The 57,671-nt window shown below is 34.4% G+C and carries 49 protein-coding genes, 1 tRNA gene and 1 pseudogene (1 of these 51 running past the window's edge); 37 read left to right on the forward strand and 14 right to left on the reverse strand.

Annotated elements, in window-relative coordinates; genetic code table 11:
* Nucleotides 1–185: 185 nt before the first annotated feature.
* The 4 genes and pseudogenes from DXC23_RS05000 to DXC23_RS05015 form a co-directional block, all read right to left on the reverse strand.
* Nucleotides 186–1,430: an IS256 family transposase gene (locus DXC23_RS05000; RefSeq protein ID WP_242997420.1), complete on the reverse strand. Its 1,245-nt coding sequence runs from the start codon at nt 1,428–1,430 to the stop codon at nt 186–188.
* A 369-nt stretch (nt 1,431–1,799) separates the two neighbouring features.
* Nucleotides 1,800–3,208 (reverse strand): annotated as a pseudogene (locus DXC23_RS05005) (IS3 family transposase).
* Between the two features lie 1,183 nt (nt 3,209–4,391).
* A complete protein-coding gene (locus DXC23_RS12410) occupies nt 4,392–5,048 on the reverse strand; it encodes a GHKL domain-containing protein (RefSeq protein ID WP_158552440.1) in 657 nt (218 codons plus the stop codon).
* 653 nt (nt 5,049–5,701) lie between these two features.
* A complete protein-coding gene (locus DXC23_RS05015) occupies nt 5,702–6,409 on the reverse strand; it encodes a LytTR family DNA-binding domain-containing protein (protein WP_117705082.1) in 708 nt (235 codons plus the stop codon).
* Between the two features lie 590 nt (nt 6,410–6,999).
* Here DXC23_RS05015 and DXC23_RS05025 point away from each other — a divergent pair.
* From DXC23_RS05025 to DXC23_RS05045, 4 genes are all read left to right on the forward strand, one after another.
* Nucleotides 7,000–7,155: a cyclic lactone autoinducer peptide gene (locus DXC23_RS05025; RefSeq protein WP_117705084.1), complete on the forward strand. Its 156-nt coding sequence runs from the start codon at nt 7,000–7,002 to the stop codon at nt 7,153–7,155.
* A 480-nt stretch (nt 7,156–7,635) separates the two neighbouring features.
* Nucleotides 7,636–9,399, forward strand: a complete 1,764-nt coding sequence (locus DXC23_RS05035; RefSeq protein WP_147329125.1) for a hypothetical protein — start codon at nt 7,636–7,638, stop codon at nt 9,397–9,399.
* Nucleotides 9,389–10,237, forward strand: a complete 849-nt coding sequence (locus tag DXC23_RS05040) for an ATP-binding cassette domain-containing protein (RefSeq protein ID WP_242997422.1) — start codon at nt 9,389–9,391, stop codon at nt 10,235–10,237. Before DXC23_RS05035 ends, DXC23_RS05040 begins: the two co-directional genes overlap by 11 nt.
* Nucleotides 10,216–10,869 carry a hypothetical protein gene (locus DXC23_RS05045; RefSeq protein WP_117705087.1) on the forward strand — a complete coding sequence of 218 codons (654 nt, stop codon included), beginning with the start codon at nt 10,216–10,218 and terminating at the stop codon, nt 10,867–10,869. The genes DXC23_RS05040 and DXC23_RS05045 overlap by 22 nt, the downstream gene beginning before the upstream one ends.
* 68 nt (nt 10,870–10,937) lie before the next feature.
* On the opposite strand, the gene DXC23_RS12760 is transcribed toward DXC23_RS05045, so the two are convergent.
* Entirely contained in the window at nt 10,938–11,069 is a 132-nt protein-coding gene (locus DXC23_RS12760) for a hypothetical protein (RefSeq protein ID WP_278286544.1), read from the reverse strand.
* 143 nt (nt 11,070–11,212) lie between these two features.
* Here DXC23_RS12760 and DXC23_RS05050 point away from each other — a divergent pair, with 143 nt between their 5' ends.
* The 4 genes from DXC23_RS05050 (at nt 11,213) to DXC23_RS05065 (ending at nt 14,266) form a co-directional block, all read left to right on the forward strand.
* Nucleotides 11,213–11,614, forward strand: coding sequence for a hypothetical protein (locus tag DXC23_RS05050; protein WP_117705088.1), 402 nt, complete (start codon nt 11,213–11,215; stop codon nt 11,612–11,614).
* A gap of 3 nt (nt 11,615–11,617) precedes the next feature.
* The gene (mobP3, locus tag DXC23_RS05055) at nt 11,618–12,604 is read left to right on the forward strand and encodes a MobP3 family relaxase (RefSeq protein WP_117705089.1); all 987 of its coding nucleotides are present in this window, start codon (nt 11,618–11,620) and stop codon (nt 12,602–12,604) included.
* Nucleotides 12,601–12,876 carry a hypothetical protein gene (locus DXC23_RS05060; RefSeq protein WP_117705090.1) on the forward strand — a complete coding sequence of 92 codons (276 nt, stop codon included), beginning with the start codon at nt 12,601–12,603 and terminating at the stop codon, nt 12,874–12,876. The genes mobP3 (DXC23_RS05055) and DXC23_RS05060 overlap by 4 nt, the downstream gene beginning before the upstream one ends.
* Nucleotides 12,877–13,048: 172 nt before the next feature.
* Nucleotides 13,049–14,266 (forward strand): site-specific integrase, encoded by a 1,218-nt coding sequence (locus DXC23_RS05065; protein ID WP_117705091.1) that lies wholly within the window; start codon nt 13,049–13,051, stop codon nt 14,264–14,266.
* 409 nt (nt 14,267–14,675) lie between these two features.
* On the opposite strand, the gene DXC23_RS05070 is transcribed toward DXC23_RS05065, so the two are convergent.
* Nucleotides 14,676–15,290 carry a hypothetical protein gene (locus tag DXC23_RS05070; protein ID WP_117705092.1) on the reverse strand — a complete coding sequence of 205 codons (615 nt, stop codon included), beginning with the start codon at nt 15,288–15,290 and terminating at the stop codon, nt 14,676–14,678.
* A gap of 664 nt (nt 15,291–15,954) precedes the next feature.
* On the opposite strand from DXC23_RS05070, the gene DXC23_RS05080 reads away from it, so the two are divergent.
* From DXC23_RS05080 to DXC23_RS05100, 5 genes are all read left to right on the forward strand, one after another.
* Complete coding sequence (locus DXC23_RS05080; protein ID WP_117705094.1) at nt 15,955–17,157, forward strand: WYL domain-containing protein; 1,203 nt, start codon at nt 15,955–15,957, stop codon at nt 17,155–17,157.
* 20 nt (nt 17,158–17,177) lie between these two features.
* Nucleotides 17,178–17,714 (forward strand): DUF4760 domain-containing protein, encoded by a 537-nt coding sequence (locus tag DXC23_RS05085; RefSeq protein ID WP_117705095.1) that lies wholly within the window; start codon nt 17,178–17,180, stop codon nt 17,712–17,714.
* A gap of 4 nt (nt 17,715–17,718) precedes the next feature.
* Nucleotides 17,719–18,120, forward strand: coding sequence for a DUF3232 domain-containing protein (locus tag DXC23_RS05090; RefSeq protein WP_021882771.1), 402 nt, complete (start codon nt 17,719–17,721; stop codon nt 18,118–18,120).
* A 128-nt stretch (nt 18,121–18,248) separates the two neighbouring features.
* Nucleotides 18,249–19,436: a hypothetical protein gene (locus DXC23_RS05095; RefSeq protein ID WP_117705096.1), complete on the forward strand. Its 1,188-nt coding sequence runs from the start codon at nt 18,249–18,251 to the stop codon at nt 19,434–19,436.
* A gap of 121 nt (nt 19,437–19,557) precedes the next feature.
* Nucleotides 19,558–20,370 carry a hypothetical protein gene (locus DXC23_RS05100; protein WP_117705097.1) on the forward strand — a complete coding sequence of 271 codons (813 nt, stop codon included), beginning with the start codon at nt 19,558–19,560 and terminating at the stop codon, nt 20,368–20,370.
* A 1,193-nt stretch (nt 20,371–21,563) separates the two neighbouring features.
* Here DXC23_RS05100 and DXC23_RS05110 read toward each other — a convergent pair.
* The 3 genes from DXC23_RS05110 to DXC23_RS05120 are packed head-to-tail and all read right to left on the reverse strand — an operon-like array spanning nt 21,564 to nt 28,176.
* A complete protein-coding gene (locus DXC23_RS05110) occupies nt 21,564–23,630 on the reverse strand; it encodes a hypothetical protein (protein ID WP_117705099.1) in 2,067 nt (688 codons plus the stop codon).
* Nucleotides 23,627–27,169, reverse strand: coding sequence for a hypothetical protein (locus tag DXC23_RS05115; protein ID WP_117705100.1), 3,543 nt, complete (start codon nt 27,167–27,169; stop codon nt 23,627–23,629). The genes DXC23_RS05110 and DXC23_RS05115 overlap by 4 nt, the downstream gene beginning before the upstream one ends.
* A 14-nt stretch (nt 27,170–27,183) precedes the next feature.
* Complete coding sequence (locus DXC23_RS05120) at nt 27,184–28,176, reverse strand: WYL domain-containing protein (RefSeq protein ID WP_158552442.1); 993 nt, start codon at nt 28,174–28,176, stop codon at nt 27,184–27,186.
* Nucleotides 28,177–28,404: 228 nt separating this feature from the next.
* On the opposite strand from DXC23_RS05120, the gene DXC23_RS05125 reads away from it, so the two are divergent.
* The 10 genes from DXC23_RS05125 to DXC23_RS05170 all read left to right on the forward strand — a co-directional run bounded on the left by DXC23_RS05125 (nt 28,405) and on the right by DXC23_RS05170 (nt 42,295).
* A complete protein-coding gene (locus tag DXC23_RS05125; RefSeq protein ID WP_199523049.1) occupies nt 28,405–29,457 on the forward strand; it encodes a Dam family site-specific DNA-(adenine-N6)-methyltransferase in 1,053 nt (350 codons plus the stop codon).
* Between the two features lie 15 nt (nt 29,458–29,472).
* Nucleotides 29,473–29,625: a hemagglutinin gene (locus DXC23_RS05130; protein ID WP_117705103.1), complete on the forward strand. Its 153-nt coding sequence runs from the start codon at nt 29,473–29,475 to the stop codon at nt 29,623–29,625.
* A 133-nt stretch (nt 29,626–29,758) separates the two neighbouring features.
* Nucleotides 29,759–30,415 carry a DNA mismatch repair protein MutH gene (locus DXC23_RS05135; protein ID WP_117705104.1) on the forward strand — a complete coding sequence of 219 codons (657 nt, stop codon included), beginning with the start codon at nt 29,759–29,761 and terminating at the stop codon, nt 30,413–30,415.
* 1 nt (nt 30,416) lies between these two features.
* Complete coding sequence (locus DXC23_RS05140; RefSeq protein ID WP_117705105.1) at nt 30,417–30,956, forward strand: hypothetical protein; 540 nt, start codon at nt 30,417–30,419, stop codon at nt 30,954–30,956.
* A complete protein-coding gene (locus DXC23_RS05145) occupies nt 30,956–31,705 on the forward strand; it encodes a DNA methyltransferase (protein ID WP_199523050.1) in 750 nt (249 codons plus the stop codon). Before DXC23_RS05140 ends, DXC23_RS05145 begins: the two co-directional genes overlap by 1 nt.
* 256 nt (nt 31,706–31,961) lie before the next feature.
* Complete coding sequence (locus DXC23_RS05150; protein ID WP_158552443.1) at nt 31,962–33,476, forward strand: hypothetical protein; 1,515 nt, start codon at nt 31,962–31,964, stop codon at nt 33,474–33,476.
* Between the two features lie 40 nt (nt 33,477–33,516).
* Nucleotides 33,517–35,592 carry a hypothetical protein gene (locus tag DXC23_RS05155; RefSeq protein WP_147329126.1) on the forward strand — a complete coding sequence of 692 codons (2,076 nt, stop codon included), beginning with the start codon at nt 33,517–33,519 and terminating at the stop codon, nt 35,590–35,592.
* The gene (locus DXC23_RS05160) at nt 35,589–36,605 is read left to right on the forward strand and encodes a hypothetical protein (RefSeq protein ID WP_117705108.1); all 1,017 of its coding nucleotides are present in this window, start codon (nt 35,589–35,591) and stop codon (nt 36,603–36,605) included. Before DXC23_RS05155 ends, DXC23_RS05160 begins: the two co-directional genes overlap by 4 nt.
* A 653-nt stretch (nt 36,606–37,258) precedes the next feature.
* Entirely contained in the window at nt 37,259–41,851 is a 4,593-nt protein-coding gene (locus DXC23_RS05165; RefSeq protein ID WP_242997423.1) for a Zn-binding domain-containing protein, read from the forward strand.
* Between the two features lie 183 nt (nt 41,852–42,034).
* Nucleotides 42,035–42,295, forward strand: a complete 261-nt coding sequence (locus tag DXC23_RS05170; protein ID WP_117705110.1) for a DUF6809 family protein — start codon at nt 42,035–42,037, stop codon at nt 42,293–42,295.
* Between the two features lie 431 nt (nt 42,296–42,726).
* Here the strand turns inward: DXC23_RS05170 and DXC23_RS05175 are convergent, their stop codons facing one another.
* Nucleotides 42,727–43,002 carry a leucine-rich repeat domain-containing protein gene (locus tag DXC23_RS05175; protein WP_117705111.1) on the reverse strand — a complete coding sequence of 92 codons (276 nt, stop codon included), beginning with the start codon at nt 43,000–43,002 and terminating at the stop codon, nt 42,727–42,729.
* 134 nt (nt 43,003–43,136) lie between these two features.
* On the opposite strand from DXC23_RS05175, the gene DXC23_RS05180 reads away from it, so the two are divergent.
* The 9 genes from DXC23_RS05180 to DXC23_RS05215 all read left to right on the forward strand — a co-directional run bounded on the left by DXC23_RS05180 (nt 43,137) and on the right by DXC23_RS05215 (nt 50,184).
* On the forward strand, nt 43,137–43,463 hold the full coding sequence (locus DXC23_RS05180) for a hypothetical protein (RefSeq protein ID WP_117705112.1): 327 nt from the start codon (nt 43,137–43,139) through the stop codon (nt 43,461–43,463).
* A gap of 65 nt (nt 43,464–43,528) precedes the next feature.
* Nucleotides 43,529–44,050: a hypothetical protein gene (locus DXC23_RS12630; protein WP_242997424.1), complete on the forward strand. Its 522-nt coding sequence runs from the start codon at nt 43,529–43,531 to the stop codon at nt 44,048–44,050.
* Entirely contained in the window at nt 44,040–44,579 is a 540-nt protein-coding gene (locus DXC23_RS12635) for a WYL domain-containing protein (protein WP_242997425.1), read from the forward strand. Before DXC23_RS12630 ends, DXC23_RS12635 begins: the two co-directional genes overlap by 11 nt.
* A gap of 14 nt (nt 44,580–44,593) precedes the next feature.
* Nucleotides 44,594–45,340, forward strand: a complete 747-nt coding sequence (locus DXC23_RS05190) for a hypothetical protein (protein WP_117705113.1) — start codon at nt 44,594–44,596, stop codon at nt 45,338–45,340.
* Nucleotides 45,341–45,446: 106 nt separating this feature from the next.
* Complete coding sequence (locus DXC23_RS05195; protein WP_117705114.1) at nt 45,447–46,103, forward strand: leucine-rich repeat domain-containing protein; 657 nt, start codon at nt 45,447–45,449, stop codon at nt 46,101–46,103.
* A 23-nt stretch (nt 46,104–46,126) separates the two neighbouring features.
* A complete protein-coding gene (locus tag DXC23_RS05200; RefSeq protein ID WP_242997426.1) occupies nt 46,127–46,645 on the forward strand; it encodes a leucine-rich repeat domain-containing protein in 519 nt (172 codons plus the stop codon).
* Between the two features lie 9 nt (nt 46,646–46,654).
* Nucleotides 46,655–47,704: a WYL domain-containing protein gene (locus DXC23_RS05205; RefSeq protein WP_117705116.1), complete on the forward strand. Its 1,050-nt coding sequence runs from the start codon at nt 46,655–46,657 to the stop codon at nt 47,702–47,704.
* Nucleotides 47,705–47,719: 15 nt separating this feature from the next.
* A complete protein-coding gene (locus tag DXC23_RS05210; protein ID WP_117705117.1) occupies nt 47,720–48,967 on the forward strand; it encodes a hypothetical protein in 1,248 nt (415 codons plus the stop codon).
* A 56-nt stretch (nt 48,968–49,023) separates the two neighbouring features.
* Nucleotides 49,024–50,184, forward strand: coding sequence for an ADP-ribosylglycohydrolase family protein (locus DXC23_RS05215; RefSeq protein WP_158552444.1), 1,161 nt, complete (start codon nt 49,024–49,026; stop codon nt 50,182–50,184).
* A 51-nt stretch (nt 50,185–50,235) separates the two neighbouring features.
* Here the strand turns inward: DXC23_RS05215 and DXC23_RS05220 are convergent, their stop codons facing one another.
* Nucleotides 50,236–51,747 (reverse strand): DUF6076 domain-containing protein, encoded by a 1,512-nt coding sequence (locus DXC23_RS05220; RefSeq protein ID WP_117705119.1) that lies wholly within the window; start codon nt 51,745–51,747, stop codon nt 50,236–50,238.
* A gap of 130 nt (nt 51,748–51,877) precedes the next feature.
* On the opposite strand from DXC23_RS05220, the gene DXC23_RS05225 reads away from it, so the two are divergent.
* The 5 genes from DXC23_RS05225 (at nt 51,878) to DXC23_RS05245 (ending at nt 55,738) form a co-directional block, all read left to right on the forward strand.
* On the forward strand, nt 51,878–52,087 hold the full coding sequence (locus DXC23_RS05225) for a helix-turn-helix domain-containing protein (RefSeq protein ID WP_117705120.1): 210 nt from the start codon (nt 51,878–51,880) through the stop codon (nt 52,085–52,087).
* Nucleotides 52,084–52,443: a helix-turn-helix domain-containing protein gene (locus DXC23_RS05230; RefSeq protein ID WP_242997428.1), complete on the forward strand. Its 360-nt coding sequence runs from the start codon at nt 52,084–52,086 to the stop codon at nt 52,441–52,443. Before DXC23_RS05225 ends, DXC23_RS05230 begins: the two co-directional genes overlap by 4 nt.
* Nucleotides 52,444–52,582: 139 nt before the next feature.
* Entirely contained in the window at nt 52,583–52,984 is a 402-nt protein-coding gene (locus DXC23_RS05235) for a hypothetical protein (protein ID WP_117705122.1), read from the forward strand.
* Between the two features lie 3 nt (nt 52,985–52,987).
* Complete coding sequence (mobP3, locus tag DXC23_RS05240; RefSeq protein ID WP_117705123.1) at nt 52,988–54,346, forward strand: MobP3 family relaxase; 1,359 nt, start codon at nt 52,988–52,990, stop codon at nt 54,344–54,346.
* Nucleotides 54,347–54,520: 174 nt separating this feature from the next.
* Nucleotides 54,521–55,738 (forward strand): site-specific integrase, encoded by a 1,218-nt coding sequence (locus DXC23_RS05245; RefSeq protein ID WP_158552446.1) that lies wholly within the window; start codon nt 54,521–54,523, stop codon nt 55,736–55,738.
* A 76-nt stretch (nt 55,739–55,814) separates the two neighbouring features.
* Here the strand turns inward: DXC23_RS05245 and DXC23_RS05250 are convergent, their stop codons facing one another.
* The 3 genes from DXC23_RS05250 to DXC23_RS05260 all read right to left on the reverse strand — a co-directional run.
* Nucleotides 55,815–56,759, reverse strand: a complete 945-nt coding sequence (locus DXC23_RS05250; RefSeq protein ID WP_117705125.1) for a radical SAM protein — start codon at nt 56,757–56,759, stop codon at nt 55,815–55,817.
* Between the two features lie 392 nt (nt 56,760–57,151).
* Nucleotides 57,152–57,227 (reverse strand) — tRNA-Trp (locus tag DXC23_RS05255).
* 249 nt (nt 57,228–57,476) lie between these two features.
* On the reverse strand, nt 57,477–57,671 hold the 3' portion of the coding sequence (locus DXC23_RS05260) for a hypothetical protein (protein ID WP_117705126.1). It continues 177 nt past the right edge of the window; 195 of the gene's 372 nt are visible here — the last part of the coding sequence; its start codon lies beyond the right edge, outside the window — the gene reads right to left on this strand; the stop codon is at nt 57,477–57,479.

A 57,671-nucleotide genomic window follows, 5' to 3' on the forward strand; every position in this document is an offset into this window, starting at 1 on the left:
AAAAGCGTAGCAGCTAAAAGCCACTACGCTTTCAAGTCTAACTTTTGGGGGTCACCACAGCAATACGGTTGCTGTTTTTTATGTTGAAAAGCTTTGTCAATAAAAGTGTGCAAGTTTTTTTAGAAAATAGATAATTGATGTTTTTGTACGCCTTTGGAGTGGAGCGGAGCGCAACGAAAAAGGCGTCAGATTAAGTGCTCGTATTTTTCAATACGGGCTTTAACTTTGTCGTTTGTCGCGAGTTGATTTCTGACCATAGCCCAGTTTTGGACCTTGCTTCCGTTCCATTTTTTGTAAAGCTCGGTAATTCTGAGATAGAGCAATTTGAGCAATGCATTTTCGTTTGGAAAAGCACCTTTTTTGGTGACCTTGCGAAAGCTCGAATTGATGCTTTCAACCGCATTTGTTGTGTACATAATTTTTCTAACAGCACTTCCGTAATCGAAAAGCTGCTCTATATGGTTGAAATTTCGCTTCCAAACATTAACTGCTCCCGGATATTGCGACCACTCCTGACAAAACTGTTCAAAGGCCTTTCGAGAGGCTGTAAGGCTAGGTGCTCCGTACACTTTCTTTATGCTTTGTGTGAATTTTTTGTAGTCCTTGCTTGGCACATATTTGATTGAACTTCGGATTAAATGCACAATACAACGCTGGACGACAACATCTTTAAATATCGCTTTTGCACCGTCTTCAAGACCGAAAACGCCGTCCATACAGATAAACAATACGTCCTCCACACCTCGTCCTTTTAGCTCGTCAAATATTTGCATCCAAGTGTGTTTGCTTTCGCTTTCATTAAGCCACAAGCCTAAAATGTCCTTTTGTCCGTCAATATCATAGCCTAAAATTGTATATAATGCATAATTCTTGCTCTCATACTCTTTTCTGATGGTGACATACATACAATCGACAAACAGAAATGTATACATCCTTTTTAGAGGTCTGTTTTGCCAATCGTTAAGTTCATCCAATACGCAGTCGGTAATTTGAGATACCATTTCGTGTGAGATTTCAAAGCCATAGATATACTCAATAGTATCAGCAATATCTCTCTGACTCATTCCTCTTGCATACATAGCTAATACCTTTTCTTCAATTTCAGATACATCCTTTTGACGCTTTGGTACAAGCTTCGGTTCAAAGCTTGAATCTCTGTCACGAGGCACTTTAATTTCAACCTCTCCTGCACTTGTCCTGACTTTCTTATTGGTGTAGCCGTTGCGACGGTTATCGGTTGATTTTGCACCGTGATCGTTACTTTCATATCCGAGGTGGCTATTCATTTCGCCCTGTAACATCGCCTCAAACATCGGTCCGAAAATGTCTTTCAATGCGTCTTGCATATCGGCTACACTTTTCGGACGATACTGTTCGATGATCTGCTTTGCGAGGTTCCCGCCCGGTGTGCTTTCCTTTTTCTTTGCCATTTCGTTCATTCCTTTTCTGTCATTTCTTTCATTGTAGCACACTTTCCCACAAATGCAAAAAGTGTGCAAGCTATTTTTTAACTTACACACTTTATTTTACAAGCTCGGATGCTCGTTAAAAAATCGTTCCAACAAGACTGTCATTATTTTATCATCTGAATATATTTCAAAGAGATAGCATGCAATATAATCACCCACAAATTCTAAATCCGACTTTTTAATATCCACAAGCACAACCGTCAGTTTGCTTGCAAAATTACAAATTTGCAGGCATTTACGATGGTCAAAGTAAAACAGCTTTGCTCCCCATGTGGTGACCCCCAAAAGTTAGACTTGAAAGCGTAGTGGCTTTTAGCTGCTACGCTTTTGTTATGCAACTAAGGCATTAATCCTGTACTCAACCGGACTTAACCAGCCGAGTTTCTGTTTGATTCTCTTGTTGTTGTAGTAATCAATGTATTTGATAATTGCTTGTTTAAGCTCTTCATAGCTGTAATAAACTTTTCCATAATATATTTCTTGCTTTAATATTCCAAAGAAATTTTCCATAACAGAGTTATCGTGACAATTTCCTTTTCTTGACATACTCTGAAATATTCTGTTTTCTTTCAGCTTTTGTGAATATGCTTTCATCTGATAAGCCCATCCTCTGTCAGAGTGAAAAGTCCTGCGATATAAACAGTCATTAGTGATAGTAATAGCTTCATCTAATGCACTCATAATGTTCTCGGCAGATGGCTTTTGAGATATGCCAAAACTCAGAATCTCTCCGTTAAACATATCCATAAATGGAGCAAGATAGAGCTTTTTGATTATCATTCTGCCCTTGCTGTCAACCTCATAATACTTAAATTCACTTGTATCTGTTGTGATTTTCTGATGCGGTACACTTGTGTTAAATCTACGGTTAATCCTGTTTGGAGCAATCTTTCCTACTTTACCTTTGTATGAACTGTATTTTCTGCTTTTATGAGTAAACGAGGTTACTTGCAGGTTCAATTTCTGAACAATTCTTTGAACTTTTTTCTTGTTTACAAAAATATTTCTGTTTCGCAATTCTCCACAAATTCTGCGATAACCATAGTCTTTATGCACTTTTCGTATATCAAGAATTTCTTTTTCTAATTTTTCATCCGGGTTCTCTCGCTCAAATCTATTTTGCCAATACATATATGTTGATTTTGGAAAACCTGTTACGGCAAGAATATCTTTTAGCCTGAATTCTCCTCGGAGACTGTGTATTATTCTTGCCTGTTTTTCGGAGGTTTTTCTTCCTCCAAACGCAATCTCCTCAGCTCTTTTAAATACGCATTTTCAATCCTTAATCTTAAATTCTCATCTTCAAGCTGTTTCAGATATTCTGATTCAGCTTTTTCTTTTCCTGTGTTAGGTATTATCTTTTTTGGTTTAGACACTTTGGGTTTCCGTCCTTTTCTCTTTGGTCGTAACGCATCAGCTCCAACTGCACGGTAATCGGTTACCCATTTTGCTATCATTGGTGGATTATTGATACCTAAACTCAATGCAAGTTCTCGATACGATACTTCCGTTGTTAAGTATAATTCTACCACATGCATCTTAAATTCAAAAGAGTAATTTTTCTTTTCTCTTGATCGCATTAATCCTTTGTTTCCAAATTCTTTGTATGCTGAGATCCAATCTCGTAATATTGTTTGACTCGGTATCCCATTTTCTTTACATAAACTTTTATATCCTCCTTTTCCATTTATGTAGTCCATTACTACCTTCTTCTTGAATTCATAACTGTATTTTGACATAAAAATACCGACCTCCAAAGTTAGATTTTTTAGGTCTAACTTTTGGGGGTCGGGTCATATTCATAGTGTGTATTTTTGTTTTAACACCATTAATACAAGATTGCAAGTGTATTTTTTAAATTTTAAAGAAAATACGGTACTGTTTGATTATAGTGATTACATTTATTTAAAAATATCTGCCTCGCCTATTGCGGCTTGTTCACAGTCAAAGTATCATCAACGCTCTCTTAAATGTTTTCCCGTCTGAAATATAGTCGCATTGCGTTGTATATAAATGCACTTCCTTATGCTCCTTATTTCAGACAGCACTTTGCTCCCTTTATCCGCCACCGGCGGCGGTCGCAAGACTACCACCGGACTGTTTTCTTAACGGTCGTACCCCAAGGTCACTTCCTCACTTTGCTCAGGCGCAGTCCTTCTGCGTTAATTCCCTAACTCTCATTACAAAAAATAAAAACCAATCTTTTTAGACTGGTTTCCTTGGCAGGGGCAGAAGGACTTGAACCCTCGGCACGCGGTTTTGGAGCGACTGTTGAAAACTCAAAATCGCATAGATAAGCCACTTTTTAAGCCAAAGTCGGAGCATCAAATTGTATTTTCGCAGTTTTGATGCTTTATTGATGCTATTGGAAAATTCCTGCCAAATTAACTTCCTCGTTGCTACATATAATAACATAATTAAAATTCATTGTAAAGCAATCTATAGCTCAAAATTTGCACCGCAATAAACAAAGAATAGAGATTTTTATTTTCCTCAATATACTCATGTGGTGAAGGATTGTAATCTCTGTGATGATATTTGTAGCAGCAGACTCTTAAATCGGCTTAGAATAAATAGCGGCAAGAAGTATTTTAAGTTGTGTTCATATTCAGAATGCTCGCAAAAATAACAGATAACAAAAGCATTGCAGATATTACCGCACAGTATTCAAATCTTTATCAATACAATCCCAATTAGAATACCATACACTCTTTCCTAAAAGCAACGGTTAACGCTTCTTAATATTAATACTTCTGTGTTTTCCTGCCAATTCATATACATCACCAAATATAATTCTGTGAATCTTGAATACACCATTAGGAGAGAAATCGGAAAATCCGCTATTGTAGAGCGAAGTCATTTCTAAAGTGTTTTCTTTGTCTTTAACAGGCGTTGAAACTCGTCTTATTAATGTTTTTGTAATCAATATTCATAGTTTAGTTGAGGAATTTCAAACACAACATTTGATGTGAAGGTCATATCATCCTCATTGAATTTCATATTTATTTCACCGTCATATTTTTTAACTACTCTTTTAATGCTTTTCAGTCCCGTTCCATGTATTGCGTCAGTTTTTTTTGATGATGCTATGCGGTTGTTCTTGACGGCTACAATATTCTTGACCGAGTTTGTAAGCTGTATTGACAGATATTTATTTTTGCGTACAAACACCGAAAAATCTATAAATCCGTTTTCTGTATTTTCTGCCGCTTCGACTGCGTTTTCAAGCAGATTGTCAAGCAGAGCAGTTATGTCGGGTTGGTTCATGAAACCAAAATCGGCCCTTCTGATGTCAATATTCATCTTCACCCCAAGCCTGTCGCACACAGATTTATACCTGTTGACTATAGAATTAACCATAGGATTGTTACAATAATCAACGGATTTGTTTACGCTGAAATCTTCGATAAAATCATCTATGTACTCGGTAACAGCATCGTCCCCTGATATACTTTTAATTGCATTTAAATGTCTTTTAATGTCGTGCATAACAATTTTTGAGTTTTCATTTTGCTCATTAAGTAAATCATAATACTCAGCCGTAGATTTTTCCTTTTGCCTTTCATATTCCAATTCCATATTGTGTCTTTGAGTTTTCAAAGTAAATTCATATACCCAAAAAACCGCTATATTTGAGAAAAGTAATAGCACTATACTTATTATTAATAAATACATGTATTTTTGTTCTAAATCAAAATTGTGTAGTGCATATGATACTGCATACAGTAGCAGAATGCTTGAGGCAGGTAAAACCAAAAGAGGTATAGAAAGAGAATAACTTTCTGATTTATGTTCTTTTATTGAGAATTTTGATACAAAGTAAATTATCAAAAAATATAACAGTTTACTGATAGGCGATTGAATAATGAGACTTAGAGAATTATCCAGGCAAGTGAATAAATCCGTACCGAATAATACTGTTGAAACAAACATAACAATACTTTCTGTGATTGCCATAAATATAAGTAATATGCTACAGTGGAAAATACAGGATTTAACACTTATGAAATAACAAAAATAAAGTAAAAAGAAGTTACACGCAAAAAATGCAATTAAATTAACCAATGTTAAATTCAATAATCGAGATAAATACAATAATACATACACAATAACAACTGAAAATAACAAAAATTTTTTGCTTGATTTTCTTTCAAATTTGTTTTCAAAATAAAACAGTGATATCAGAATTTCTGCAAGAAAAATAAACGCATAGCAAATTGTGTATACCATTTTCATACCCCTATGTACGCAAAATATGATTTTTTAAATTTTGAATAGTTCCTTTGAGATATAGGTAGAGTTTCACTTCTTAAATCTACATTAATATTAAGCTCAGTCTTATTAAAATCCGAGACATACCTCAGATTAACAAGATAACTATAGTGTGATTGTGCAAAATAACCATATGGTTTTAAGTGGCTTTTCCAATAATCAAACTTTTTATTTGAAATGAACTCTTGCGTTTTTGTAACTAGTTTAGTTTTGCGATTTTCTATAGTTAAATACAAGATGTCAATTGTAAATATATTGTGACATTCATCAAAATAGTCTAAGACAATTTTTTCTGTGCTTTGTTTATACAGATTTAAAGCAATCTCCATGCTCCTAAAAAATCTATTTTCGTCAATGGGTTTAGATAAAAATCTAAAAACCTTTAAATCCATTGCATCATCAAGATATCCTTGAAAAGATGTAACTATAAAGACAATAATATTCGGATTTAGTGTCTGAAGATGTTTTGTAACAGAAAGTCCATTAACACCGGGCATTTCTATATCAATAAACGCAAAATCAGTTTTAATTTGTTTATCCAATATAGAATCCCCATTTGAAAAGCAGGTAATATCAAAATTATAGGTTGACTGTTTTGATAATTTAAGGAGAAAATTTTTGATTTGCTGAACGATTTTCAAATCATCATCACATATCAGTACATTCATAGAGCTATACCTCCTTAATTAGGATTATAACTCAAAAAAAAGAATTTGTCATCTGTTTTATTCCTGTTCAGTTAAAACTCTATATATTATTTTTGATATTAGATTCAATGATTTAATTTGTTAACAATATTTTGAGGAATGTTATTAATTTTTAAAGTACCTAATAAGAGGTAGTCAGGTGTGATATTTAATGCATTGCAGATTTTAGCAAATGTTTCAATACCTAGTACAGAGTAACCGTTTTCAATATTTGATATGTGATAATTTGAAAAACATGTTTTTTTGGCTAAAGCATTTTTCTCCATTTTTATTTCTTTTCTATGTTGTGCTATACAAATTCCTATTTTTGTAGTCTACATACATTAATATCAACCAATAAAATGTTATCAATCATCGGCAATATTGTTAATAAATTTAAAAAAGATAATATTCTTATATGATTATAATATTTAAAAGTTTTTATATAGTTGTAAGATGAAGGGCTATAATAGATTAAAAGTGCATTTTTTGTCGAATTTATTACCATTTTTGTAAAATTCAACATTTACAAATATTTTTTTGATAAATTTATAATAAGGAGGTTGATTACAATGAAAAACGAAAAACTATTATCAACTAAAATTAAAGACGGAGTCAAAAAAGGATTGTTTGCTACATTGAAAGTTAACGCAAATTCTTCAGGGTGTTATATAATCTATCAGCCTAAAACGCCAAAGGGTTTTGAAAAGTTTAAAAACATCAAATGATCAAATTGATTTCAAGCAAAGTCGCCCGCATCTTATGCAAAGATGAAAAGCATACAGATAATTATGAGTTATATGAATATGCCATATACATAATTTTGTCCTCTACATTTCATATGGCGACAGTCATAGTTTTAGGATTGGTTTTCAATCTATTGACTGAAAGTTTAGTGTTTTACTTGTCTTTTATAGTTATTCGTAAGTTTGCAGGCGGCTACCATGCTAAAACGCCAACAAGATGTTATATTATTTCTATTATAACATGGGTACAGGCGCAACATGTTTTTGCTGAACCGGGATATAATGCATCATCAGGTGTATACACCGTCATAAATAATTCCAAAGCATCATGGAGAGGTAAAATGAATTCATGGTGGTGGGGTGGTAAGAATTGTTCAGCCACAGGTAAAATTACAGCAATCTAATTTAGTATTTATTATTTCCTTGTAAGACCCGTACTTACAAGGAATAGGGTGAGTAAAAATGATAAAACAAAATTTAAAATTGTTTTTTAAAACTAAAATAATATTTATTCCGGTTATCATACTGTTAGTATGTTTTTTGGGGAATCTTGTATATAGTTGTTATAGCTTTTCACTCAATAATGATGTATTAATATATTTAAAGAATTCTATAAAATTATGCTTACTATCATTTGTAATATTATGTTTTACATCATATGAATTCTTTTACCTATATAAGCGTTGTTATATAGATGAAGCATTGTATTCACACAAAAATGGTAAGACCAGGATTTTAACAAGTACTGTAACAGTTTTGTTGTTTATTCCGGCTTTAGAGTTCTTTAGCGCATTTGTATTTAATTTTGTTATATTTTTGTCATCCGGAATGAATGACTACAGTTATTTGTATCATATATTTTCAGTTTTATTTTTATATGTTTTTCTGGGTGGAATAATCCCGATTTTACTTGGCGTTTTTTTTGCTCAAAAGACGAAAAGGATTGTTTCATATGCTCTTATGGCGCTTATAATTTTCCTTGTGTCAAGTACATCTGACTTTATTCCGGGGGGTTTAAGCCAGGTTACCAAAATTAATTTTTGGGAAGCAAAATATTTTCTTGCATATATTCTGCCAAATGATTTAGAGTGGTACATAAACCATGATTACGGTATGTATGCTGAAATTTATAGATGGAATTTAATTATTTTCTGGATTTCTCTACTGTCATTTTTGTTTTTCAAACTTTGTCAAATAAAGAAAACCGCATTAAAAGCTGTTTTACTGTCATTAACACTATTAATTTCAACATTTAATCTGGTTGGCTACTTTTATGGTGGAAGCCATATTGAAAAGGGAGCTCAGCTTGACAGTATTTCAATGTCAGATTATTTGTTTTATACTGAAAATGAGCAAAAGAACCAAGATCCGGATTTTGAAGTTACATCATACGATATGGATTTAAGCATTTACAGACAATTAGATGCCGAAGTATCAATGACTTTATCTGATACAGGTTTAGAGTATTACAATTTTACATTGTACCATGGATACAATGTTTTAAAGATAACTGATATTGAAGGAAATGCTTTAAAATATAATCGTGAAGGAGATTATGTTACTGTAATAGGGAACGGAAACCTGCAACTTATAAACATAAAGTACAGCGGTTATTCACCTATATTATACAGTAATTATCAGGCGTGTTCTCTGCCCGGCTTTTTTGCATATTACCCTATTCCCGGATTTTACAAAATTACGGGTGATTATACCACATATAATCCGATTGAGATAAAATCCGAAACAGAATTTAATATTCGAGTTGATTCAGCAAGGCAGTTTTATTCAAATCTTGATGAGGTAAAGAATGAGAAAAATTGTTTTGTCGGGGTTACAAGCTATCCTACGCTTTTTAGTGGATTTTATAAATCAAATTCGTCTGATATTTATAAGATTTATGCAATTACTGTAAAGGGGTGGGGATTGAGCGAAATAGATGAAGAATATACAGACGAAATTCAGAAATACATTAATGAGTTGGATAACAATAGCAGCAATAAATTAAATCTCAAAGAATATACTATTATTCAGACAAATGAAATGCTTTCTTCTAATTGTATTTATGATGGAATATTTTTAGGAGATGATACAGTTTTTATTAATAAAGCAACTGATGAGGAAACAAAGAAGCAAGTTGCTGAAATACTTCTTGCTCAAAGAGATATGGGCTATTCTAAATATGTAGAAAAAGCCGTGGTTGACTCCGAAAGTATAAATGATAATTAACAAGGAAGAAGGTGTAATTGTGCTGATTTTGAAGAACTGCACTAAGTCTTTTAAGAAAACAAAAGCTTTAAATGATTTTTCCTGCGAATTTAAGCACGGTATTTATGGCTTGCTTGGGCCAAACGGTTCCGGCAAAACTACTATGATGAGATGTATATGCGGTTTGCTTTCTCCCGAAAAGGGAAGCATTGAGTGCGATTGTGAAAATATAGGATATTTGCCTCAGCAGTTTGGTGCTATGAAGTCATTGACTGTATATGAAACTATGAGATATTTTGCCACATTAAAGAAAATACCTAAGTCAAATCAAGACAATGAAATCAGATATTGCATTGATTTGGTCAACCTAAGTGATAAAATTAAAAACAAAGTGGGTTCGCTGTCAGGAGGTATGGTTCGACGATTGGGAATAGCCCAAGCTATAATGGGAAATCCTGAAATTGTTTTGTTTGATGAACCGACTGCAGGTCTTGATCCTGAGGAGAGAGTAAGATTTAAATCTCTTTTAAGGAAAATAAAAAATGATAAAACTATTATTATTTCTACTCACATTGTTTCGGACGTAAAATCAATATGTGATGAGATTGTTATAATTAATGAGGGAAGAAATGTTGTTCAGGGAACTTGCAGCGATATTACTTCTATCGGAAATGAAAAAGTTTTTCTTTTAGACGAAGAATATGAAAATAATTTAGAGGGAAATTATTATGTTAAAGACAGAATCAGTAAGGATAATAAAAATTATATAATCGTTCTCTCAAGTAATTTTATTGAGCAGGGAGTGAGTATTAACGCTGATATAGAGGATGGATATTTATGTGCCTTAAAAGATATATAAACCGCCTTTCATTAATACAATTAACACTTAAAGGAATGGGAATTCTCTATATTGTACCTGTTGTTTTTTTATTTCTTGTACTTCCTTTTTTAACATATTTGGATTTTGCTAAAGGATATTCACCCGAACAATGTTATTTTTCAACATACATAATGTTACAAATTTTTTGCCCATTTTTTGCTGTATGGTGGACTTTATTTGGTTTCAGAGAGTATGTAGAGGGCAGGATCAGAGAACTATTGCTTGTTTATAAAAAAAGTCTTATAGTTGAACTTTTTCTTGTGTTTGCTTTTTATTTCCTGCATATATGTGTATTGCTTGGTTTATATTGTATAATACTAAATTTTAATTATTTCAATTATATTTTTATATTTTTTGTTCAGGCATTTGCTTTTTTTAGTATTAGTTTTTCAATATCTATAATTTTAAAAAATATAGCAATTCCTTTTATTATCAGTGTGTGTTACGAAATATTTTGCATGACTGCCAATATTGACTTTCTTAAGTTTATTAATATGCTTTCATCTGATATTCCAAGCAGCACCATGGACATAATATGTCCATATATTTTTATATTGATAAGTAGTATATTTGTTTTTGTGTTATCAAATTCTTGTTTCAAACGTTTGTAATATTTTTATAATTATATAATACCTGATTATACATATCCAAAATTTGCATAGCAGAAAACAAAGATAAGCTACTTGCGTATATCAGCATAATACTGTTCAAACTTAATCTCTCCTGCAACCGCCTTATCCCTCAAACTTGACGCAAACCGTGACCATTTCTCAAATTCGGAAATGGTCATTTTCTTATGCTTACCCAACAATCAAACAACCTCCTTTTAGAAAAAAACTATGAAAAGCAGGTTAAAGTGGGGCGTCTCCCCACGGAGTCACATCAGACGGCAGAGCCGACTGTTATGCGGTTTTGCAGTATGTCAAAAATCAGAATTTGAGGGGTCTATCAGAAATGAGCGAAAATAAAAAGAAATATGCCTATTGGATGAAGCCTTCAATGGTTGAAGAAATAACAGAAATGCTTGATGATGCAAATGCAACTTCAAAGAGCGATTTTGTCTGTCAGGCTGTTCAGTTTTACATTGGTTATCTACATCAGCAAAAATGTATTGATTATCTCTCACCAATACTCGCACAAACCATTAAAAGTGAAATTGAAAGCGTGGAAAAGAATGTTTCTGAAATGCTGTTCAAGATGGCTGTTGAACAGGCAAAGCTAAGTAATGTTATATCAGCAACAAATCAGATTGATAAAGTTTCATTATCATCGCTGAATAATCTCTGTGCAGAAGAAGTCGCAAGGAACAACGGTATCATAACATTTGAAAATGCGTACAAATTTCAACGAGGTTAATCTATGCCGAAGATTATTTTTACAAGCCGATATATAAAAAATCCTGCATCATCAAATGCAGGTAAGCTGATAAAATATATGGGCACTCGTGAGGGTGTTGAAAAACTGCCAAACGGTATCGATAACTCTCCTGCTACCAAGAAACAAAATGACTTAATCTGCACTGCACTAAAAACTGTTCCGGAAGCTTGGGATTATCCCGAGATGAAGTCTTATCTTGAAAATAAGACAAAGTCTAACGCAACAGAATTCCTCAACGAATTTCTTGAACGCAACGCAGACAGGATAGGCGGTGTTAAAAAGTTAGTTTCATATTATGCCGAAAGACCGGGTGTTGAGAAGTTAGGGAAACATGGATTGTTTTCTCAAACTGATGACAAGATAAATCTTGATGAGGTAGCTGAAGAAGTTTCAAATCACAATGGAATTGTGTGGACTCATGTCATTAGTCTTAAAAGAGAAGATGCTGAAAGACTTGGCTACAACAATGCAAATGCGTGGAAAAGTCTTGTGAGAAGAAATGTTTTAGAAATTGCCAAGGCTCATAAAATAGAGCCAAGCGATTTGCAATGGTACGGAGCATTTCATAACACAACACAGCATCCTCACATACATCTGCTTGTTTATTCTAAATCAGGACAAGGCTATCTTACTAACAATGGCATTGAGAGTATGCGTAGTTCATTCGGCAATGATATTTTCAGAAATGAGCAATACAAACTGTTTGAAATGCTGACAGAAATCCGTGACGAACTTAAAAATGAGGCAAAGAATGTAATTGATGATTTAATTTCAAATATTGATTCAGATGTTTATGTTTCCGATAAAATGGTTGAACTGTTCAGAAAACTTGATGAACAGCTCAGAAATTACAACGGCAGATTGATGTATGGCTATCTTCCTAAATCAATCAAAGGAACCGTCAACAATATTGTGGCGGAACTTGCAAAGGATAAAAATTTGTCAAAAGTATCAAGAACTATATTTTGAAGTCGGTCAATTTATTATCTAAAGCAACCCCGTCATACGAAATTGATAAATCAAGTGTTGAGCAATCTGTTTCAGGAATAGTCCTCACACTCGCAAAATTGATTGCAAACAGTTGCAAGCGTAAACAAGCTAAATTATTCGGTCAGGTTGACAGCAAACTGAAATCCAAGCTTAAAGAGAAAAAGGTTGCTCACGGACTTAAAACCGACAGAACGGTTAATCAGAATGAAATCGAAAATGATGAAGAGCAGGTATTTACAGTGTCAATGTAAACCTCCTGTTGAGCCACGTGTCGCCCGTGTTGCGATTTTATTGCAATCAGCAGGAAAGTAATCGAAATTCTAAATTAAAACCGACACAGGCGATATTTAAAAAATTCAGATTTGGTCTGGATATTCAGATGAATTTATGGTATGTTGTTGTACTTGAAAAGGAGCTGATATTATGTCAACAAAGAAATTACTTACTAACGGCAACGCTTTCAAAAGGACGGATAGTCGTTGGGGCGGTGTTGTTTGGTATATGGATGAGCAAGGCGAACGAAAAAGGAAGAGCTTTTCCGGTACAACAAAAGCCGAAGTCAACAAGAAAATGACTGAATATATTGTGGTGTTCAACGACTCAATAATTGAGTCGCAAGAAACAAAGAAAAGACTTCGGGACAGTATGCAGAACTGGCTTGAGGTATTTAAGTTCCCATCTGTTGAACGGACTACTTATGACAGATACGAATGTACAGCGAAAAATCAAATCTATCCGTATATCGGCGATAAAGTGGTCGGAGATGTCAAGTCGGCAGATATTAAAAAGTTACTCAACGATAAGATGAACGAAGGCTATGCTTACACTACGGTTAAGAAAGTGCATAATGTGCTGAATGAATATTTCCGCTATCTCACCCAGCAAGAGTACATTGACAGAAATCCTATGATAAGTGCGCCCATGATTAAGAAGAGCAACTTTCTGGCGGCTCAGGACAAAGAAAATCTTCCGACGAGCGAAACCATAACGGTATTCACGCCGGAAGAGATTAAAATATTCAAAGATGAAGCGTTCAGCACATTCTCAAACGGCAAGAGAAAATATCAGCAAGCCGCCGCATATATACTTATGCTGAATACGGGCTTGCGGACAGGTGAGGTGCTCGGTCTTCTCAACAGCGACATTGACTTTGAAAATCGTGTTATGCACCTTAACAGAGGTGTAAAGGAAATATCAAAGCGTGACAGAGTAACGGCAGAAAAAGGACGAGAAATCAAGGTTGGCAAGCTGAAAAGTGCCACCAGCAAACGAGATGTTCCGCTGAACGATACGGCGATTGAAATGATACTTGACCTGAGAAAAGAATTCTACTTTGGAGAGGACTCACCGCTGATACCCGATGAAAACGGCAACTTCACCCGACCGGTAAATTTCCGCAAACGCTATTACAGAATCCTCAAAGCCGCAGGTATAGAAACCAAAGGTTTGCACTCGCTCCGCCACACCTTCGCCACCAACCTTGTAAACGGAATAAAGCAACCTGTCGGCTCAATCAAATCCTTAACCCCAAGACAGGTGGCAGATTTGCTTGGGCACACAACTTCTGAAATTACGGAACTGTATTATGTAAAAAGAGATTTGACCAAGCTGAATGGGATTACGGATGGATTTAATCTGTAAAAAGGAACTTTTTTACAGATCGTATGAACCTCTTAAATGCAAAAACATGGTATTTTAAGGATTGTACTGTTGCCTTTATGCCCGAGATACATTCCAGAATTGAAAACTAACAGAAAGTTGAATGAACTTCAAAGGAAAAATCTCTGTGAAGTTACTAAGTCTTTCAGATAATTAGAATTTGTATTTGCCCTTTCTTGCAAACTTTGAGTATATAAAAGTGCTACACAAAACTAAAAATAATTACATCTCGGTTTGTGTTTTTCCTGGTAAAAATGCAGGCTCAATTTTCATATGCACTGAGATGTAGTGAAAGTTTTGTGTAGCAGCAAATGAGCCGTGCTTTTTTCGTGCGTAGCTCTTTATGGCTGCGCATTTTTTATGTAATTATTATAGTTTTATGTACGGCGTTTTAAGGTTTTGATTCTCTTTCATTTTCCCTGATTATGTTTATAAAAATCACTCTGACCGCATAAGCAAGTTCTTCAACAAAAAAATCTTCCTCTTCAAAACGGAGATTCAATTCATCATTTCTTAGAGTGTTTTTTGCGTGGTAAATTTCTGACGTTGAATACTCGTTTTCAGTCGGGGCATTGTCCTGACGAATTTTTAAATAATTTTTACAGCGTTTTCCGTCCTCGCTGAATGCAAATGTGTAGTAATGCAGATTTTCGTTTGCTTCAAAGAAAAAGTCCTGCAAGCCGTCAGCACCTGAAAACTTTCTTGTGTATGAGTGAATTCCCTGTACTGTTTTGTAAATTTCTCTGTATTGATATTCTGAAAGAAATAAGTTGCAGTTAATGGCTCTGTAAATATTATTAAATTCGCTTGTGTAATAGTCCCAGCCTGTTTTTTTGCCGACATCAGTACCGGGGATGTTGTTGAAATTATCGCTTTCTCTGAGCGCATAAATTATCTGAAGCAGTGGGTTCAGTATATCATTGATAATCATTTCGTTGCATTTGTTCTGCTCAATTTTTTGGAATTCTTTTGATTTATCAAATACTGTAATTGTTCTTCTTTCCATAACAATTCTCCTTTTCAAAAAATATTCTCAGATGAATCTGTTACCCGAACATAGTCTCCTATCCTGATTAAAGCTCCTTTAAAGCTGCTTATAATAATATCCCCAAATTCTGAATAATCGGGATTGTCAAAGTTGCACACATATGCAAGAACATATTGACCGCAGCAGAGTGTTTCGAATTCCCACTCTTCCTTGTTATCGCTGACAAACAATAACGCTATAGTGTTGCCGGTTTCAATGACGTGATAAACAAGACGATCATATTCTTCTTCAAATCTGTCAACGACTTCAGCATACCTTTTATCGTAGTTAATGGTGTCAATAGTCCCCAGCAGACCTTTACAGGTTATGTATGAGTAATAAGGCTTATCCTCCTTAAAATATTTTAATATATATTCGGTCGCAGATTAAATGTTTTTGTTAATTCCTCCAATCTTTTAACAGTTTCTTCTTTCTTCGCTTCTTTTGAAATTTTGCTCATTTAAATTCCGCCTTCCTTAATTATTCATTTGTTCAGCTGACATTGACTATTATATCAATCAGTCAGGCGGAGTTTTCCGCTTAAACTTAAATTTAAAATATTTTTTATTTAAAATTTTTGCAGAAAGTTGGAAAAAACCGAGCAAATGTGTGATATAATGAATTTGAAACGGAGGCAAGTAAAATGAAAGAACAAAAAGAGAGATTTTCAAAGCTTGAAAGAGCGTTCAAGATACTTGAATATTTAAAGCTGAATTCTGACAGCGAACACACTGTAACACAGGCGGCTTTAAGAAGAGAATCTGAAATCGAGCCGTATCTGGGTGACAAGGAAACCTATAACGACACGATTGTAAAAATGGCGATGGCTTTGAATTTTGATGAATACGGAGTAAAGTCTGAAAATGAATGGAAACTTATTTTTAAAGATTTCGTCAAAAAATTCGGGGCTGAATCGCTTGATGAAAGCGATTCAGCAGATGAATATGACGATAATCAGACAATGAGAATCCGAGGGTTGTATTATAATCATACTTTCACATATGAGGAAATTAACAGTATGATTGAAAGTATTTTGTTTTCAAAAACAATAGATACGGAATCTGCAAACAAGATTATTAAAAAAATAGAAAATAACCTGACAACCAAATTCTATAAAAAAGGTGCAAAGAATATTTGCAGAATAAAAGAGCCTGTGCTTGTCGACAGAGAAATCCTGCGTGAAAATCTGCTGAAGATTCAGCATGCAATAGATGACGGTGTGCAAATAAGCTTTACTTTTAACGGCTATGACAAGTACAAAAAGCTTGTGCCGAATCACAATAAGAAAGATACGGTCAGTCCTTATTATATTGTTGCAAGCGGCGGAAGATACTATCTACTAGCTTGTAAAGAGCTTGTGTTTAGCGAGAAAACAATCACAAATATGTCGATATGGCGTATTGATTTAATGTCGGAAATTGAAATCCCCGGGAGAGATGAAAAACATAATATCAATGGTATTCCGTCAGTCAGCAAGTGGAAGGTTGATAATCTTCCTCAGTCGTGGAGCGAAGATTTTCAGTTATCTCATTTGAATATGTCTTTTGATAATCCTGTAAAGATTAAATTGAGAATAAAAAGTCCAAAAGAAAAAGATAATCCGTCAAAGCCTTTGCGTGCTGATTACACTTTTATGTACGATTGGTTTGGTGATACATTTAAATACATAAGAACAGAAGAATCAGAACCATATGACGATATAGTTGAAGTTAAGTGCAGTCCGTACGCTATGGCAAATTGGGCGTTGCAGTACAGCGACAGAGTAGAGATAATTGAACCTGAATCGGTCAGAAATATGGTAATAGAAAAGGTTATGAGTCTTAATAAAAAATATATAGAAAAGTAAATTTACAAAGGAGTGTAGAAATGGAACTTATAATATCAATTATAGCAGTTATAATTTCCTTTGTAACCTTTCTTTATACTGTGTTAGTTGAATACAGGGGCGAACAAAGGGAAAAGAAACAGTCAACATTAGAGGCGTTGAATTTGTTACAGGAACAGGTTTTTGACAAATTAAATGAATATACCTTTGCAGAAATAAAGGATATTTCGGACAAATGGAATGAGTCGGCAGAAGAGAAAAGAAAATTTGTCACTGCGAAAAAAGGAACAGCAACTGAATTCTGGAACACTCATCATGAGTATGATAATACTATTAATGAATACAGGGTTCTGTCGGGGTACTTGGCAAGAATAGAGCATTTTTCATTGGGGGTAAATACCGGAATATATGATGTTAAAGTTACGGAAAGAGCGGCGACATCGTATTTAACAATGTTGTATAAAAAGCTTGAACCACTGATACTGACGAAAAACAATAGCAATAATTCTTCATATGAAAATAAATATCATAAAGAGTTTTGCAAATTGGTAACTGCCTTAACAAAATTGGAGGCATAAAAATATGTCAATAAAGGAGCTTATGATGATTAACGAGGAAACAATATTAAGCCTTTTGAAAATTTACAAGGATGATGAAAAAATACTGAACACTATTCAAAGGTGTCTTATCTCCTTTGAGGAATATCACAGTCAGATTTATAAACTTGAAATATGTATGAAAATCTTTTCAAACGGCAATGTTGATAAAGATAATTATAAAATTAAAATTGAAGAGCTTGATAAATCAAGAACTACATACCATAACGCTTTATTGGGTAATGTTAATGTGCTTAACAGACTGGCAGAGAAAAACACTTTACCACCTTTTTATGACGGAAAAGTGTCGCAGGATAGACCGTATCGCAGAGAGGTTGCAAACGGTGTTTTGCAATATGTTGAGAAAATAGTTAAAAACAGATGTTAATAAATTCAAGAATATATTATTTAAGCGGAAAAAGCCGAGCAAATATTTGATAGAATGAAGTTATTGATTGATTAAGCAGTCAGATTTAATGTATTTAGACTTTAAAAATAAATTGAGGAGAAATTAAAATGGGATATGACAGAATTGAAACATTCGTTAAAAACGAAGAAAAACCATATGAATACTGCTTGGATTTTGAATACGGTAATTCAGCCTATGAAGCACTTAATCCGATAGAAAGGTATCTTGCCTATAAATCAACAGGCGTAAAGATTGATAAAGATAAACAAAACCTTAGTAATGCCGAAAAGTTTTGTCTGAATAGCCTGAACACATACGGTGATATTCCCGATTGTGATGGCTCTGACGGAAGAAATGCGCTTACCCTTGATGTTTATAAAAAACTCTGGAATTGGGAAAAGGGATATTATTCCTCAGGTGTAATTTCAACTCCGAATTTTCAGGGCGAGTTTGGCGGAGATACGATGAATTCAATGCAGACAACTTTTAATGCATTAATGGGTTATGCTCTGAGCAAATCTGAAAACAGTAATTTAAGGCAGTATCAAAAGAATAATTACAGCTTTATGGACTGCTTACAGATATATTGTAATTATCCAAAAGAACTTCTTTTTGAACTTCAAAAAGAGCCTTACTTTATTCGATTTGCTGATTTATATCATACGATAGGAAATATGGTGCTTGTTCCTCGTCGCTTTAACAGTGGTAGATACGGAAAAACTTTTGATTTTTGGGATTCTTCTTTAGTATGGCTCAAAAATGACGGCTTTGCATACGGTAATCAGCTTTTGTTTGATAAGCGTAATTTCACTAAATATATAAATTACTTCTATTTATGGGATTATGTGGAAAGTGTAAATGGAGAATATAAGGTCAAGCCTTTGTTTGATTCTCACAGTAATATTGAGAACGGTAATGTCAATAATTCCTTGCCTTGGACAAATATCAGTAATGAACAGGATTTAAAGCAGTTTTTAAAAAATGCCTGTGAAAACATAAGTAAGCGTGGTTCCTTTATGTCAATTCTTATGAGGCTTAGAAGCGCTGATAATCCAAAGCTAAAAGAAATATCCGATGAATATTTCAATATTATTCAAGGTGACTTCCTTCATAATGTGCATATGGATGGCTATAATGATGCAGTGACAATACTTTTGAGATTGTTGGAAAACTTTGATGATAAAAACGACAAAGATTATAAGCTTTTGTATGATGGGATTATGTCATTATATAAATTAAACGTGAATTCTGACAGAGAAAGTATAAGCAAATCAGCTGTACATAATTTCAATTAAAAAGAAAAAACAAGAAGAGAGCGAAAATTAATCGTATAACGACACTTCGTCAGTTATGGGATGAAATAGGAATAGAACATTGGACATATGCTGTAGAAGGAATTAACGAGGAGAAATAAAAATGCGTGCTGTTTACAAAATATTTTTATCTGTATTAATTATTGCTGTTGCACTTTTTAGTTGTTCTTGCGGCGGTGAAAGTTCTGAATTGCAGGAAACAACTGCAACGCAGGTAATACTGTCAACAAAAGCAACAGAAGCTCAAACGACAGAGCCAATGACAGTTCAGGAAACGACTAAGAAAACTGAGCATGCAACTGAGAGTGCGACAGAGAAGGATGTTAGTAATGCTGAAAAGGGAGAAAAAACTGTAGCTCTTAACAATGAATATACCACTCGTTATCAGGAAGTGAATCAGGTTACATATCCTACATTTGTATTTAATTATCCCGATAATTGGAGCGTTACAAAAGAAGAATGCGATCAGCAGGAGGAGCTTGTTACTCTCGAAAACGATGGAGGTGCAAGCGTGACATTTTTACATTACTCAGGTGAATTACAGGGTGGCGGCAGCGGAGTTTATATGAATAAAGAAGAAATCAGTAAAGTTGCTTCTTCACAATTTGTTCCGGGTTTTGTACAGGCAACAGACCATAGTTCACTTGGTGAATTTATGGTAGCAAGGATAAAAACAATAGGAAAACTAAATATGCAAACCGACAGAGAGTACAAAGAGGTTGATGGAAATGTTGCATATGCTGTACTTCCCGTTAGTGAAGAGGGCATAAGAGAGGGCGTAAGAAGAGCAATAAGCGGTGAATATACCTTCTGGTATTCAAGTACAATTTCATTTACTGCTTCTACCCCAGAAGAATTTACACCGCAGGAAGAAAAGGAGGTTATCGCAATACTCAGCAGTTTCAGAATAGCATAATTTTATAATAACATGATACGAGGGTTACATGTTATTTGCAGTTACTATTCGTATGAAGATGCCCCTTGCCCAATACACTCTCTGGCATTATCGGTGACAGAAGTTTAAGTCTGCGATTAGCCTCCAATAATAACCATTCTGATGATTTTAAAAAGCAGCCCAGAAGTGATATAGCCAAAATAGTGCGTAGCTATGAAAAAAGCAAAAACAATGTGAACATTGCAGTGCTAAAGGAGAACTTAGAAAGGATTTACCGTGGGCAAAAACCTTATGTGATGACTGCTATGAAAAGTCTGATAAAAAGTACTCACCTAACAGATAACCTTTACAAAAGACAAGATGATTGAGAACAGGTGGAAGTTATGTTAATTCACGAAGAAAACCGCTGTAATATTAATTAGATACAAATTGGCAAAACTACCTTTTGTTCTATTTATGAGTGTAAAAAGGCCATTCTAAAAGTTGAATTGCAGGATTATTCATGAATGTGAAATATATAGTATATTCAGTGGGACACATTTATAAATCAAAATATGCTACGCTGTAAACAAAGAAAAGGCTTTGGAAAATTAATTTTTTCTCAAAGCCTAAATTTATTGGTCATTCGATATTCTTGACGATATAATGAAGCTGACATGATAATACAGCGGTAGATGTGATAATTTTTGATGCTATTTTGATGATGTAGCAGACGGAAATGTTGGAATTATTAGCACCGGTTGAACATTTTGACGCCTGAAATAAGTGTCAAAAGTGGAAAATCAAACCGTGCTCCGTACATAAAAATATATCAAAAAACGGCTTAAACGCAGTGCTTAAGCCGTTTCTCAATGGCAGGGGCAGAAGGACTTGAACCCTCGGCACGCGGTTTTGGAGCGACTGTTGAAAGCTCAAAACTGCATAGACAAGCCACTATTTAAGCCAAATTCATAGCATCAAAATTACATTTTCGTGGTTTTGATGCTTTTTTGATGCTATTGGTATTTTTAAGCTTACAATATAATAGCTGATGACTTTTTTATTCTATAGAAATTTCAAATGCTGACGGTATGCTAAAATAACATCCTTTATTGCAGTGTATGGTAACATGCTAAAATCAATCTGTCAATCAATTCATAACTCAAATTTTGCGCCGCTGTAAACAAAGAATACAAAGCGGAAACAGATTCGTTTTATTTTTTCAGTATATTAAACTATATGTTTTTGCTGATTTTTACATATTCTCGCAGATATTTGAATGGGAAAGGTACAACGGTATATTGACCGTTGCGTACAAATTCAACGGAGAGAAGTGGTAACAGGTCCTTGAATTCTATTTTCTTTTCTGATATTATTTTACGAATAATACAAGCTCTGCTGACACCGGATCTTCTAAGCGATTTTTCTCCTGCATAATAGTACACTTCTTCACCCTCTTCAAGAACAAAATCCTTTTTAAAACAGCATATATTTACGATATTACTCATAAGGTATTCGTCATTTTTTAGACTTTGGATTCTCGGATGCATCCACACACCATATTTATCGCGCATATACTTATTTAGATCAATAGCATACTTTTTTTGCATATTCATAAATCTGCGAATTTCATACTTTGTAAGAACAGGTTGCTGCTCTCTTATAATTGCTATAAGATTGTTTGTTTCATCAGCGTACTGTGGATATTCTGATGAAAATGCATTAATCATATTAATTAGATTTTCTTTTCGTACTGCTGTGTTTGGGTTGGTTTCTTTAAGTGCCATGTTAAGTTTGTAAATGTCAGGAATGGTAAATTCGCAGGTCCTCACAATTGCGTGTATATTATTAATATCAGAAAACATAAGACCTTCAACACTGTTACATACCCTGCTGTTTTCTTTGTTGTATTCTGAATACATAAGCATTATTCGTTCTTTATCAGTACTTTCTGTGGGTTCAATATCATTAAAGGTTTCAAAATTCAAATCACCTGTTGGTGTTACTGTCATCATATTGTATTCAAAGTGAGAATCAGGGTATGTATATCCTTCTATCTTTTCTCTTGTTACAAACGACCAGGTTTTGTCTGTCTTTAGTTGTGTCCAATCATAAATAGAGAGTTTACGACTATAAATATCCCCTTTAATTATTAATTCCTGGACTACCTTTTTTACCATGTTTCTTAATTTTTCCTCGCTATGGTTTTCAACTATAATATGTTGAACAATCAGACCGTTGTTATCATCTTTGTGTGGGTCCGGTAACTTATTATTTTCATAGTATTTCTCACCATAGATAATACGGATATTGTAACCGCTTTCTGAGGTTGTATCTATCAGAGGGTGTATATTGTAATCACTTTCAAGAATGCGAACAATGCTGTCAAGCATTGATTCGGACTGTTTGTCCTTGCAGTAGTCGGATATGGTAACGTCTTTTTCACTAAGCATTTTTCCGAATTCTTCTACGCTGATTTCAGTCTTTTTGCTTTTTTTAATTTCCGTTTTATCAACAGCATCGTATGAGTCATATTCAAGTGTTAAGTAATCAGACAGTTTTAGCTTTACATCTTCAAGAAACTTATTCATTATACCCAGTTTGCTTCTGGAAAATTTTTCTGGGTTTTCATAACATAAAAATTCTACCGTATTGTGGGAATTTTTATATGAACCCAGCGCAAAGGTGTCCTTTAGGTCAACTTTGTCACTTTTCAGTTTTTTTCTGAAAGCTCCTGTTTCGGCGTCTATTATGTAGAAACTGCCCTGTTTTGAATAACTGTTTTTCCTGAATGTCTTGACATCAAGGGTTAAGTACATTCCCGGCTTAAGTGAAATCTGGAGGAATCGGAACATATATATTTCTTTAGTTGATTTGTCTCTTATCGGGGATGTGCTGTCGCCATAGTATAACTTACCTGTAAGATTATTATAGGAGAACAACTCTCTTTTAGGAGTTTTCATAGAATTTATAAGCAGTTGCGCAAGAAGTCTGTCATTGTAATAGAAAACTCTGTTTCTTTCAGCCTTATCCAGCACATTGATTTTTTCTACGGTAACATTTGGATACTGCTCTTTTATTTCTCTGCTAAAATTGAGATTATATGCTTTGCCTTTTTGAAAGAGGACAAGTGCTTCTTTTCCAAAAGAATGTTGTACTGCAAGTGCCTTGTATTCAGCGGTAGGAATATCAAGGATATTTGTATTGTATAAACCTGTTGTACCTTTGACAAAGTAAATGTCAAAATCCCTTTCTATATTTTCATAGTTGTATTCTGCTCGAAACTTGTTGGTAAGTATCATAAAAAATCTTCACTCCTTATCATATCAATATTTGCGGTTATTGGTTTTCCGTCTTGGTCAATCAATCCCGGAATCTCTACAATTTTTCCGTCACAACTTATAGTAGGTTTCGTATTGCTGTTTCCTACAAGGTTGATTATATATGCCCTTTTGCCTTTAATAGTATCAAGTTTTTGCCGTATTCTTTCAGTAGTGCTTTCTCTGTCCTGTAGGTATGTAGGTTTCCAGTTTTTGAAGTCGACATAAATACCGTCATTAAGTTCAAAATCAAAGAACTCAAATCTATCAGGGTCATTAATTGGCTTTAATTTCATTCCCCGTTCTCTGCTTAGTATAAACTCGCCGCAGACTTCTCCTAATGCACCTTTATAGATGTTGTGGAAAAGCACCGGGCTCATCATATACATATTTTTTTCAAAAGTTGTTGCATAACCTAATTTAATGAAGTGTTCTCTCATACCGCTATATTTCATCGCGTATGGAAGATAAGAGTTTTTCTCTCCTGCCTCATAAATAATAGTTTCGTTTGTTATACCCTTCATTTTTGCTCTGCCACTGTTTTGAAAGTCAATTTTACTTGTACCAAAATCAATAATTACATCATCAAAATCATAGTACTGAGAGTAAAGGTATTTGTTGATTTTTTTACCGGCAGTAATATAAAGCATTTTCAAATTATAGTCAGCATTATATTGGCTTTGATTTGCAGTAGGAAAAGTCAACACCAGCTCTCTTAATTCATGCCATATTTGCATACTCCTTTCGTTCCATTTTCTGTAAAGCAAGCCTTTAATAGTCCACATTCCGGTTGAAGATATTTTTTCTGCAGTATTAAGGATGCGCTGCCGTTCATCCGAATAATCACTTCCAAGAGTTTCTCTCAAAACAGCAATAGCCTCCAGCTCAGGCGACATTATTCTTTTCCGTAGTTCACCGCTATATATCTTTTCAAGCAGCTTGTCCTCAATGTAAATATTAATGTTTCTGTTTTTCACAAATGTGCGGCACATTCTGCCTACTGCCTGAATGACTTCTCTTGTTGCCTGCATACGGATACTTTTAATTTTATATAGTTCATTATTTTCATAGGCATGCCCTGTAGAGTAGGAATTAAAGGCTGTTCTAATAAGACTATTAAGTTGTGAACGCTTGATTTCTCCGTTTTCATACAGACTTTCTATTTGTACCAACATACTTATCAGCTGGTTAACTGTAATTTTTTCATCTGTATAAATATTGGTAGTAAGATTTGTAATATTTCCAAGATACAGAGCATCAATATCCTTTGTAAAGTGGCGTTTATCCTTTGGATTTTTACATTCGGCAAGTTCAATATAGTTTGTTTTGTCTGTAACTGCATATTGCAGATTTTGCCCTGCGCCGATTGTACTGTAAGAAGAAATTATAAGAATTTTTTCTCCTTGCTCCAATTTATTAATCAGAACTTTTTTATCCTCTTCAAAATTTTTGCTTTTAAGCACAAACAGTGTATCTGTTGCGTTATAGTTTAGTCCGCAAAATAAAATTGCCTTTTTCATTAATCCTAAAAGCAGATTATAGTTCATAGATGCTTTGTTTTCCTCAGGAAGAGCCATTCCAAGGTAAAGCATGGATTTTAGTGTTGTATTTTTAAGGAAGGATACCATAGCATACAGAATATTGCAGTACCTGATTCGGTAATATATTTCTTCGCACTCATTGTCAATAATATTACCGCATACCATTGCAAAATCATTGTTTCCAAATAATTCTCTGCAAATATCTTCACTTCTGCTTTCACTGTACTCAGTACTGATAACTTCGGTACTAAGACTAATTCCTTTGTCCTTGTATGGTTCATAAAGCCTGAACATCTGTTTTTTAACTCTGTCTTTCATATCTTCAGGTGTAGAATGAAAGTCGTTCTCCAGATAGTTTCTGAGATAATCAAGATTGTAGTTGCCGACAACAGTAGGTATTTCAGCGGTAGCTGAAAGTCCGATGACAGCATTGTGCTTTGAAATATATCCTATAATTTTTTCAGGTGTATCATATAGTTTTATAAAACGGAGATTTGTAAAGTCAAAGTGTGAGTCACTATCTTCAAATTCAAAGATTTCAATTCCTTTTTGGTAGAAAGAATCGTCTGGAATATTGTGTTTTTCTTTCTGACTTATTTTCTGCTCACATAATTCACCAAGCAGGAGTTTGCTTTGGTTACTGCTAAGCTCAAGCTTTTTCATAATAGTAGATATAGCATTTTCAATAGTCATAGCATCAGCAATAAACGGTCTTTCCTTGTTGATGATGTTCATATATTCATTAGCCCAGTGAAAAAGAAATCTTCTGAAGTGAAGTAAAAATCTGTTAATATCTCTTAAAAAGCTATAAATTACAATATCGTCTTTTTTGCGGTTTTCAAAGAATGTTTTTTTATCCTCAAAGAAAACCTTAACAATGTTTTCCTCCTTATCCTTTGTTGCACGAATATACTTTGCATTTCCATTTAGTATAGAGTGGTAGGTAGCATCCTTGAACAGGAAATTTTGTTTTCTGTCAATATGATTTTCGTTTACCTTTATACTCAGATTAGTGTGATATTTATTGGCAATTTCATCCGCCTCTTTTTTCAACTTTGCAAAGGTAATTATTTTACCTTTACTATAGTCAATTGAGTCAATAGCCTTTTTAAGATTGTTTGAAAAATAATCCGTGTTAAAAGTTCTTAATATCTGTCTGAAAACAGAAATATAATCTTCTCGAACTGAAACAGCTCTTTCAATCAGCTCATTTTCAATAGTGGATTTTGTCGCATCAAATTCATCAACAATAATGATTGAATCGGTAAATAAAGGAGATTTTATAAATTCATAACTAGGTTCTACTATAACAGAATTTCGCTTCATAAATTTGCTGATACTCATAAGAATAATCTTTCTTTCATCAGTAAATACTGCAGGATAAAGTGCACCTATCCACTTGTAATTTGCATCATTCTTTATTGCTTTTAGCTTGTCTTTTTTATTTGAAAACCTCTTTTTCAGTGTATCGGAAACAAAGTGCCTGAAATTTCTTTCTGCCCTGTTAACATTATCAACTAACATCTGTTGATATTGAGTATCGTTTATATTGCTGTTTTTTATTTTTGTGTAATTTCTTATTGTTTTTTCAAGTTCATAATATTCAGCGGATATAAATTCTTCAGGAATATCAAGAACAGGGATTTTATCTACAACTTCAGCAAAATTTGAACGTATTCGCAGTACCTCTTTATTGTATAATTTTTCATCATTATATGCTCTTTTTAAATCTTCTTCTGGAAGATTTTTGTTGAGGGTTGTAAGGTATATTATTTTTCTTGTGTTATTAGGATTTGCGGCATATTCTCGCATACAATTTGTGATTGTGTAAGTTTTTCCGTATCCTGTGGGAAGTTCACAAAGAAAAAGGCCGTTTACATTGTCGTTTAAAACTGAGTCTATGTATTGTTTCGTAGTTATCACCTCGTTAAGATTTGTCACTATATAGTATAACATAATAAAAAGGATAAATAAGGGCATATAGTACCCCCTATTTATCCTTGACATAAATCTATATTCTTTTTTAAAAGTTCGAGCATTTTTGATTTCACATTATCGGGCTGTAAAATCTCTACATTACCAAGACCAATTATCCATCCTAAAAATATATTAGACGGAACAGCATAAAAGGAAACCTGTAAATATTCTGTTTGCTCGTCATCACAAATTTCAATGTTTGTACCAAATTGGTCAAGAAATGCACCTACCAAGTATTCGGGTATTTTTACAGTAATACATTCTTCTTTCCCGGAAAACATGCCGATTCTTCGGGATACATATGTATCCGGATTGAATTCTGAAAACTGTTCCTTTCCTCTTATTTCAAATTCCAACTGTTCAATATGGTAGAGTTTGTCAACTCTGTAAACTCTTTCTTTAAGAATACCATCAGTTTCCTTGGTGTCATATCCATAAAGATAATATCTACCGTCTGCCCAAATAAGTGTAAACGGATTTAATGAATATGATTTTCCATTTCTGTTTTTCAGGACCTTATCCTTAGTCCAATGACGGTATTCAAAGGAAATCTGTTTTTTATTATTTATTGCGTGCATAATATTATTTATGTTGATTAGTATTCTCTTGTTTTCACTTTTTGCAATATTGATACCTAAAATACTCCTGTCTAATACTTCTGCATCATATATGCTGACGGTGCTTCTCAACTTCTTTGATATACTATCCGCAATGCCGTTTGGAATAATATTAGAGGCATAAATAGAGTCTAACAATAATTTTATTTCGGCGTTTTGTAAAAGACGGTCTCCTATAAAGTAGGTAGCATTTCTACCTCTGCCTGAAATTATTTCTACGCCAAAATCTTCACGCAGTAATTTAATATCTCTTTTTACAGAGTCATGTTCACATTCAAATCCTTTGTTGTAGAGCTTTTGTAAAATCTCCTCCATAGATAATTGATGATCTTCATCAGTGTATTTTTCCAGTATTCTGTATAGCATTAATATTCTGCTCTTATTTCTGCTCAAAGTATCCTCCATAATATTTTGGTAAGTATATTCTTTATGTTTAGTATATCACCTGAAAATAGTGTGTTCAAGGAAAAAATAACTTTTACAAAAGAAAGTGAGTTTTTTCTTATGGATAAAATACATAGATCTGAATTTTCTTTTTTATATAAAAATAGTATTGCTATTATTCCAGAATTAGAATATAATAAAAACAGTAATATTTGAGGTGATAGAATGCTTGCTTATATGACTGCTGGTGAAGCCGCAGAAAAATGGAGTATATCCCATAGGAGAGTTATAACTTTGTGTCAGGAAAACAGAATTCCCGATGTAGCTATGCTCGGAAATATGTGGATAATACCAAAGGACGCTGTAAAGCCTGTTGACGGAAGAACAATAAGATATGACAAGAAAAATCCTGCAAAACCCTTTGTGAAATGGGCAGGCGGTAAAGGACAGCTGTTGCCTACAATCAGAAAATTCTATCCTGCCGGAATGGGAACAACCATACGCAAATATTGTGAGCCTATGGTCGGAGCAGGAGCTGTGCTGTTTGATATTCTCAACACATATGAAATGGACGAGGTCTATATATGCGATACGAATGCCGAGCTGATGAACGCTTACATAGCAGTAAAAGAAAATGTAAATCAGTTAATAGAATTGCTGATGAAGTATGAAAATGAGCACCTTAAAAGAGATGATGAGGGCAGAAAAGAATACTATTATCAGCAGAGAGAGCGGTTTAACGCAGAAATTCAGAAACCGGATGAAAACAATTCGTTGTTGAGGGCAGCATTGTTTATCTACCTGAACAAGACCTGTTTCAACGGTTTGTATAGAGTCAACAGAAAAGGCTTGTATAATGTGCCGATGGGAGCTTATAAAAATCCGAAAATCTGCGATATTGATAACCTCAAAAAAACTTCAGAGCTTTTGCAATGCGTTACTATTATGACAGCCGATTATACTTGCATTGAAAATGTAGTTGATGAAAACACTTTAGTATATTTCGATCCGCCATACAGACCGCTGACAAAGACGTCTGAATTTACGTCATACAATGCTGATGACTTTAATGATGAAGATCAGATTAAATTAGCCGAATTTATTAAATCACTTAAAACAGCGAAGGTAATGGCAAGTAATTCAGATCCGAAGAATGTAGATGAAAATGACGAATTCTTTGATGGCCTGTATGCCGGGCTTAACATAAATCGAGTGTCGGCAAACAGAGCTATTAACAGCAAAGGCAAAGGCAGAGGGAAAATAAAAGAGCTTTTGATTACAAATTATTAAAAAAAGGTGGGTGAAATGATGCCATATGGTGAATATGCAGAATGTCCAAACTGTGGTAAAATTGCTCACGGAGAAGAAGAAATAGAAGAGCTTTTTGGTTACAGAAATATAGGCGATGAAAAAATCATTCCGCAGTCTTGGTGCAAAGAATGTAGGAGTGATAGTTAAATCCCTAACAAAAGTGCTGATGGTGCAGAAAAATTTTTTATGCACTATCAGATTAATACTTAATACCCTATATATGATTATTTGAACTGCGCAATATGTGCAGTTTGTTCCTTTGGAAAGAAGGTCAATAACTATGAAGTTAAAAGAAGCACAGGCAAAAATTAAAACCATTTGCAATATCCCTTTTGCGGATATTTTTGAAGAGTTAGATTTTCCTATGATTATCAAGAACAAAGGCAAAACCGGTCAATTACTGGAAATGGCTTTAGGAAAGAAACTTGATAATGCAAACATCGACTTTGAGGACGGAGAACTAAAGAGCAATAAATGTGATGCAACAGGTAGACCTCTTGAGACAGTTTTTATTACGCAAATTGCAAGTATTATTGACGAACTAATTGTTGAAAAACCGTTTGAAGAAACACACTTATACGAGAAAATCAACAATATGTTGTATGTACCTGTTTGCAAAGTCGGAGATCCGCATAACTGGATGTTTCTTGATGCAATTCATATTGATTTGTCAAAACCCGAGTTTTCTTCTCTTTTGAACATTTGGAGAGATGATTATTACTCTATTTGCAGACAGTTAAAAGAACACATTGAAACATCAAAGGATGGATTTATACATACATCAAACGGTAGGCATATTCAGGTTAGGAGCAAGGACTCTAAGCCTTATCATCCAATTTATTCAAAAATATACGGACGGAAAGTTTCAAACAAAAACCATGCTTTTTATTTTCAAAAGCAATTTGTTTATGATGTAAGAATTGCATATGGAGGTTAACATGGCATTGCATAATATTGAATACAATCTTCAATCTGATAATAGAACTGGCATCAGAATAGAAGTTGCTAAATTATTTACTTTAGAAGAACCCAGAATTGGTAAAGGTGAAAATTGTTCCAAATATCACTATATCGTAGAGCACTATGGTGAATATTCAATTGTTCTCAAAAGGCCAACAGGTTTGAACAAGGGTTTTGATTTTACGGTAAATATTAGTGGAATGTATTTTAAAAAGAATAGAAGGTATAGTAACCCTTCTCATAATGATATATTTAAAGTTTTTAACTATGTAAAAAACAACTATGAGCATGAATACGATATAGTTGCGAAGCAAATTATCAATATTTTTCAAATTAATGAATATAGTTTTAAGGGATTAGAAAATGTAGTTTTTCCGGATGGAGATGGAATATTAAGACCTATTGCAATTATTTTACTTGCCATTAAGTGGTTATTTATAGAGCAGGATATTACATATTGGAATTGGTCAGGAAGAAATATGTTATATAACCATCTTATAGAAATGGGGCTTGTATAGTGCCGAATAAAAAGATAACTAAATGGGAACCTGAAGATTTTGAATTGGAAATGACAACGCATTGGTCGTTTCCGAAACGTGGAGATTGGGCAACTCACGATGCAAAGTGGAGAGGTAACTGGTCGCCGTACATTCCTCGCAATATTCTTCTCCGCTATTCAAAAGAAGGAGATTTAGTGCTTGATCAGTTTGCAGGCGGCGGAACAACGCTTGTTGAAGCAAAGCTACTGAATCGTGATATAATCGGAGTGGATATTAACGATGTTGCTTTAGAACGGTGCAGAGAAAAGATTGATTTTGATTACGAACCTGCAACAGGAAAAGTGTATATAAAAAAAGGCGACGCACGAAATCTTGAGTTTATCCCTGATGAGAGTATTGACCTGATATGCACTCATCCACCCTACGCTAATATCATCAAATACAGCGACGGTATAGACGGAGATTTATCTCAACTCAAAGTCAAGGATTTTCTTGAAGAAATGAAAAAGGTTGCAGCCGAAAGTTATCGGGTACTAAAGAAAGATAAGTTTTGTGCAGTGCTTATGGGAGATACCCGTCAGAAAGGGCATATGGTTCCGATGTCTTTTGAGGTAATGAAAATCTTTCAGGACGCAGGTTTTAAGCTAAAAGAAATCATCATAAAAGAACAGCATAATTGCAGGGCAACAGGCTATTGGAAAACAAACAGCGTGAAATATAACTTTTTGCTCATCGCACATGAGTATTTATTTGTGTTTCATAAGTAAAGTGATGACTTAAACTGAATAAAAAATTTAAAGAGGAAATCACAAATCGTGGTTTCCTCTTTAAATATGTTAATGGTATATTTTCAAAATCTGCGTTGCTAAACAAAGATTGAAAGGTAATTACATATTTTAACCGGTCAAATACAAGTGATTTTAAATAACTTATGTCCATTCATTGACAAAAACATTAAAAAGATATAAAATTATATGTAGAAATTGTCGAAAATATTACAATAATGAAAGTGATTGTTGCCATATGACACTTAATCATGTTTGCATGTGGGTTGATGGGGAATGGAAACGTGTGACCGCTGAAGAAGCAAGTGCTATTCATCCGGGTGGTACGGTTTCAGCAAGAAGCGGATTGTTCTTTTGCGAATTATGCGGTCAATATGTAACTTTAACTAATGGGTTTATCAGAGGTAGATATTTTAAGCACAGTGCATATGAAGCAAGCAAAAATTGTCCGGAAAGAACCTTTGGCAGCGGATATAGAGTTGATTTAGAGCCTAAAAAATATTGTATGCCGCTAAGGATGAGATTAGTTAATAACAGGTATATATTTGAATTGGGTATGATTTCTGTTCCTGATGATATTTTAAATCAAAGTAAAAACGGTTATATTGAGATAATTGACGGATATAAAAATTTATATAAATATTCATTGGAAAGAATAGAAAATAATACAACGACCTATTTATATGCAGGTGATAAACCGTCAAGTGTATATAAACTTAACTATTCCGGCGTTAGTGGGGCACTGGTATCTTTTTGGGCAGATAAAGTTTTCGGAGTTGACAGCAAGGGTAGTCTGTTTGATAAGGAAACAGGAAAAAAGTTGCCTTATGATGCAGACGTAAAAGTAGGATGTCATTATTATTTACTTACTCAAAGATATGTCTACGTAAACAGCGAACATGTGAAAATAAATAAATTGCCGATTAACAATAATAACTGGGGAATCTGGAAATTATATGAAGTAACAGCTAATGATTATTCCGAAGAATCGGCTAAATTTTTTCTGAACTTGCATTGCAGATTAACAGAAAATCCGATTGAATTACTGCCCATATGGCCGGTAGTAGTTGAGAATCCATATCTGTTGTTTCATAATTCAGATTATATGTATATGTATATAAAGGGCAATGCTAACATAAAGGCGTTCCCTTATACACAAATACAAAAAAATAATTCATTAATTAAATTCTGTTGCAATGAAAGGCAACAGCTTATTTCAGCAGGACGTTCCGAAGTTTTGAAATATACTTATCTTTGGAAAAAGCCTCTTACAATGACTGCAAAAATGCCCGAAGTAAAGGTTACAGATATAAAAGGTAATGAATTGCTCAAAACTGAATATGACGCACTTCCTAAAGATAAATGCTTAATAATTGTTGCGGAATTTGATGGAAAAATTGAAATATTTCATGATGAATTTTGTGAAATTCAGTTTAACTTATCGGCAGGAAAAAGACTTCAGATTACAGATATAAATTATGGTTTAAAAATAATCATTAAACAAGGTATCGATATAGTAAGAAAAATAATATTCAGTAAAAAAGAGGTTAAGTCAAAATCAGTAATTAATGAAGCTGATTTTGTTAATTTACTGGACTCACAACGGGGAGAAACGGTGCCAATTCCCCATTCTTTCGGAGCAATAATATCAAAATATAATAAATATACTTTGATAAGGAAATGGATATATTGTGCGATAAGGAACAAAAAAATAAACAGGAAATCTTTATTGATTTTACGACAATATTTATAAAAGAAAAACATAATGTGTTTTGGGTTCAATGTAGGAAGGAATGTTAAAAATAAATATGAATAGTAATATGGAGTTCATTTCTGTTTGTAAAGTAATCAGGGATTCAGAAAAAGATTATTTAAAGCTATATAGATTAGCAGACATAAACGGTGATGTGATAACTGCGTTTGAATATAATGATAATACACCTGCAACTTTCTCCAATAGAAAAATCATATATTCACATGACATTCCGATTGAAGAAGGTAGTATAGGTGTATGGAAATGGTCAGTAACAGAGCATGACAGCGATGTTTCAAAAGATTGGGTTGAGAAAAGCTATTATGTGCTTGGATGTCATCCGATTCAGATAATACGGGTAAACGACGTTTGCGATTCAGAGGAGCTTGTGCATGCACTAAAAAACGGTGTAAGCTGCGGAGCTATATACTTAAAAAAAGTAATGTTTATTTACTCTGAAAATCCTTCATACACAAATTATAAGGGAGTATTATGCCATAATGATGATTTGTATGAAGATGACGGTGTTTTTCGGCTGAAAACCAAGGAGAGCAAATTGCCCGTATATTACTTGTCTTATAGAGATATTTTGAAAATTAAAAACATTGAATTTCTGCGGAGTCTGGATATAGGTGAACCGGCTGAATATGTTTTGACAAAGAATATGTCAGAAATAATTAAGAATGAAATCATTAAACTTGTAACATGGCCTAATTTTAAAGCAAAAGGAATCAGTAAAGCAGAATGGAAAATACTTCGTGACTTTTTGCAGGAGATTTCCGATACAGACTTTTACGAAAGAATTAAAGAACAATGCGATTGCTCACTTGAAGATGCCCAAAAGCATATTCAGGTATTTTTAGAAGATGCGGAAGCTTATGTTGACGGAACAGATGTTGATTCAAGGGTACTTGATAAACTTGTGCTGAATCATACAGAACTAAGAGAGTATTGCCAAGCAAAAGCAGGTGATATATGGATAAAAAATAATAAGACGTTTGTTGACGAAGCAAATCAAAAACTTAAGGAAACGGAAGAACTTTTAGCCGCCAAACAAAAAGAATACGAACAAAAACAAGAAAAGTGCAATATTTTGTCTGCCGAAATTACCAATGCTGAGTATAGGCTTAATGAAGTTATTGCGAAAACAGAAGAATATAATGCAATCGGAGAAAACACTTTATCGAAAGTGAGAAATAAAATATCCCAGGCAAAAAACGATGTATCAGAATTTTTATCGGAGCTTTCATTATTTACATCAGCTTCGTCAATAAATGATACCGCAAGAAGTCAGAATATTGAAAAATCTTCTTTTGTAAATGGTAAAAAATTGTCAGAAGAAGATGCAGAAATTTCCAACAGCTGGAAAAACACTGTTGAAATTCTCGAAGTAGAATTATTAGAAGCAGGAGTATCAGACAATCTGTGTCACCAATTTGCCGCTTTTTTATATGCTGCTTACGTAAATAATATTAACCTTCTTTTAGCAGGTCCATTTGGAGAAAGTATTGCTAATGCATTATCGTCTGTAATTTCTTTAAGCAATGCAGGCGTTTTGTCATGCAACGGAGACTGGAGCAATGAGTCTGTTAAAGCACTGCTTAACAGCGAAGATGAGATAATTATAGTAAAAAATCCGTTTAACGGTAACTGGATAGACAAACTGCCTCCTGAATTAAACAACTCGGGCAAAATGATTATATATGTACATCCCTACACTGAGGATTTGCTGATTGAACCGAATAGCTTATATAATTATATGCTGCCTGTTTTTACTGAGCTTATTGTCGATAAAAAGCCTTCAAACCGATTTCTCGGTGCAGTATTATCTGACGATTACGCAGAATACATACAAGCAAAATCTGTTCCTGTGGGCGAAAAGTTATTGCGACAATTGCCGGTATCTAAATATGAGAAGAACAGAATTCAGCAATTGTTATCAGATGTTCATAAAATCATTGCCGAAGGGGCAGATTCTGATATTTTGTTTTGCCTTTTTCCATTGGCAATTGTTACAGATAAAAAGGAAATAATATCTGAATATATTAAAAATAATAATAAACTATCGGATACTCTTATTAAAGAATTATTGAATTATCTCGGAGAAGAAGTATGATAAGCGAAAGAGATTTACTTTATGAAATATCGAATGAGCTTGGGATAAGAAAGGATAAACAAGAGAATGAAACGCAGTGGATAAATCGTGTTATTTATAGCTCTGTAGCAAAGCTCGCAATTGCTTCTGTCGGGTCAAACGGCGAGGACTATCATACAGATGCGATAATTCATTTTAAAAATCACTGCAAAAAACTTTTGAATGCGTATCTTAATATTTTTCAGGATTCCTTAAATATGTTTTCTCCGAATTATGATGAATTGTCTGAAGAAATTTATAATATTCTTCTTTCTGCCGGGTGTTTCTATCATATGCCATATAGACTGTCTCCGGCAGTAAAAAAATTATCTGTTGTAAATAATATTGTTTTGGCAAGAGGCTTACCTCCGGATAATGATTTTAATATGAGCGGAATGGGGTTTTACATAGAAAACAGTAGTATTGATTCACAGGAAGATGTATTTGATATGTTTAATATCAGCAGGACGACATTTGATAGATATGTAGATCAAATAATAAAAAACAAAGAATGGATTCCTGCCAAGTTTGATAAAAACATAAAAGACTATAAATTTTTAAAGATACAACCGCCGTTTACAAATGGGTATTGGAAAAAAGAACCTGATAAAGACAATGTTGTTTCACTTGCAAGAATAAGTGAAATAAACAATACGATGTATTTTCTGTATAAATATGATAACGGGAAATATTTTGAATTGCCTCTTGAGAATTGGAGAACAGAAAATTTTCAGTATCGTGCAATTAGCACAGGCATTTTGCAATCATGTAATAAGCTGCCTCCGATAAGTGCAAAATTAAGTGATGAGATAGTTTATATTAAATTGAATTATCTTCTGCCGCCAAATGAAGAAAAATTTTTTAAGCTTTATAGTTGGCCGATAAATTATCTGACCACAGATCAGAATTTCAACAGAATAATGAGTAAAAGGATTTATAACGTTTTCAAGTCCATATTGAAACAGTCAGGCTATCAGTTTCGGGAGGAAGAGTAATGTCCAAAGGAGCATATGAAGTACATATACAATTAAGAAAAGAGCTTAAGGAATATATAAAATCACAGTATTTCAGTAAATCAAAAATTTTGCTTGAAGCAATCGAAGGTTCACTTGATAAAGAAGGCGTTTTATATCAGAAGCCCTTTATTGAATCTTCTCCTGCGTATAAAAGAGTGGAAAACGGTATTATAAATTCAAATTTACCGGAATGGATGAGAAAATTTTTTAAAGAGTTATCCGATAATAATCTCGGAGTGTTCAGTTCTCCTTTTTCTCATCAGGTAAGAGCGTTGGAAAGTGCCGTTGCCGGCAAAGATTTGTTTGTTTCTACGGGAACAGGTTCAGGTAAAACAGAGTGTTTTATGTGGCCTTTACTTGCTAAACTGGTTGAAGAAGCAAAAACAAATCCGTCATCATGGAATAAACGAGGGGTAAGAACGATAATTCTGTATCCAATGAATGCTCTTGTATCGGATCAGGTCAGTAGATTAAGACGGCTGATAGGTGACAAAGACGAAAAATTCATTGGAATATTTCGAGAAAGTGCCGGACAAGAGGTGCGAAGACCGCAGTTCGGTATGTACACCGGCAGAACACCCTATCCCGGTAACGAGCCTAAATTGTCACAGGATCGTCAGCTTGAAAGAACAATGAAAAAATTTGTTGAGGCAAGCACTGAAAATCAAAAACAATATCTTGATCAACTATCAAATTCAGGAAAAATACCTGCAAAAAAAGATATGTCTGCATTTTTGGAAAAAATACATAACGGTCAACATTTTCCTGATGAAAACGATGCAGAATTAATAACCAGATTTGAAATGCAGAGGTTTTGTCCCGACATTCTTATTACAAATTACTCTATGCTTGAGTATATGCTTTTAAGACCGATAGAAAATAAAATCTGGGAAGATACAAGAGCTTGGCTCGAAAATGATAATAATAACAGGCTCTTGTTAATAATTGACGAGGCTCATATGTATAGAGGCTCCTCCGGAGGAGAGGTAGCTCTTTTAATCAGAAGACTTTTCAATAAACTGAATATTGATAGAAGCAGAGTTCAGTTCATATTAACTACCGCAAGTATGCCTTATTCAGATGAGGATGACAAAAAAGCTGTACATAACTTTGCAAATCAGCTTACTGCCGCAGATGAAAATTACAAATTTGAGTACATCACGGGAGAACAGGAACAGCTGAAAAGCGTTAATTCAAAAGAAATTGACATTCATATTTTTTCTGATTGCAATATTGAAAAATTGGAAGGAACAAAGGAAGAAAGATTTTCTGAATTATGCAAATTTATCGGGTTAATATCAGAGATTAAAAACAGTTTTGACGATTTGAGCGATGCTTCGGAATGGCTATATAATAATTTAACTGAATATAAGCCATTTATGGATTTATTAAGATTATGCAGAGGAAAAGCAGTATCGTTAAAGGAACTTGCTGAAGAAATATTCAATGGTGTTGATACAGAAACTTCTTTGTATGCTGTCGGCGTCATGTTAGCCATAACACCATTTGCTAAAAATAAAAAGGATATATCTTTGTTCCCTGCTCGTATGCATATGTTATTCAGGGGAATAAAAGGCGTTTACGCATGTACTAATCTGGAATGTCCTCATTCACATACCGATGGTGAATTGACTCTAGGAGAGTTATTTCTAAATGACAGCAATCTGATTTGTCCCCATTGCAACAGTGTTGTGTATGAGCTTTATAATGACAGAAGATGCGGAGCTTTGTTTTTTAAAGGCTATATTCTTGAAGATGACGTAGGCTTTGACAATCAGACATATTTATGGAGATATCCGGGACAGGCTTTTGATAAAAGGATGAAAGAACTTCATTTATATATTTCTCCTGACAATTATATATTAAAATCCCGTAGTTCCAATTACAAGGTGCTCCCATGCTATCTGGATACCAAAAGTGGATTTATAAATTTTACCGATGACAGTTTAAATGGTCAGACGGGAATCAGAAAATTATATTATTGCAATTTTTCTGCTAAAGGAAAGCCGGATACCATAACATTTACCGTTTGTCCTCACTGTAAGCATCGTTTAGCCGAGAAACAGTTAACAGGCTTTACCACTAAAGGCAATCAATCTTTTTACAATCTTATCAAGGCTCAATTTCAGACGCAACCGGCAGTCCCCGGAAAAGACAACAAAGATTTAATGCCTAACGAAGGTAGGAAGGTATTATTATTTTCAGATAGTCGTCAAAGAGCGGCTAAGCTTGCCAGAGATATGTCTGATTATTCTGATATGACTGCATCTCGTCAGATTTGCGTTCTTACAGTAAGTATGATGGAAAATTCAGTTGTTGAGCAAACAATGAATAATTTTTATGATTATTTTGCAATGGCAGCGTATAAAAATAATGTTCAGTTGTTCAGCGGTCAGGATAGAAAAATTTTTGCAGAACACGGTAAAGCCCGTCTTGAAAGCTATAATAGGCTGAATAAGCGACACAGACCTTATGTACCCGGTTTAACTATTGATAATGCTCCCGATCAAATGAAAGAAACTCTTATGAAGTTGTATTGCAACGGATATAATACAATGTTTGATTCGGGACTAAGCTGGATAGAGCCAACAGATACTGTATTGTTTGAGGCTGTTGATGAATTAAATGAAAATGGAATTGAGATTTCAGAACAGGATTTTATAGAATTTTTTAATGCATGGATTATTTCTGTTATAGATAAATATACAGCTTTAGGTCAGACTATATCTGACGATATCAGATATAAAGTACGACCTTACCATAAAAAAGGCTATGGATTGCCATATGAATGGGATTTCTCGAAGGATATTTATAGTATAATGGGTTGGAAAAGAGAAGATAAACAAGTTGACATATGGAAAAGAATTATGAAAAAGAATTTTCTTGAGGAAGGACAAATTAACAAAGGAAAGCTGTATGTTGATTTATCAAGAATAAAACCCAGGTTTGATTTGGCTCACAAATGGTTTAAATGTGAAAAATGCTCTGAACTGACACCGTATTTATTAAACAAAAAATGTCCTTTTTGCGGCAGTGAAGATGTTCACACAACCTCACAGTTAGATTTTGAAGCGCTAAGCTTTTGGCGTGAACCTGCTAATGACGCATTAAACGGAAAACGGATATTTGTGATGGATACAGAGGAGCATACTGCTCAGCTGTCACATAAAGATCAGAGAGATAATCTTTGGTCAAAAACAGAACAATATGAAATGCGATTTCAGGATCTGGTACAAGAAGATGAGACGCCTGTTGATATACTGAGCAGCACAACTACAATGGAAGTAGGTATTGATATTGGCTCTCTTGTAGCAGTCGGATTAAGGAATATACCTCCGATGAGGGAAAATTATCAGCAGAGAGCCGGTCGTGCCGGACGAAGAGGTTCAAGTTTATCTACCATAGTAACTTATTGTGAAGGCGGTCCTCATGACACATTATATTTTAACAATCCGGAACCTATGCTCAGAGGAGAACCAAGGCGGCCGTGGATTGATGTAAATAATGAAAAATTATTATACAGACATATTACTATGATAATAATGCAAAATTATTTATCAGATAATTTACAGAGTATGGATGTTATAAGTGCAGTTGAGTTTCTGGATAATCACTTAGAACGATTCATAAAATATCTGTCATCATATAAAATTCCGCATAATAATGTTTTAGTGCCTTGCAAAATAAATAATTCAGAATACAAAACTGAATTAACTAAAAAATTATTTTTGCTTAATGAAAAACGAAATATACATCCTGAATTGTTTGGTGTGTCCGGCTTGCCAACCTCTTCACAACAGAAGAAGTCATTACTTGATGCTTTATATGAGGAAGGAATTATTCCTACATATTCATTTCCTAAGAATGTGGTTAGTACCTATATATCTGACTATAATGGTAATATATTATATCAGGTTGAGAGAGGGCTTGATGTTGCTATAAGCGAATATGCTCCCGGAAGGGCTATTGTAGTAGATAAACAAACATATCAGATTGGAGGGTTTTATTATCCCGGTAGTGATAAGCAAAGCGGAAAAGCGTCGTCGGCTGCCGGTAGCTTTATAAATGACCCCAATTATGTAAAAAAGATTCACGCCTGTAAAAGATGCGAATGGTTTGGATTGATGGAAGACGGGGTTGATAAATGTCCTTTTTGCGGAAGTTCAGAGTTAGTCGCTACCAGGGATATGTTGATTCCTTGGGGCTTTGCTCCTAAAAACGCAAGGCCGATTCCTGAAGCACAACTCAACGAAGAATATTCTTCGGTTAATTTACCGTTATATTCTACATTACCGGAATCTGAAGGGATGGTAAATATACCGGGAATGGATAATATCAAAAAAGCCTCAAGAACCGGACAACGGATTATTATGATTAATAGCGGTCCGGGCAATAAGGGTTTTACCGTTTGTGCTGATTGCGGTGCGGCAATGCCGGGTGATGTTGAAGACGCACTTGTAAAAGTTAAAAGACCGTATATAAATAAGTTTGCCGGTGCAGAATGCAAACACCACAATACATTAAATGTTGATCTTGGCTATGATTTTATAACAGATATGCTCGTTTTGGAAATATCTCTTGATAAAAAATTAATTAATGCAACAAGAGTTGAAAATCAATGGTTATCAAGAGCTGCTCTGTCTCTTGCAGAAGGCATCCGACTGGCGGCAAGTAAAATTCTTGATATTGAGTTCACTGAAATGGTTACAGGATATCGTTTTAGAGAGAATTGTAACGGAGCTTTTGTTGATATCTATATTTATGACAGCTTATCAAGCGGTGCCGGATATTCAAAAGGCATTGAAAATTCTCTTTTGCAAATCATTGATTACACAATTGAACTATTATCAAATTGCAATTGTAAAGATGCTTGTCATAACTGTCTTAAGCATTATCGCAATCAAAGCATACACGGAATTTTGGATAGAAATGCGGCACTGGATTTACTTTATTGGGGAATAAACAGCAAAATTCCTGATGATATTAAGTTTAAAGAGCAAGCTGTTTTATTATTTTCACTCGAACACATTTTAAAAAATTATGGAATAAAAATTTTCAATGAAGATAATAAAATATTTGTTGAAAAGGATAAAGTCGTCAAGCAAATAGTTATTTACCCATCAATGAGGAACTGTCCTAATGAAACAAACACCATATATATAGACGATTTACTTATAAAATATGCAAAGCCCTATGCTGTACAAAAAATCTTAAAGAACTTTTAACTTGATATTTTATCATGGAAATTTAATACACATTGTAATATCCACCCAGTTTCAAAATGATAAAAGCGACCAATGTTAATGGAAAAAGAGATTTATGTCTATTGCAATGTAAAATAATATTTTTTGCTGGACTTTCTCAAAATTTTGTGGTATATGTTTGTGCTGCGAAAGGTGGTATAAACTATGGATATACTTGAAGATTTATATTACGGAAACTTATTTCCAAACGAAAAATGCGCTAAGCTTGATGATGAAACCAAAGAACTGCTTGTCTTACTCAACAGAAATGAAGAAAAGCTCATTGCAACACTTTCCGATGAGCAGAAAGAAACCTTTGAAAAATACAAGGACTGCAATTGGGAAATCTCTGAAATCTGCGAACGGCAATCCTTTATCACAGGCTTTAAGCTTGGTGCAAAGATTGTCATTGAAGCAATGACCTGAAAGTACAAAAGCAAGCAGGAGATCACGCAAATGTGGTCTCCTGTTTTGCAAGTTACATATTCAAAATCTGAGTCGCAGTAAACAAAGATAAGCTAGAAAAACTCCAAAAAGTTGCTGCGGGGCAAATCAGAAAGCCTGATTACACCGCAATCCGCTGTTTTGTTATTGCTTGAAAGATTATTATTTACACAGAATTTTATGGGGTGCCTTGATTAACATATGCAAACCGTGACATCGTTCTGGACTTTTTATCGCTGAGTTGCTATTAAAATATTGTGTTAACTGTTCCGGAATATTGTATAACGCAATGTATAATTTGTATTCTTCTACCGTCAGGCAACGCTATCCATTTGACATACTACTTTGAATTGTTATATGTTTTAACCTTATGTTATTCGCAAATGCATAGTTATTAATTTTGACTTCTTTTGCTAATATTTTAACCTCACATAAATTTTGCACAATGCAAACGCATAGAAATCTATATTTTTAACACCATCCGGAATTGTTATTTTTTCAATTTTATTACAGCAAGCAAAAGCACTTTGCTCAATACTTATTACGCTGTTAGGTATTACGACATCCGTAATATTTTCACAACCCAAAAATGCCTCACTTCCTATGATTCGTACAAGATCAGGGATAATTACACTTGGTTCGGGGTCAATAACTTTTATTAATACACCATTTTCAATTAAAAAATCCATATCGCAAACTCCTTATATCTTTTTGATTATACAATAACATATCATGTGCACAAAAAACAGTCCATGCCATTTGATATATTTAAGTTGAAAAGGGAATCGGATGATTTCAAATTTACTTCAAAGGAGAAATGAATATGTCAAAAGTAATTATCATTATTGTCGGAGTGCTGGTTTTTATACTCGGGCTGAATCTGGAAAATGAGATTATTCTCATCATTGGCGGAAGTTTTGTTGCAACAGGTATTCTTTTTGTTCTGAGCGCAATAGCCGGCTACGGCAAATCACAGAAAGAAAAAGACAAAATTGAAAGAGAAATTTTCGATGAATTCCATAAGGGCATGACAAGACGGACAAGATATGATTTGAATAAGCGTGTTATGAACGACAGAATTAATAAAGATATTCAGGACGATATAACAAAAGGCATTAACCGATCATCAAGGGGGGTAGAATTTAGCTGAAATATTTGTAAGATTATTGAATTTTTTATGTAAAAGTGTTAAGATTATGGCGGAGATGATAGTATGTGTGTTACGCAGCCGAAAAGCTGTTGATTATGAATATTCTTGATATTCTCAAGAAATATACTGACGAAAATCACAGGCTCAGTCAGAAGGAAATCGTTGAAATTCTTGATAACGAATATGATATGAAAACCGACAAAAAATCAGTTAAGCGAAATCTTATGAATCTGATTAAGTTCGGTTATGATATCGAATACAGCGAATCTCTGAGGGTTTATAAAAATAAACAGAGAAAAGAAATTGAGAGCCTTATTCTCTCCGACTTCTATCTGAACTGTGATTTTTCCGATGGAGAGCTGAGATTGCTTATAGACAGCCTGATGTTTTCAAAGCATATTCCGCATGCCCCATGTATGGAGCTTGTTGAAAAGCTTGAGGGACTTTCTAATATCTATTTTCGGTCACGGGTAAAGCATATCTCTACTTTTACAGATAATTCAGTGGATAACAAACAGCTTTTCTATACTATTGATGTTTTAGACGAGGCAATCAGTAAAAAAACAAGTATCTTTTTTGTATTATGAATACGGAACGGACAAAAAGCTCCATTACCGCAAGCGACCCGACCGAAGTGTCAGAGAATACATAATCAATCCGTATCAGATGGCGGCGAAGGAAGGCAAATACTACCTTATCTGCAATTATGATAAATATAACAATATATCAAATTACAGGATTGACCGAATTGCCGAAATAAAACTCCTTGATGCTCTGGCAAAGCCCTTTGAAAAACTTGACGGTGCAGAAAAGCAACGGCTGAACCTTAGTAAATATATGGGAGAGCATATTTATATGTTCTCAAGTAAAACTGTTCGAGTTAAATTCCGAATTACCAAACCGATGATAAGCGACGTAATAGATATGTTCGGAAATGATGTAAGGTTTACGGATGAAACAGATTCTTTTGTCACTGTCACAGCCAATGCAAACGAAATGTCAATGTTTCAGTTTGCAAAAAGCTTTGCGCCTGATGTAGTGGTTCTGGAGCCAAAGCAGTTGAGAGATAAGATTAAAAATGATCTGGAAAGGTCGTTGAAAAAATATAAAATTTAAAGGAGTACATAGTTATGGAATACAAAAATGCATTAGACTTTTTACTTTACAGTTATTTTGGATTTGACGGGGGAACTAAAAAAATTGAAGAAAACAAAAACGAAATCCCAACATATTGTGCTAATCGTGCGTATTTGGATTTAGCCCGTACGGTTGAATTTAAATACTCCAAATCAAAATTAGATAAAATGAAAAAGAAAAACTCTCCACAAAATGAGAAAGATGAAGCGAAAGCCTTTATTAAAGAAAAAGAAAAGCTTATAAATGGAATATGTGAAAGTATGCTTGCTGCTATTGATGGCAAAGAGTGCAACAATAATGATTTTAATGAATGGCACGAAAAAAAGTGTAAATCCATTAAAAACAATATGAACGAGGCAGTTGACAAGACAAATGATTTCATCATCAAGGTTAATACTTTTACAATAGGTCAAGCACAAAAGTGGCTGAATATGACTTTGAAATATTTATGGCTCCTCAATATTTTGCCGGATGGCTTGAATGAAGAATACTTGCATATTCCTGTTGACAGTTACATAATAGAGGCTGTTGGTGCTAAAAAAGATAATTATCAATACGGTCTAGAATTAGTGAGTCCTATATCAAAATCATCTTGGAGCTCTTGGGACAATTATGATAAGTATATGGATTTTCAGGATGAAGTTAAAAAAGTGATTAAAGAAAAGTATAATTCTCTTACTCCTATTGAGTGGGAGTCTCTTGCTTGGATTGAAGTAGCAAAAAGTAAATCATCCGATTAAGCGGATATAATTGATATTCATTTTATGAGGTGATTGTATGTGTACTCCGCATTTTGAAATTCAGAACGGTGTCCTGACAAAGTGCAGGATGTAGGGAGAAGAAAACATGACTGTAACAATTCCCGACGGTGTAACCAGCATCGGAAAAAATGCTTTTTTTGATTGTGGATTATTGCAAAGCATAACAATTCCGGACAGTGTAACAAGCATCGGGAAAAAAGCTTTTTGGGGTTGTGACGCACTGAAAAGCATAACAATTCCTGACAGTGTGATAAGCATCGGGAATAAGGCTTTTGCGGTATGCACAGCCTTGGAAAGCGTAACAATACCAAACGGTGTAATAAACATTGGAAAATATGCCTTTTCAGGATGCAATTCGTTGCAAAGAATAGATGTAAGCGAGGGTAATTCCAATTATTTCTCTTGTGGTGGTGTATTGTTTGACCAGTCCAAAAGCATACTTATTAAATATCCGGAAGGGAAAAAAGATTTATCTTTTACGATACCTGACGGTGTAACAATCGTTGAAAAATATGCTTTCAACTGGAGTAAATCACTGAAAAGCATAAAAATTCCTGACAGCATAACAAGTATCAGATGCAAAGCATTTGACAGATGCACATCGCTGAAAACCATAGATGTGAGCGAAAGTAATACTTCTTATTCGTCTTGCAACGGTATATTATTTGATAAGGCTAAAAAACACTTATTAAATATCCGGATGGGAAAAAAGATACATCTTATATCATTCCTGATGGAGTAACAAGCATAGGGGATTTTGCTTTTATGTATTGTATATCATTGAAAAGCATAACAATTCCTGACAGTGTCACGAGTATTGAAGAAGATGCTTTCTCACAGTGTAAATCATTGAAAAGTATAACAATACCGAACAGTGTAACAAGCATTGGAGATGGCGCTTTTATGAATTGTGAATCATTGCAAAGTATAACAATACCGGACAGTGTAACAAGCATAGGAAAAAGTGCTTTGTTCTCGTGTGAATCATTGAAAAGCATTACAATTCCTGACAGTGTCACGAGTATTGAGGATACTGGTTTTTCTTGGTGTGAATCGTTGAAAAGTATAACAATACCAGACAGTGTAACAAACACCGGGAATCATGCTTTTATGAGATGCACAGCCTTGGAAAGCATAACAATTCCCGAAAGCGTTACAAGCATCGGAGATAGTGCTTTTTATCATTGCGACAACCTTACAATCTGCGCTCCTGCCGGGAGCTACGCTATTGAGTATGCCAAAAGCAACAGCATTAAGTTTAAAAGAAATTTGATTTTTGTGTGAGGTGATTGTATGTACGCTCCGCCGCCGAAAAAGATGCTGATTATAAATATCCTCGATATCCTTAAAAAACATACAGACGAAAACCACAGGCTCAGCCAGAAGGACATAATTGAGATTCTCAACAAAGAATACTGTATGAAAATCGACAGAAAGTCGGTCAAGCGCAACCTGATGAACCTGATTGAATTCGGGTACGATATTGAGTACAGCGAGTCGATAAGGCTTGTGAAGGATAAAAACGGAGAAGAAGTGGAAAGCAAAATACTGTCCGACTTTTATCTCAACAGACCTTTTACCGACGGCGAGCTTAGGCTGCTGATTGACAGCGTTCTGTTTTCAAACCATATTTCCTATTCGCAGTGTAAGGACCTTGTTGAAAAGCTTGAGGGACTTTCAAATATTTGCTTCAGGTCAAGGGTAAAGCACATTCGCAACCTGCCTGAGAATCAGCCGTCAAACAGCGAGCTGTTTATGACCATTGAAACGCTTGACAAGGCTATAAGCCGAGGCTTGCAGGTGTCTTTTACATACAACTCCTATGACATTGATAAAAAGCTTCATCCTCGCAAGAACAGCGAGGGGGAGGTGCGCAACTACATTATAAATCCGTACCAGATTGTTGCAACAAACGGCAGGTACTACCATGTAGCAAACTACGATAAATACGATGATATTTCACATTACAGGCTTGACAGGATTACAAACATCAGACTGCTTGAGACTCCTGCAAAGCCAAAAAAGAAGGTCAAAGGAATTGAAAACGGACTTGATTTACCAAAGCATATGGCTGAGCACATCTATATGTTTTCAGGAGAAAGCGTTACAGTAAGATTTATAACAAAACGATATTTAACAACCGAAATTATTGACTGGTTTGGAAAAGATATAAAATTTTCCGATGAAACCGATGATGAAGTTACCGTTACAGTAAAGGCAAATGAAACAGCTATGCAGCTGTGGGCGTTACAATACGCAAAGCATATAATGGTTATTTCACCACAAAGCCTTGTTGATAAAATTAAAGATGATATTGCTTTTGCAATGGAAAATTATAAATAAAAGGAGATTTTCATTATGAATACTATTTATTTGCACGGAGTAAAATGCTGGATTGTAAACCTTATGCCATTTTCGGAGAAAAAAAGAGATTCATTTAAGGTTTTGCCATTTCAGAAGGCTTGCATAGAACATAAGATTTTTGGTATGGGCTGGGGCACTGATATAATTACTGATATACCGGATAATGCAAAGTTAGACGATTTCAGCAAAAAAATATATGAAACAAAAGCTAAAGAAAAAGAAGAATACCGCAATGAACCATATAAATCTGCTCTCAATTCATATCAAGAGATATCCGACGGTGATTTTGTCATTATGCGTTTAAAAAACTCTCATTATTACATCGGCAGAATTATAGGAAACGCAAAATATATTCAAAGATTATTCGTTGATGGTGCTAATAGGTTGTCGTGGGGATGCAATGTTGATGAATGGATTGAACTTGAAAATGAAGAAAAAATCCCATCTGAAATTGTAGGAAGATTTTCTCAAAAATACCATTCAACAATTCAACAGGTATCCAATTTAAGGTTAAAAGCTTTGATAATCTCCCTTTATGAGCATAAATCAAATAAATGCGGTTTTAACATACCAAAGATATTTTTAAATGAAAGCAATTTTGTGACGACACTTAATTATATGGAGCTTGAGGATCTTGTAAGCCAATTTATATACGACAAACACCGAGAAAACGGTTATGTACTGTTACCATCCTCATGTAAGGTTAATAAACAAAATTATGAGTTTAGCTTTGTGAGCAAAATTGGAAAACCTATAACCTGTCAGGTTAAGAATCAAGAGAGTATCGACCCCAAAGGATACGCAAAAGAAGATAGTTATGAAAAAATATATCTTTTTTCGGGGAAATGGTCACAAGAAGAAGCAGACAGACTAAAAGAAGAATATAAAAATACAAATATTTATATTATTTCAAAAAGCGAATTATATAAAACTCTTAATGAAAATTCATACCTGAAAAATAAACTTGCTGAATTTTATAATATTGATAACAATACAGTACATTCTTATGAAATGATTAAAAATATACTTGAAGAAAATCCAAAAACAAAAGAATGTATAGTCTATAAAAAATGCAGATTTACAAAAAATAAAATTTATAAATTTAATGACAATAGAAAAATCATTTACATAGAGAATTATGAATGTTTTTACTCACCTGAATTTAATTCAATATTCATAAATTCATCAGATAAAACTTATGATGACAGTATTGAAAAATTCAAAAATACTTTTGACATATAATCTGATGAAATATTGGGAATATTATGGTAAAAATATTTTTTCTCGTCGGAGATGAATTGATTATTGAAAGCGAACACTTCACTAAAGGAAAACAAGAAGGTGCTATATACCGATATTCTAAAACTCATAAAGAAGTCTGGGATGAATTATATAAGGGCAAATACAAAGTTGAATATGACTTCTATCCTCGTGGAGAAGTCATATATGAATTATGCTCGGACTCTTACATTATTTATAAAGATCCCTGTATAGACAATTCATATATTGACAAATGTATTGCCTTTGGAATTAAAAGTAAATACACGATTATTGATGACGAGCGTTTTCTTTGTCATGCTTGCAGAACTAACAGTAATATATTCGGTGCAATTTGCGGAGATATTTTGGGTTCAACATTTGAGTTTGAAGAGAAGAAATACAATAATATTTCAGAAATTGATTTGTTTAGAGGCGGGAGTCATTTCACCGATGACACTGTGTTGATCCCCGCTGTTGCTGACTGGCTGTTACATGATTTGAATGATTATGAAAATGATGATTGCTTTAAAGAAAAGTTAGCAAAAAGAACGGTTGATTATGTTTGCAGAAAATATAAAAATCAATCATTGGACTACGGATTTAATTTTTGGCAATGGTGCAACAAAGCCTATCTGATTGATGAATACGAACCTTATAACAGTTTTGGAAATGGTTCTGCAATGAGAGTAAGTCCAGTTGGATGGTTTTTTGATACTATGAAAGAAACTATGCGTTTTGCAAAGTTGTCTGCTGATATAACTCATAATCATCCAGAAGGGGAGAAAGGAGCAATGTGCATTGCCGCCGCAATATTTCTTGCAAGAAACGAAAAATCAAAAAATGGAATTAAGAAATATATAATTCATACATTTGGTTATTCCGAACTGAATTTATCAGTTGAAGTATTGCGTGAAAAAAGTAATTATAGCGTAACTTGCCAGGATACAGTTCCTTTGGCAGTTGCTGCTTTTTTAGAAAGTACCGATTTTGAATCAGCCATAAAACTTGCAATTTCATATGGAAGTGATTCAGACACAATTGCTGCCATGGCAGGAAGCATCGCAGAAGCTTACTATAAAGAAATTCCTTCATATATTGCGGATTTTTGCAAGTGTAAACTTGATAAACATGCCGCCTTCTTATGCAAAGAATTTTTTGATATCGTAAAAAATACAATCTACAAATCATACAATAAATAATTTCAAGCCATGAAAAAAATCCGTGGCTTGTCGAATTTTCTGGTCTGTATTTTAATGCTTTCTGTTCCTATTAGGGAAGCAACTATCCATCCAATTGATAAAATCTTCCTCTGTCAGCTTTCCGTCCATACATTCATTTCGCTTGGTTATAGCCTCATATTTCCACTTCTTAAAATCATCCTCAAGTATAGTATGAGCCTTAACTCTGGCGGAATATCTCTTGTAATATTTATTATAAATCTTAATGGCGGCGTTGTCCGCCATTTTCTTTTTGTAATTTTCAAGTGCCATAATATCCTGACAGTTTCGAGTTTCACCCTCTGCAATTCTGTCACAGTAGTTTGTGTTGTAATTGCCCTTCATAATAAAACACTTGCCACAGCGTTTGCACTTTCTGAAGCGAATATCCTGTTCAAGCATTTTCGTAAATTCAAGTTCAAGTGCTTTCCTGATATTCCTGAATTTATAACTTGTATTAGGGGAAATAGGAAAGCGACAGAACACTTCCATCACGGCGTCACTCAAATTATATTTCTTCTGAAATTCCTTATGCTGTTCAGTCGTCTCATATTCATTCATAACTCTGCTGAGAAAATCTTCTTGAGATAAATGAATCGGCAGGATTTTTCCATTGGGATTGCTTCTGCTGTAACTAAAATACTCCTCTCTTTGAATTGTCAGAGGCTGGTTATGTATTATTTTGTAAAGATAATACCTTTCAGCCGGCTTGATTTTCTCCATTACCTCCGGATAGAAGTCTTCGTCAAAACAGAATTCTATTAGCTCCTTATACTCATTCTGTAATGTAAGCAGATAGTTGTAATACCAAGTTAGACCTTCAACAGGTAAGTTTTCTTTCAAAAACACAGGAGGACAAACTGCTGAGTATAAAGACGCATTGGCTATATTCTCAATGAAAAGTTTGCTGTCTGTATATCTGAAAAACATTTCAACATTTTCCTGATTGCAGTTGTATATTTTTTCAGGTTTTTCATTGATTTCAAAGCGATTTTTCTCTTCGCTGTTTTTAATTAAGTTATCAAAAGCAGAAACAAATCCGTAGCTTTCTTTAAATGGTGTTTTAAAGTCTGCATAGATAAAATCAAGAATTCCCTCACCTATTTGCAGGTTAATAACTGTACCACTCAGCACATTATGAAGAGGCTCTTCTTTTTCTATTTCATATTCATCCATAAGATCTTGAAAATACTCGTCACTCTCATCCCAGTCAATATTATATTTTGCAGAGAAATGTTCTCGCAAGGCTTTGTTTTTCTCTAAGCCTTCAACTCTATTTTGTTCATCATCAGCTATATCTTCATCAGATAAAATGTCAGGATTAACATCCCTAAGTGAGTGTTCAAGTTCTTCAAATTCATCAATAGCCTCTTTCATTGAAAGGTCTTCATTAACCCTATCAACTTTGATTGAAAACAACTTCGAGTCCGGATCGAATGATGCAAAGTTAATGAAGAAATCATAGTACACATAGCTGTTGCTTTGCCTTGCAATATTATATTTTTCATAATCTGTATGTTTATATTCTGAGTAATCCTTCTTCATAATTTGCTCCCAAAATTAGAAAATGTAAATGTTTTAGATTTTCGATAATCAACATCACTCCAACTAAGATTATACAATTCTATTGTCTGACTGTCAATTTTCTGTTACCCTAAAATCAGAGGTGATGAAGATGAATGAGAATTTTTACAAAAGCTATGATGAACTTCCGTTGATGTTATCGGTGCAGGAGATTGCAAAGGTACTTGGAATATCAAAGACAGGTGCATATGAATTGGTCAGATCAAAGGGCTTCCCTGTTCTGAAAATAGGTTCAAGAATGGTTGTTCCAAAAGAAAAGTTCCGTGAATGGGTGGAGCAGAATACAGGAGGAAGTATTTGAGATATAACTCTAAAAATAGTGCAAGCCATTACTTTACTCTGCCGAATGAAATATTCTGTCTTGGTCTATCATCGGGAGAGATTGCCGTGTATAGTTTTCTATTGCGATGTGAAAATCGAAAAACATATCAGTGCTATCCGAGTTATAAAACAATAGGACAAGCTCTGAAAATGAGTCAGAATACGGTTAGAAAATATGTTCAAAGCCTTGAAGATAAGCATTTAATCTCTACCGAGAGAACAGAGGTAATTACAAAAGACGGACGAAAACGCAACGGAACCTTGCTCTATACTATCCGTCCTATTGCAGAAGCCATTGATTATTTTCATAGTGAGCAGTTGCGGAGGAACGCATAATTGAGCCGATTTTTCGAAGAAATTATTTTAAGCAGGTTAAAGTGGGGCGTCTCCCCACGGCGTCACATCAGACGGCAGAGCCGACTGTTATGCAGTTTTGCAGTATGTCAAAAATTAGGATTTGAGGGGTCTATCAAAAATGAGCGAAAATAAAAAGAAATATGCCTATTGGATGAAGCCTTCAATGGTAGAAGAAATGACAGAAATGCTTGATACAGCAAACGCAACTTCAAAAAGTGATTTTGTCTGTCAGGCAGTTAATTTCTATATCGGTTATCTTCATCAACAAAAATGCATTGATTATCTTTCTCCTATCCTTGCACAAACCATTAAAAGTGAAATTGAAAGCGTGGAAAAGAATGTTTCTGAAATGCTGTTCAAGATGGCTGTTGAACAAGCAAAGCTGAGCAATGTTGTTGCGGCAACAAATAAGATTGATAATCATTCATTGTCGGCACTTAATAAGCTTTGTGCAGAAGAAGTCGCAAGGAACAATGGTATCATCACCTTTGAAGATGCGTACAAATTCCAACGAGGTTAATAAATGCCTAAAATAATTTTTACAAGTCGATACATTAAAAATCCTGCATCATCAAATGCAGGTAAGCTGATAAAATATATGGGCACTCGTGAGGGTGTTGAGAAACTACCGAATGGTATTGATAATGCCCCTGCAACTAAAAAACAAAATAATTTAATATGTACTGCACTTAAAACCGTTCCTGAAGCTTGGGATTATCCTGAACTGAAAGCATATCTTGAAAATAAGACAAAGTCTAACGCAACAGAATTCCTCAACAAATTTCTTGAACGCAACGCAGACAGGATAGGCGGTGTTAAAAAGTTAGTTTCATATTATGCAGAAAGACCGGGTGTTGAGAAGTTAAGTAAACACGGATTGTTTTCTCAAACTGACGAGAAGATAAATCTTGAAGAGGTTGCTGAAGAAGTTTCAAATCACAATGGAATTGTGTGGACTCATGTGATAAGTCTTAAAAGAGAAGATGCTGAAAGACTTGGCTACAACAATGCAAATGAATGGAAAAGTCTTGTGAGAAGGAATGTACTTGAAATTGCCAAAGCACATAAGATAGAGCCAAGCGACTTGCAATGGTACGGAGCATTTCATAACACAACATATCATCCACACATACATCTTCTGGTATATTCTAAATCAGGACAAGGCTATCTAACCAACCAAGGCATAGAAAGTATGAGAAGTGTATTTGGTAATGATATATTCAGAAACGAACAGTACAAGCTGTTTGAAATGCAGACAGAAATCCGTGACGAGCTAAAAAACGAAGCAAAAAATGTAATTGATGATTTAGTTGCAAATATTGATTCAGACGTATATGTTTCCGATAAAATGGTTGAGCTGTTTAGAAAACTTGATGAACAGCTCAAAAGTTACAACGGCAGGTTGATGTATGGTTACCTTCCCAAATCATTCAAGGAAACTGTCAATAATATTGTGGTGGAACTTGCAAAGGATAAAAATTTGTCAAAGCTCTATTTAAAGTGGAATGAAATCAACAGAGAAAAGCTGTCGTTGTACTACGATAAAGAAAAACCTGATATACCGCTTGAAGATAACAAGGAATTTAGAAGCATTAAAAATTACGTTTTGAAGTCGGTTAATCTGATTTCACAGACAACCACGACAAAGAAAATGGATAAATCAAGTGTTGAACATTATGTTTCAGGAATAGTTCTAACGCTTGCAAAACTTATTGCAAACAGTTGTAGGCGTAAACGAACTAAATTATTCGGTCAGGTTGACAGCAAACTAAAATCCAAGCTTGAAGAGAAAAAACTTGCCCACGGACTTAAAACCGACAGAACAGTTAATCAGAATGAAATCGAAAATGACGAGGAACAGGGATTTACAATGTCAATGTAATCCCTCTGTTGAGCCGTGTGCTGCCCGTGTTGCGATTTTGTTGCAATCAGCAGGAAAGTAATCGAAATTTTAAATTTAAACCGACACAGACGGTTTTTGAGAAATTAAAATTTGGTCTGGATATTCAGATAAATTTATGGTATGTTGTTGTACTTGAAAAGGAGGCTTGATGTTATGTCAACAAGAAAATTACTTACTAACGGCAACGCTTTCAAAAGGACGGATAGTCGTTGGGGCGGTGTTGTTTGGTATATGGATGAGCAAGGCGAACGAAAAAGGAAGAGCTTTTCCGGTACAACAAAAGCCGAAGTCAACAAGAAAATAACGGAATATATTGCGGTGTTCAACGACTCAATAATTGAGTCGCAAGAAACAAAGAAAAGACTGAAAGACAGTATGCAGAACTGGCTTGAGGTATTTAAGTTTCCGTCTGTTGAACGTACTACATATGACAGATACGAATGTACAGCGAAAAATCAAATCTATCCGTATATCGGTGAAAAGGTAGTCGGAGATGTTAAGTCGGCTGACATTAAAAAGTTGCTCAATGATAAGATGAACGAGGGTTATGCTTACACAACGGTTAAGAAGGTACATAATGTGCTGAATGAGTATTTCCGTTATCTTACTCAACAAGAGTATATTGACAGAAATCCTATGATAAGTGCTCCGATGATTAAAAAGAGCAACTTTCTGGCGGCGCAGGAGAAAGAAAATCTTCCGACGAGCGAAACCATAACGGTGTTCACGCCGGAAGAGATTAAAATATTCAAAGATGAAGCGTTCAGTACATTCTCAAACGGCAAGAGAAAATATCAGCAAGCCGCCGCATATATCCTTATGCTGAATACTGGATTGAGAACAGGCGAGGTGCTGGGACTTATCAACAGCGACATTGACCTTGAAAACAGGGTTATGCACCTGAACAGAGGTGTTAAGGAAATATCAAAGCGTGACGGCGTCACAGCAGAAAAAGGACGAGAAATAAAAGTCGGCAAGCTCAAAAGTGCCACAAGCAAGAGAGATGTTCCGCTGAACGATGCTGCAATAGAAATGATACTCGACTTGAGAAAAGAATTCTACTTCGGAGAAGACTCACCGCTGATACCCGATGAAAACGGCAATTTCACCAGACCTGTAAATTTCAGAAAACGCTATTACAGAATCCTCAAAGCCGCAGGTATAGAAACCAAAGGTTTGCACTCGCTCCGCCACACCTTCGCCACCAACCTTGTAAACGGAATAAAGCAACCTGTCGGCTCAATCAAATCCTTAACTCCAAGACAGGTTGCAGACTTACTCGGCCATACAACTTCGGAAATAACCGAACTGTATTATGTAAAAAGAGATTTGACGAAATTTAATGGGATAACGGATGGGTTTGAATTGTAAGGCGAAAAAACATCGGACTTGAACTTCACTTCAAATCCGATGTTAGTTTTTGTTTTACCTATAAAAACCGGAAATACTAACTACATACATTATCAATATGCTTATTTAAGAGATAAGCTTTATAATCATAGCTATCAAAAATCTTATGCGATCTAAAATTTCCATATCTTTCTACAAGCTCTGCAATAGTAATTTCTCGCGCAATATTAAGCGCAGGGATATTTTCGGTTAAAATATTTTTGACCATCTCATCAGGGTTGTTTAATTTCAGATTGCCGATTTTCCAATTATCAAGCATATGAGTGAAATTAAAATAAACATCAAACTCATTTGAAATATTCAGAACAATATCATTATCATTGTGATATACAAAATGGGAGTAGTCATTCTTTAGCATATTGCATAGTTCTGACTCTGCATACATATTTTTTAAATCGGGATAATATGTAATTAACTCTTTCGGGATATCTTCTTTGTTAATTCTTATATCATACAGCTTACGGTTTTCACCGTCACAAGAGCCTGAATGCACAAAGAAGATGAAATCTCGGTTAAACGCCCTGCATCTTTCACGCAAGTTAAGCGTTTCACTTAATTTCAAAATCCCGACTATTTCTTGAGCGTTTTCTTGATTAATAAATGCCTGCCAACGGGGTGCGATTTTGTTGTTAATCAGAATTTCAGTTGCTTGTAGCAGTTCCTCAAAAGCTCCGTTTCTTCCGACATATTTGTCAGTTAGCTTCTTAAGTCCAAAGAATGTGAGCTGAACAGAATTGACATTAAGCGATTTTAAAAAACGAACATATTTTTTGTCACGGACTAATCGAAAAAAGCTCGCCAATTCAAAACGCTGAGGCTTTGAATTTATTGAAATTTGATTATCTCGTTTCCAACGATTAATGTAATCATCCGTAAAGTCGGGTTCTCTTAACCAGCTGTAATATGTTATTGAATTAAAATATGGCTTGAAAAAGTTGACAATAAATCCATCGTCGCTTTCTTTCATATTCTTGTTATTCATATGTCAAAGCCAACAGTGCTTGCATCTGTTTGGGCAACCATACATATCAACTGCTAAAATTAACTTTTTATTTATCTTTTCCAATTTGCGTCCTCCTAATTATTATCTAAATTAAAAGGACGCAAAAACACGCTTGACGCTCATAATACCCTCCTGTTACAAATAGTATGATTGTTATTTTGATTATAGCATAGTTAAAATTTTTGTAAATAATATTGCTTATAAATTGATGCTATTTTGATGATGCAGCTGACGGAAAGGTTGGAATTATTAGCGCCGGATAACGATTTTTAGCAAAAAATCAGCTGAAAATATCGGTCTGACAAACCACATTCCGCACATATTTATATTCCAAAAAACGGCTTAAACGCAGTGTTTAAGCCGTTTTTACTTGGCAGGGGCAGAAGGACTTGAACCCTCGGCACGCGGTTTTGGAGACCGCTGCTCTACCAACTGAGCTATACCCCTATATCTATTTTATTTTCAAGACAAGATGTATTATATCAAACTTCGCATAATTTGTCAAGGATTTTTTGAAAATTTAATATTTATTTTGTATCTAAATCAGAATACCAAATAACATACTATCAAACGGATTGATACTTCATAATATGCAAAGCTAAGCACATCATATTAAAGAACGGACAATATCTTTGCTTTAGGAAAACAAGGAAATGCGCAAGAAATTCAAATTGCGTCAATCCCTTTATTTTATACTTACAAATTCCTATAATATTCATCCAGCTTTGTATCGCAAACGGTTAAGATATATTCTATATCCGACTTGGAAAGGCGATTGTATATTTGGGGGTTTAAATATATGTATTTTTGATTGCATGAGATTTCCATAAAATTCATATCATAGAATCGTTTAAACGGAAAGCGTAGGATATTATTTTCAATCTGTTTTTT

Source organism: Eubacterium sp. OM08-24 (assembly GCF_003438075.1).
Classification (GTDB): Bacteria; Bacillota; Clostridia; order Oscillospirales; family Acutalibacteraceae; genus Ruminococcoides.

What these genes read in the sequence shown, in the direction of transcription:
- mobP3 (WP_117705123.1), top strand. Translation starts at nt 52,988, where the DNA reads ATGCCTAAAATAATTTTTACAAGTCGATACATTAAAAATCCTGCATCA.
- DXC23_RS05235 (WP_117705122.1), top strand. Translation starts at nt 52,583, where the DNA reads ATGAGCGAAAATAAAAAGAAATATGCCTATTGGATGAAGCCTTCAATG.
- DXC23_RS05165 (WP_242997423.1), top strand. Translation starts at nt 37,259, where the DNA reads ATGAAAAAATTTGTTGAGGCAAGCACTGAAAATCAAAAACAATATCTT.
- DXC23_RS05080 (WP_117705094.1), top strand. Translation starts at nt 15,955, where the DNA reads ATGAAAGAACAAAAAGAGAGATTTTCAAAGCTTGAAAGAGCGTTCAAG.
- DXC23_RS05195 (WP_117705114.1), top strand. Translation starts at nt 45,447, where the DNA reads ATGACTGTAACAATTCCCGACGGTGTAACCAGCATCGGAAAAAATGCT.
- DXC23_RS05170 (WP_117705110.1), top strand. Translation starts at nt 42,035, where the DNA reads ATGGATATACTTGAAGATTTATATTACGGAAACTTATTTCCAAACGAA.
- DXC23_RS05140 (WP_117705105.1), top strand. Translation starts at nt 30,417, where the DNA reads ATGGCATTGCATAATATTGAATACAATCTTCAATCTGATAATAGAACT.
- DXC23_RS05200 (WP_242997426.1), top strand. Translation starts at nt 46,127, where the DNA reads ATGTATTGTATATCATTGAAAAGCATAACAATTCCTGACAGTGTCACG.
- DXC23_RS05175 (WP_117705111.1), bottom strand. Translation starts at nt 43,002, where the DNA reads ATGGATTTTTTAATTGAAAATGGTGTATTAATAAAAGTTATTGACCCC.
- DXC23_RS05115 (WP_117705100.1), bottom strand. Translation starts at nt 27,169, where the DNA reads ATGCCCTTATTTATCCTTTTTATTATGTTATACTATATAGTGACAAAT.
- DXC23_RS05100 (WP_117705097.1), top strand. Translation starts at nt 19,558, where the DNA reads ATGCGTGCTGTTTACAAAATATTTTTATCTGTATTAATTATTGCTGTT.
- DXC23_RS05070 (WP_117705092.1), bottom strand. Translation starts at nt 15,290, where the DNA reads ATGGAAAGAAGAACAATTACAGTATTTGATAAATCAAAAGAATTCCAA.
- DXC23_RS05095 (WP_117705096.1), top strand. Translation starts at nt 18,249, where the DNA reads ATGGGATATGACAGAATTGAAACATTCGTTAAAAACGAAGAAAAACCA.
- DXC23_RS05250 (WP_117705125.1), bottom strand. Translation starts at nt 56,759, where the DNA reads ATGAATAACAAGAATATGAAAGAAAGCGACGATGGATTTATTGTCAAC.
- DXC23_RS12410 (WP_158552440.1), bottom strand. Translation starts at nt 5,048, where the DNA reads ATGGAATTGGAATATGAAAGGCAAAAGGAAAAATCTACGGCTGAGTAT.
- DXC23_RS05205 (WP_117705116.1), top strand. Translation starts at nt 46,655, where the DNA reads ATGTACGCTCCGCCGCCGAAAAAGATGCTGATTATAAATATCCTCGAT.
- DXC23_RS05245 (WP_158552446.1), top strand. Translation starts at nt 54,521, where the DNA reads ATGTCAACAAGAAAATTACTTACTAACGGCAACGCTTTCAAAAGGACG.
- DXC23_RS05225 (WP_117705120.1), top strand. Translation starts at nt 51,878, where the DNA reads ATGAATGAGAATTTTTACAAAAGCTATGATGAACTTCCGTTGATGTTA.
- DXC23_RS05110 (WP_117705099.1), bottom strand. Translation starts at nt 23,630, where the DNA reads ATGATACTTACCAACAAGTTTCGAGCAGAATACAACTATGAAAATATA.
- DXC23_RS05180 (WP_117705112.1), top strand. Translation starts at nt 43,137, where the DNA reads ATGTCAAAAGTAATTATCATTATTGTCGGAGTGCTGGTTTTTATACTC.
- DXC23_RS05125 (WP_199523049.1), top strand. Translation starts at nt 28,405, where the DNA reads ATGACTGCTGGTGAAGCCGCAGAAAAATGGAGTATATCCCATAGGAGA.
- DXC23_RS05210 (WP_117705117.1), top strand. Translation starts at nt 47,720, where the DNA reads ATGAATACTATTTATTTGCACGGAGTAAAATGCTGGATTGTAAACCTT.
- DXC23_RS05220 (WP_117705119.1), bottom strand. Translation starts at nt 51,747, where the DNA reads ATGAAGAAGGATTACTCAGAATATAAACATACAGATTATGAAAAATAT.
- DXC23_RS05065 (WP_117705091.1), top strand. Translation starts at nt 13,049, where the DNA reads ATGTCAACAAAGAAATTACTTACTAACGGCAACGCTTTCAAAAGGACG.
- DXC23_RS05025 (WP_117705084.1), top strand. Translation starts at nt 7,000, where the DNA reads ATGAAAAACGAAAAACTATTATCAACTAAAATTAAAGACGGAGTCAAA.
- DXC23_RS05050 (WP_117705088.1), top strand. Translation starts at nt 11,213, where the DNA reads ATGAGCGAAAATAAAAAGAAATATGCCTATTGGATGAAGCCTTCAATG.
- DXC23_RS05090 (WP_021882771.1), top strand. Translation starts at nt 17,719, where the DNA reads ATGTCAATAAAGGAGCTTATGATGATTAACGAGGAAACAATATTAAGC.
- DXC23_RS05035 (WP_147329125.1), top strand. Translation starts at nt 7,636, where the DNA reads ATGATAAAACAAAATTTAAAATTGTTTTTTAAAACTAAAATAATATTT.
- DXC23_RS05155 (WP_147329126.1), top strand. Translation starts at nt 33,517, where the DNA reads ATGTTAAAAATAAATATGAATAGTAATATGGAGTTCATTTCTGTTTGT.
- DXC23_RS05040 (WP_242997422.1), top strand. Translation starts at nt 9,389, where the DNA reads ATGATAATTAACAAGGAAGAAGGTGTAATTGTGCTGATTTTGAAGAAC.
- DXC23_RS05045 (WP_117705087.1), top strand. Translation starts at nt 10,216, where the DNA reads ATGTGCCTTAAAAGATATATAAACCGCCTTTCATTAATACAATTAACA.
- mobP3 (WP_117705089.1), top strand. Translation starts at nt 11,618, where the DNA reads ATGCCGAAGATTATTTTTACAAGCCGATATATAAAAAATCCTGCATCA.
- DXC23_RS05085 (WP_117705095.1), top strand. Translation starts at nt 17,178, where the DNA reads ATGGAACTTATAATATCAATTATAGCAGTTATAATTTCCTTTGTAACC.
- DXC23_RS05000 (WP_242997420.1), bottom strand. Translation starts at nt 1,430, where the DNA reads ATGGCAAAGAAAAAGGAAAGCACACCGGGCGGGAACCTCGCAAAGCAG.
- DXC23_RS05015 (WP_117705082.1), bottom strand. Translation starts at nt 6,409, where the DNA reads ATGAATGTACTGATATGTGATGATGATTTGAAAATCGTTCAGCAAATC.
- DXC23_RS05190 (WP_117705113.1), top strand. Translation starts at nt 44,594, where the DNA reads ATGGAATACAAAAATGCATTAGACTTTTTACTTTACAGTTATTTTGGA.
- DXC23_RS05160 (WP_117705108.1), top strand. Translation starts at nt 35,589, where the DNA reads ATGATAAGCGAAAGAGATTTACTTTATGAAATATCGAATGAGCTTGGG.
- DXC23_RS05135 (WP_117705104.1), top strand. Translation starts at nt 29,759, where the DNA reads ATGAAGTTAAAAGAAGCACAGGCAAAAATTAAAACCATTTGCAATATC.
- DXC23_RS05150 (WP_158552443.1), top strand. Translation starts at nt 31,962, where the DNA reads ATGACACTTAATCATGTTTGCATGTGGGTTGATGGGGAATGGAAACGT.
- DXC23_RS05130 (WP_117705103.1), top strand. Translation starts at nt 29,473, where the DNA reads ATGATGCCATATGGTGAATATGCAGAATGTCCAAACTGTGGTAAAATT.